At 69.3% G+C, this 56,555-nt stretch carries 51 protein-coding genes (1 of these 51 only partly in view); 15 read left to right on the forward strand and 36 right to left on the reverse strand.

Features of this window, described 5'->3' with window-relative positions:
* Together AZE13_RS01875 and AZE13_RS01880 are read left to right on the forward strand one after the other, a co-directional pair.
* On the forward strand, window positions 1–470 hold the 3' portion of the coding sequence (locus AZE13_RS01875) for a TetR/AcrR family transcriptional regulator (protein ID WP_066926005.1). 181 nt of this gene lie to the left of the window's left edge; 470 of the gene's 651 nt are visible here — the last part of the coding sequence; its start codon lies beyond the left edge, outside the window; its stop codon occupies window positions 468–470.
* Between the two features lie 116 nt (window positions 471–586).
* Entirely contained in the window at window positions 587–1,822 is a 1,236-nt protein-coding gene (locus AZE13_RS01880) for an acyltransferase family protein (RefSeq protein ID WP_258527531.1), read from the forward strand.
* Between the two features lie 266 nt (window positions 1,823–2,088).
* Here the strand turns inward: AZE13_RS01880 and AZE13_RS01885 are convergent, their stop codons facing one another.
* The 8 genes from AZE13_RS01885 to AZE13_RS01915 form a co-directional block, all read right to left on the reverse strand.
* Complete coding sequence (locus AZE13_RS01885) at window positions 2,089–4,176, reverse strand: PIG-L family deacetylase (protein ID WP_079123601.1); 2,088 nt, start codon at window positions 4,174–4,176, stop codon at window positions 2,089–2,091.
* Between the two features lie 86 nt (window positions 4,177–4,262).
* Entirely contained in the window at window positions 4,263–5,381 is a 1,119-nt protein-coding gene (locus tag AZE13_RS01890) for an acyltransferase family protein (RefSeq protein WP_079123602.1), read from the reverse strand.
* An 81-nt stretch (window positions 5,382–5,462) separates the two neighbouring features.
* Window positions 5,463–5,615, reverse strand: coding sequence for a hypothetical protein (locus tag AZE13_RS36670; RefSeq protein WP_181690222.1), 153 nt, complete (start codon window positions 5,613–5,615; stop codon window positions 5,463–5,465).
* Between the two features lie 417 nt (window positions 5,616–6,032).
* Complete coding sequence (locus tag AZE13_RS01895; protein WP_181690223.1) at window positions 6,033–6,923, reverse strand: FG-GAP repeat domain-containing protein; 891 nt, start codon at window positions 6,921–6,923, stop codon at window positions 6,033–6,035.
* A 485-nt stretch (window positions 6,924–7,408) separates the two neighbouring features.
* Window positions 7,409–8,305 (reverse strand): trypsin-like serine protease, encoded by an 897-nt coding sequence (locus AZE13_RS01900; RefSeq protein WP_066926018.1) that lies wholly within the window; start codon window positions 8,303–8,305, stop codon window positions 7,409–7,411.
* A gap of 206 nt (window positions 8,306–8,511) precedes the next feature.
* Entirely contained in the window at window positions 8,512–10,344 is a 1,833-nt protein-coding gene (locus AZE13_RS01905) for an FG-GAP-like repeat-containing protein (protein ID WP_181690224.1), read from the reverse strand.
* A 215-nt stretch (window positions 10,345–10,559) separates the two neighbouring features.
* Entirely contained in the window at window positions 10,560–12,131 is a 1,572-nt protein-coding gene (locus tag AZE13_RS01910) for a trypsin-like serine protease (RefSeq protein WP_066926024.1), read from the reverse strand.
* A gap of 188 nt (window positions 12,132–12,319) precedes the next feature.
* Window positions 12,320–12,847, reverse strand: coding sequence for a hypothetical protein (locus AZE13_RS01915; RefSeq protein ID WP_079123606.1), 528 nt, complete (start codon window positions 12,845–12,847; stop codon window positions 12,320–12,322).
* 363 nt (window positions 12,848–13,210) lie between these two features.
* Between AZE13_RS01915 and AZE13_RS01920 the strand changes: the two genes are divergently transcribed.
* Both AZE13_RS01920 and AZE13_RS01925 read left to right on the forward strand, forming a co-directional pair.
* Complete coding sequence (locus AZE13_RS01920; RefSeq protein ID WP_066926027.1) at window positions 13,211–16,750, forward strand: ALF repeat-containing protein; 3,540 nt, start codon at window positions 13,211–13,213, stop codon at window positions 16,748–16,750.
* Between the two features lie 16 nt (window positions 16,751–16,766).
* Window positions 16,767–17,093, forward strand: a complete 327-nt coding sequence (locus AZE13_RS01925) for a hypothetical protein (RefSeq protein WP_147264590.1) — start codon at window positions 16,767–16,769, stop codon at window positions 17,091–17,093.
* Between the two features lie 195 nt (window positions 17,094–17,288).
* Here the strand turns inward: AZE13_RS01925 and AZE13_RS01930 are convergent, their stop codons facing one another.
* Window positions 17,289–18,647 carry an MFS transporter gene (locus AZE13_RS01930; RefSeq protein ID WP_066926035.1) on the reverse strand — a complete coding sequence of 453 codons (1,359 nt, stop codon included), beginning with the start codon at window positions 18,645–18,647 and terminating at the stop codon, window positions 17,289–17,291.
* Between the two features lie 62 nt (window positions 18,648–18,709).
* On the opposite strand from AZE13_RS01930, the gene AZE13_RS01935 reads away from it, so the two are divergent.
* Window positions 18,710–19,765, forward strand: coding sequence for a LysR family transcriptional regulator (locus AZE13_RS01935; RefSeq protein WP_398780076.1), 1,056 nt, complete (start codon window positions 18,710–18,712; stop codon window positions 19,763–19,765).
* Window positions 19,766–19,806: 41 nt separating this feature from the next.
* Here AZE13_RS01935 and AZE13_RS01940 read toward each other — a convergent pair whose 3' ends face one another.
* On the reverse strand, window positions 19,807–20,586 hold the full coding sequence (locus AZE13_RS01940) for an alpha/beta hydrolase (RefSeq protein ID WP_079123609.1): 780 nt from the start codon (window positions 20,584–20,586) through the stop codon (window positions 19,807–19,809).
* A 103-nt stretch (window positions 20,587–20,689) separates the two neighbouring features.
* Here AZE13_RS01940 and AZE13_RS01945 point away from each other — a divergent pair, with 103 nt between their 5' ends.
* Window positions 20,690–21,829 (forward strand): adenosine deaminase, encoded by a 1,140-nt coding sequence (locus AZE13_RS01945; protein ID WP_066926041.1) that lies wholly within the window; start codon window positions 20,690–20,692, stop codon window positions 21,827–21,829.
* 166 nt (window positions 21,830–21,995) lie between these two features.
* Complete coding sequence (locus AZE13_RS01950) at window positions 21,996–22,328, forward strand: hypothetical protein (RefSeq protein WP_066926044.1); 333 nt, start codon at window positions 21,996–21,998, stop codon at window positions 22,326–22,328.
* A 79-nt stretch (window positions 22,329–22,407) separates the two neighbouring features.
* On the opposite strand, the gene AZE13_RS01955 is transcribed toward AZE13_RS01950, so the two are convergent.
* The 5 genes from AZE13_RS01955 to afsQ1 form a co-directional block, all read right to left on the reverse strand.
* Complete coding sequence (locus tag AZE13_RS01955) at window positions 22,408–22,623, reverse strand: PspC domain-containing protein (RefSeq protein ID WP_066926047.1); 216 nt, start codon at window positions 22,621–22,623, stop codon at window positions 22,408–22,410.
* A 46-nt stretch (window positions 22,624–22,669) separates the two neighbouring features.
* Complete coding sequence (locus AZE13_RS01960) at window positions 22,670–23,224, reverse strand: VanZ family protein (RefSeq protein ID WP_066927117.1); 555 nt, start codon at window positions 23,222–23,224, stop codon at window positions 22,670–22,672.
* Between the two features lie 158 nt (window positions 23,225–23,382).
* Window positions 23,383–24,102 carry a hypothetical protein gene (locus AZE13_RS37745; protein ID WP_258527533.1) on the reverse strand — a complete coding sequence of 240 codons (720 nt, stop codon included), beginning with the start codon at window positions 24,100–24,102 and terminating at the stop codon, window positions 23,383–23,385.
* Window positions 24,099–25,763 (reverse strand): sensor histidine kinase, encoded by a 1,665-nt coding sequence (locus AZE13_RS01970; RefSeq protein WP_079123680.1) that lies wholly within the window; start codon window positions 25,761–25,763, stop codon window positions 24,099–24,101. The genes AZE13_RS37745 and AZE13_RS01970 overlap by 4 nt, the downstream gene beginning before the upstream one ends.
* Before the next feature lie 176 nt (window positions 25,764–25,939).
* Window positions 25,940–26,617 (reverse strand): two-component system response regulator AfsQ1, encoded by a 678-nt coding sequence (afsQ1, locus tag AZE13_RS01975; RefSeq protein ID WP_066926050.1) that lies wholly within the window; start codon window positions 26,615–26,617, stop codon window positions 25,940–25,942.
* A gap of 252 nt (window positions 26,618–26,869) precedes the next feature.
* Here afsQ1 and AZE13_RS01980 point away from each other — a divergent pair, with 252 nt between their 5' ends.
* Window positions 26,870–27,676: a SigE family RNA polymerase sigma factor gene (locus AZE13_RS01980; protein WP_066926052.1), complete on the forward strand. Its 807-nt coding sequence runs from the start codon at window positions 26,870–26,872 to the stop codon at window positions 27,674–27,676.
* A gap of 218 nt (window positions 27,677–27,894) precedes the next feature.
* On the opposite strand, the gene AZE13_RS01985 is transcribed toward AZE13_RS01980, so the two are convergent.
* On the reverse strand, window positions 27,895–28,539 hold the full coding sequence (locus AZE13_RS01985) for an ATP-binding protein (RefSeq protein WP_066926055.1): 645 nt from the start codon (window positions 28,537–28,539) through the stop codon (window positions 27,895–27,897).
* 202 nt (window positions 28,540–28,741) lie between these two features.
* On the opposite strand from AZE13_RS01985, the gene AZE13_RS01990 reads away from it, so the two are divergent.
* The gene (locus AZE13_RS01990) at window positions 28,742–29,029 is read left to right on the forward strand and encodes a hypothetical protein (protein WP_066926058.1); all 288 of its coding nucleotides are present in this window, start codon (window positions 28,742–28,744) and stop codon (window positions 29,027–29,029) included.
* A gap of 146 nt (window positions 29,030–29,175) precedes the next feature.
* Here the strand turns inward: AZE13_RS01990 and AZE13_RS01995 are convergent, their stop codons facing one another.
* The 3 genes from AZE13_RS01995 to deoC are packed head-to-tail and all read right to left on the reverse strand — an operon-like array spanning window position 29,176 to window position 32,462.
* Complete coding sequence (locus tag AZE13_RS01995) at window positions 29,176–30,036, reverse strand: aldehyde dehydrogenase family protein (RefSeq protein ID WP_066926061.1); 861 nt, start codon at window positions 30,034–30,036, stop codon at window positions 29,176–29,178.
* Complete coding sequence (locus tag AZE13_RS02000; RefSeq protein WP_066926065.1) at window positions 30,029–31,459, reverse strand: aldehyde dehydrogenase family protein; 1,431 nt, start codon at window positions 31,457–31,459, stop codon at window positions 30,029–30,031. Before AZE13_RS02000 ends, AZE13_RS01995 begins: the two co-directional genes overlap by 8 nt.
* Before the next feature lie 7 nt (window positions 31,460–31,466).
* Window positions 31,467–32,462, reverse strand: a complete 996-nt coding sequence (gene deoC, locus AZE13_RS02005) for a deoxyribose-phosphate aldolase (RefSeq protein WP_181690249.1) — start codon at window positions 32,460–32,462, stop codon at window positions 31,467–31,469.
* Between the two features lie 147 nt (window positions 32,463–32,609).
* Between deoC and AZE13_RS02010 the strand changes: the two genes are divergently transcribed.
* Complete coding sequence (locus AZE13_RS02010; protein WP_066926075.1) at window positions 32,610–33,272, forward strand: PH domain-containing protein; 663 nt, start codon at window positions 32,610–32,612, stop codon at window positions 33,270–33,272.
* Window positions 33,273–33,341: 69 nt separating this feature from the next.
* Here the strand turns inward: AZE13_RS02010 and AZE13_RS02015 are convergent, their stop codons facing one another.
* From AZE13_RS02015 to AZE13_RS02045, 6 genes are all read right to left on the reverse strand, one after another.
* On the reverse strand, window positions 33,342–34,634 hold the full coding sequence (locus AZE13_RS02015; protein WP_079123610.1) for a thioredoxin family protein: 1,293 nt from the start codon (window positions 34,632–34,634) through the stop codon (window positions 33,342–33,344).
* Window positions 34,635–34,806: 172 nt separating this feature from the next.
* Window positions 34,807–35,736 carry a DNA-binding protein gene (locus AZE13_RS02020; RefSeq protein ID WP_066926080.1) on the reverse strand — a complete coding sequence of 310 codons (930 nt, stop codon included), beginning with the start codon at window positions 35,734–35,736 and terminating at the stop codon, window positions 34,807–34,809.
* Between the two features lie 1,166 nt (window positions 35,737–36,902).
* The gene (locus tag AZE13_RS02030; protein ID WP_066926087.1) at window positions 36,903–37,751 is read right to left on the reverse strand and encodes a helix-turn-helix domain-containing protein; all 849 of its coding nucleotides are present in this window, start codon (window positions 37,749–37,751) and stop codon (window positions 36,903–36,905) included.
* A gap of 3 nt (window positions 37,752–37,754) precedes the next feature.
* Complete coding sequence (locus AZE13_RS02035) at window positions 37,755–38,186, reverse strand: DUF6879 family protein (RefSeq protein WP_147264591.1); 432 nt, start codon at window positions 38,184–38,186, stop codon at window positions 37,755–37,757.
* On the reverse strand, window positions 38,176–38,478 hold the full coding sequence (locus AZE13_RS02040) for a hypothetical protein (RefSeq protein ID WP_258527534.1): 303 nt from the start codon (window positions 38,476–38,478) through the stop codon (window positions 38,176–38,178). Before AZE13_RS02040 ends, AZE13_RS02035 begins: the two co-directional genes overlap by 11 nt.
* A 75-nt stretch (window positions 38,479–38,553) precedes the next feature.
* Window positions 38,554–38,784 (reverse strand): hypothetical protein, encoded by a 231-nt coding sequence (locus AZE13_RS02045; protein WP_066926092.1) that lies wholly within the window; start codon window positions 38,782–38,784, stop codon window positions 38,554–38,556.
* 485 nt (window positions 38,785–39,269) lie between these two features.
* On the opposite strand from AZE13_RS02045, the gene AZE13_RS33605 reads away from it, so the two are divergent.
* Both AZE13_RS33605 and AZE13_RS02055 read left to right on the forward strand, forming a co-directional pair.
* The gene (locus AZE13_RS33605) at window positions 39,270–39,974 is read left to right on the forward strand and encodes a DUF5753 domain-containing protein (RefSeq protein ID WP_258527535.1); all 705 of its coding nucleotides are present in this window, start codon (window positions 39,270–39,272) and stop codon (window positions 39,972–39,974) included.
* Window positions 39,971–40,180, forward strand: a complete 210-nt coding sequence (locus AZE13_RS02055; protein ID WP_066926098.1) for a DUF397 domain-containing protein — start codon at window positions 39,971–39,973, stop codon at window positions 40,178–40,180. The genes AZE13_RS33605 and AZE13_RS02055 overlap by 4 nt, the downstream gene beginning before the upstream one ends.
* A gap of 69 nt (window positions 40,181–40,249) precedes the next feature.
* Here AZE13_RS02055 and AZE13_RS02060 read toward each other — a convergent pair whose 3' ends face one another.
* From AZE13_RS02060 to AZE13_RS02075, 4 genes are all read right to left on the reverse strand, one after another.
* A complete protein-coding gene (locus tag AZE13_RS02060) occupies window positions 40,250–41,932 on the reverse strand; it encodes a phospho-sugar mutase (RefSeq protein WP_066926100.1) in 1,683 nt (560 codons plus the stop codon).
* A 219-nt stretch (window positions 41,933–42,151) separates the two neighbouring features.
* Window positions 42,152–42,973, reverse strand: coding sequence for a purine-nucleoside phosphorylase (locus AZE13_RS02065; RefSeq protein WP_066926103.1), 822 nt, complete (start codon window positions 42,971–42,973; stop codon window positions 42,152–42,154).
* A gap of 122 nt (window positions 42,974–43,095) precedes the next feature.
* Window positions 43,096–43,377 carry a type II toxin-antitoxin system RelE family toxin gene (locus tag AZE13_RS02070; protein ID WP_066926107.1) on the reverse strand — a complete coding sequence of 94 codons (282 nt, stop codon included), beginning with the start codon at window positions 43,375–43,377 and terminating at the stop codon, window positions 43,096–43,098.
* 52 nt (window positions 43,378–43,429) lie between these two features.
* Window positions 43,430–43,867: a gamma-glutamylcyclotransferase gene (locus AZE13_RS02075; RefSeq protein WP_066926110.1), complete on the reverse strand. Its 438-nt coding sequence runs from the start codon at window positions 43,865–43,867 to the stop codon at window positions 43,430–43,432.
* Window positions 43,868–44,112: 245 nt separating this feature from the next.
* Between AZE13_RS02075 and AZE13_RS02080 the strand changes: the two genes are divergently transcribed.
* A complete protein-coding gene (locus AZE13_RS02080; RefSeq protein WP_079123611.1) occupies window positions 44,113–45,558 on the forward strand; it encodes an NAD(P)H-quinone dehydrogenase in 1,446 nt (481 codons plus the stop codon).
* Between the two features lie 354 nt (window positions 45,559–45,912).
* Window positions 45,913–46,866, forward strand: a complete 954-nt coding sequence (locus tag AZE13_RS02085; RefSeq protein ID WP_066926116.1) for a DeoR/GlpR family DNA-binding transcription regulator — start codon at window positions 45,913–45,915, stop codon at window positions 46,864–46,866.
* 88 nt (window positions 46,867–46,954) lie between these two features.
* On the opposite strand, the gene AZE13_RS02090 is transcribed toward AZE13_RS02085, so the two are convergent.
* The 6 genes from AZE13_RS02090 to AZE13_RS02115 form a co-directional block, all read right to left on the reverse strand.
* Window positions 46,955–47,515, reverse strand: coding sequence for a TetR/AcrR family transcriptional regulator (locus AZE13_RS02090; RefSeq protein ID WP_066927120.1), 561 nt, complete (start codon window positions 47,513–47,515; stop codon window positions 46,955–46,957).
* Window positions 47,516–47,756: 241 nt separating this feature from the next.
* Window positions 47,757–48,584, reverse strand: coding sequence for an inositol monophosphatase family protein (locus tag AZE13_RS02095; protein WP_066926119.1), 828 nt, complete (start codon window positions 48,582–48,584; stop codon window positions 47,757–47,759).
* Window positions 48,581–49,207: a 2'-5' RNA ligase family protein gene (locus AZE13_RS02100; RefSeq protein WP_066926122.1), complete on the reverse strand. Its 627-nt coding sequence runs from the start codon at window positions 49,205–49,207 to the stop codon at window positions 48,581–48,583. The genes AZE13_RS02095 and AZE13_RS02100 overlap by 4 nt, the downstream gene beginning before the upstream one ends.
* Window positions 49,204–50,118, reverse strand: coding sequence for a carbohydrate kinase family protein (locus AZE13_RS02105; protein WP_079123614.1), 915 nt, complete (start codon window positions 50,116–50,118; stop codon window positions 49,204–49,206). Before AZE13_RS02105 ends, AZE13_RS02100 begins: the two co-directional genes overlap by 4 nt.
* A complete protein-coding gene (locus tag AZE13_RS02110) occupies window positions 50,112–51,413 on the reverse strand; it encodes a DUF4145 domain-containing protein (protein ID WP_079123615.1) in 1,302 nt (433 codons plus the stop codon). The genes AZE13_RS02105 and AZE13_RS02110 overlap by 7 nt, the downstream gene beginning before the upstream one ends.
* 67 nt (window positions 51,414–51,480) lie before the next feature.
* Window positions 51,481–52,749 carry a hypothetical protein gene (locus AZE13_RS02115; protein WP_066926128.1) on the reverse strand — a complete coding sequence of 423 codons (1,269 nt, stop codon included), beginning with the start codon at window positions 52,747–52,749 and terminating at the stop codon, window positions 51,481–51,483.
* 383 nt (window positions 52,750–53,132) lie between these two features.
* Here AZE13_RS02115 and AZE13_RS02120 point away from each other — a divergent pair, with 383 nt between their 5' ends.
* Entirely contained in the window at window positions 53,133–54,317 is a 1,185-nt protein-coding gene (locus AZE13_RS02120; RefSeq protein WP_066927122.1) for an alpha/beta hydrolase, read from the forward strand.
* 147 nt (window positions 54,318–54,464) lie between these two features.
* On the opposite strand, the gene AZE13_RS02125 is transcribed toward AZE13_RS02120, so the two are convergent.
* On the reverse strand, window positions 54,465–56,234 hold the full coding sequence (locus AZE13_RS02125) for an acetyl/propionyl/methylcrotonyl-CoA carboxylase subunit alpha (RefSeq protein WP_066926131.1): 1,770 nt from the start codon (window positions 56,232–56,234) through the stop codon (window positions 54,465–54,467).
* Between the last annotated feature and the right edge of the window lie 321 nt (window positions 56,235–56,555).

Here is a 56,555-nt window from a genome sequence, read left to right on the forward strand (position 1 = left end):
TGATCGAGGTGGTCGTCGAGCAGATCTACGAGCGCATCGGCGCTTTTGTGGGGCCCCGGATGGAGGAGGTCCAGCAGGTGGGCGGGGGCGGATGGCTGCGCGTCTACATCCAGTCCGTTGCCGCGTACATGGCGGATCACCGCACTCAGCTCGCTGCGCTCGGGGAGATCTTCAGCAACTTCCGGAAGGGGGACGGTGACCTGCGTTACGGCGTGGTCAGCAGCGAACCGATCTACGCCGCACTGGAGGAGAACTTCCGCAGGGGCCAGGAGTGCGGTGACTTCCGGCCGTTCGACGCCCGCGTGATGGCCGTCAGTCTCCAGTCCGGGATCGACGCGATGTTCGCGTACTGGAGCACCTATCCCGAGCATGACCTGGCCGCGCACGCCCGCGAACTCGCCGACCTCTTCGAGCGCGCCACCCGCGGCGAGGACCGGTCGGCCGAGGATCACCAGACAAGAGACAACTGATTGTTTCTTCGCGGCCGCTGTCGCATGTCACATGTCGACGCATGCCAAATGCCAAATGCCAAATGTCGCATGTTGCATGTCGCATACGGCCGCCCAGATGAACGGGGGAACTGACCATGACGGCAGACGACTTGAGGCGCATGGCCCCGGGGGGCGAGACGGCGCCGCCCGACGGTCTGCCCGACACCGGCCCGCAGCGCCCGCGGTTGCAGTACGTGGACAACCTGCGCATCGCGTTGACGGCACTCGTGGTGCTGCATCACGTCGGCGTCACCTACGGCAACATACCGGCCTGGTACTACACCGAACCGGCCAAGGACGGCTCCGGTGCAGCCCTGGACCTCTTCGTGATGTTCAACCAGGCGTTCTTCATGGGGTTCTTCTTCATGATTGCGGGGTACTTCACTCCACCCTCCTACGCCCGCAAGGGCGCGCGCTTCTACTACCGCGACCGGCTCAAGCGCCTCGGTATTCCGCTGCTCGTCTTCCTCCTGCTGATCCGCCCCCTGGTGACCTTGCATGTGTTCGAGGGGCTGCGGGATGAGGTGCCCTACTGGGCCTTCTACCTCCTGAGCTGGGACGCCGGGCCGATGTGGTTCGTCGAGGTGCTGCTGGTGTTCGCGGCGGCGTACGTCCTGGTCCGTCGCCGTGCGGAGCCCCGTACGGAACGTCGCGCGCACGCGGCGGAGGCCGGGCGCGTGGCCGGCCCTCAGGGCGGGCGTGGCCCGCGGTGGTCGTCGGACCCCAGGCCCCTGCGGCCGGGCGCCGTCATCATCTTCACCGCCGCTCTTGCCCTCGCCACGTACCTTTGGCGCTTCCTCGTGCCGACCGGCACATACGTCCCCTTCCTCGGTCTGCCGACTCCCAACTTCCTCCCGCAGTACGCGAGTTTCTTCGTCATCGGCGTGCTCGCCTTCCGCCGCGGCTGGCCGCAGACGCTGTCCCGCGCCGCCGGCCGGACCGGCTTCGCCGTCGCCGCTGGAGCGACCCTCGTCCACCTCGTGGCGACCGCGACCTCACCTGACGGCGCCTCCCTCGGACACGGCACCTGGCAGTCGCTGGCTGCGGCCGCCTGGGAGTCCACGTTCGCCGTCAGCATGGTCATCGGCCTGACCGTCTTCTTCCGCGAGCACCTCAACCGCCAGGGCCGCACTGCTGCGTTCCTTTCCCGGCACGCCTTCGCCGTCTACCTCATCCACCCTGCGGTCCTTGTCGGTGTCAGCTTCGCCTTCCGCCGGCTGGACGCCCCGGCCGCCGTCAAGTTCACCCTCGTCGCCGCCCTGGCTCTGCCGCTGTGCTGGGTGGTGGCGTACGCCGTCCGTTCCCTGCCCCGAGCCGATCGGGTGCTGTAGGGCCGGGTGCTGTAAGGCCTGTCCGTTGGGTCGCACGGACCTCGCGGTGCATCGGGTACGACGAAGGGGCCGCCCCGTCACGGCAGGTGACGGGGCGGCCCCTTCGGCCTAGGGGGGCCGGCCTTATGGGGGCCGGTCCATGGGAAGGAACCTACACGGCCTTCTCCAGATCCAGCAGGCGGCGCTCGGCGACCGCCTTGCGCGTCGCGTACAGGATGATCGACGCGGCGCAGGGCTTCCTCACCCCCTCATGGCACAACTACTGCTCAGTGCACGCGCCAGTCGTCCGGCTCCGGCGCCGTGATCTCCGCCGACACATCCAGCGTGAGCGTGTGCAGCCGCGCTCCCGCCCCAAGGGTGGCGATGACGAGCCGTCCCTCGGCGTCCACGGCCACGGACGGGGCATGGGCGAAGGGGCCACCACCCAGCGGAGTCCACTCGGAGCTCGTCGGGCGGCCGTCCAGGGGCTGGCGGCTGATCGCCAGATCGCCGTTGTCGGTGCGCTGCACCAGGGCCAGGTCGCCGCCGGGAAGCACCGCGTGGGCGAGCGGGCCGTAGCCGGGGTTGCTGTCGACGATCTCGGGCTGCGGGTTCCAGGTTCCGTCGGCCCCCCGCTGCCGGTTGGCCAGGATCCAGCCCGTGCCGGGCTGCCGCGAGAACATCAGCAGCCCGCCGTCCGCCTGCTCCACAAGCGTCACCGGCCCGGAAGGCCGGGCCAGCAGCGTCCCGTAATCACGCTCGAACGCGCCGTCCGGAGTGCTCTGGTACCAGCGCATCATCCCGTTGTTGTTGGTCGCGTACACCTCGACCGTGCCGCGCCGCAGTGTGACCGCCGCGGCGCCCTCCAGCAGCCCGCCGTGCAGGTCCTCCCACGGGCCCCAACCGCCGTCCGCATCGTCCGCAGTCGTCGTCCGGGCGCTCAGCCCGCCGCCGAAGTTGCGCAGCATGAACGTGATCCGGCCGGAACCCGTCACGGCCGCCACCGGCATGCCCAGCCCACGACGCTTGGCGGCCCCGCCCGGTGCGGTTCCGTACGGGTTGCCGACATCGGCCCACTGCCCGAACCCGTTCCTGTTCCCGTTCCCGCTGTCGCCGTCGCCGCCCTCCTGCGCCAGGTGCATGATGTCGCGCTGCTGTTCCTCGGGCCCGGATCCGACCCGGGAACGCATGGCCAGGACGTGAATCCGGCCCGCCTGATCGCGCACGGCGTCCAGGCGGGGAAGGCAGCGGCTGTCCTCGTCTCCCGACCACTGGCCCAGGGGCCGCGGCCCCGACCACGTCTCGGAGCCGGGCTGCTCCTGCGTCCAGGCCATGGGCCGTCCGCCGAGGACGGCGAAGGCGGTCAGCCGGCCGTCGGCGAGGGGCTGCAGCCAGCTCGTGCTCGGCTGCCAGCGGTAGGTGGTGCTCTGCCCGTAGTAGCGGTTGTAGGCGCGGTTGCCCAGCGGCCGGTCGCCGCACTCTCCGGGCGCCTTCTGGCACTCGTGGCCGTCCTCACCGCCGTAGACGGCGAGGTAGTGGAACTTCTCCGCGGCGGCCTGCGCGCTGAGATTGTCGGGGCGCAGCTTGTTGCAGTACCCCTGGTAGCTCTCCACGGCGGGCAGGCGGCGTGCCGGATCCGTCTGCTCGTACTGCTCGTGCGTCCGCTCGTACTCGCGCAGCGCGGCCAGGGCGAAGAACGCGGCCGCGGTGTGGTCGGTGTTGTCGCAGTAGGAGATGGAGCCGGACGCGGCGTCGTACCGCGTGCGCTCCGGGTCGGGGTTCATCACGCGCACGACAGCGGGCGCGTACTTCTCCAACAGGTCGATGAGCGTGCCGACCACTCCCTCACGTGTGAGGGCTTTGCCATCGCTCCTGGCGGGGATGGGGCTGCCCGTGGGACGCAGTGTTCCCAGTTCCTCGATCCGCCGGTTCCAGAGGTGAAGGATCTTGTCGTCGGGCATGGCCACGCAGGTGCGCAGGTTGAGGAAGATCAGGGTGACCCGGCCGTCGTCCAGGGTGTTGATCTCGGCGGTGACGCCTTCGCGGACCCGCAGGGTGCCACGCTTCCAGTCGGCCCGGCGGCTGCCGGTGCACATCGCCGCGTAGGCGGCGCGGATACCGTGCTGCCGGGCCGCGGTGTAGCCGGGGTAGTCCGGCTCCGCGGTCTCACGAGCCGGATCGCTGAACGAGAGATTGATGCCGTCGGCCTCTCCCGTGGTCAGGTACACACTCACCACCGGCACGCCTGCGCGTACGGCCTGCGCCAGATCCGGCGTCATGAAGTACAGGTCGTCATCCGTGTGCGCACAGATCTGCATATGCGGCGCTTGGTTTACGGTTCCGCCCTTTTGAACGAAGCGCTTGAGCAGACGCATCACGAGAACGATCCTTCCGGCTATTTTAAATCGATGTCGAGGGTTTGAATTATTCTTCGTCGACTGTGTCGACTGCGCGGGTTGGCTCAGTGGGCCTTCGAGAATGCCTTGCCGAGGCCATCCTTCAACAATTTCCCGACTGGCCGTTCCACGAGACGGTGCACCAACCACGACGCGAGAAGCATCACCCCGATCGTCAGGACCAGTAGTGCATGCGCGGGGACGTACCGACTCAGAGCGCTGAAGATCTCGCGGCCGATGTTCTCGTGCAGGAGGTAGAGCGGATAGGTCAGAGCGCCGGCGGTCGGCAGCCAGCGCCACGTGATCCAGGAGAGTTTCCCTGCCGCGAGGAGCGCCATGACGGCGAAACAAAGACCGATGATCAGTACGACCGGCCAGAACGGAACGATGTGGCCCATGTACTTCCGGGTGTTGTACCAGGTCACATGTGCGAAGGGCAGGCACGCGGCGAAACATGTCAGCACAATGCCGGTGAGCAGCAGGTTCGGGCCGAACCGGTACATGAGGTAGAAGGCAACGCCTGCGATGAAGTACCAGCTGTCGTGTGGCATGACGAGCAACCTGAGCGGCCCGTCCTCGTATCCGGCGAGCAGGGCGCTGGTGGTGGCCCATACGCAGCAGAACACGATCAGGCGGCGGTAAGTGAGCCCCCACCATGCGACCAGGGCGAAGAGCAGGTAGAAGCGCAGCTCCGAGAACAGCGTCCAGTAAACTTCGTCGACATTCGGAACGCCCAGTGGTTCCTGGAGCATGGTGAGGTTGGTGAGCACATCGGCCCACGGGAGATGCTTCTCCCCTCCGGGCACCAGGAGGACGGTCACCGTGGTGGCGATCACCGCGAACCAATACGCGGGATAAAGTCGCACCACTCGTGAGATGAAGAAGGAGCGGAGTGGCTTGTCCCAGCAGCTCATGCAGATGACGAACCCGCTGATGAGGAAAAAGAGCTGCACCCCCAGCCAGCCGTACGCCGCGAACGGGAAGGCGCGGGGGAACATCGCTTTCCCATCTGCCGGCCAGCCACCGCCGAGCGCCATGTAGTGGTATACGACTACGAACAGTGCGGCCAGCAGCCGCAGTGCGTCGAGCGCGGCTATTCGTCCCGTTCTGCGGCCCTCATGCGCAGAGGGAATTACCCGCTGCTTTTCGTTCAGGGGCAGCGCCGCCCTCGTGTGCTCGAGCATTTATTCAAAACTCCTGGAGTCAGCGGAAGCCTGGCCTCCCCTGGTCGGACTGACGCGTCGTGCTGATCGTGCCGGCGGGCGTCAGGGCGACGGCGGCCAGCTGGCGTGCTCCGCGTGGCCGGGAACGGTCGGGGCGAGGTCGAGGTGTCGACGGCGGCCGGTGCCCGGGCCGGTGAGCGGGCGGCTGAGGCCTGCGCGGGCGGACGGACGGTCGCCGAGCACATGCGGACGCATGGGCCGGGGTGTGTTCACCTCCGGGGTGATGTCCTGCGGTCGCCGATTGCTCCCAGCGTTCGCCCGGGAGCGCGGGGGCCTGATCGTAAAGTGCACCTAAACAGGGTAAACGGAGCCGAGGGGCCTACTGGCGGGCATTGCCTGGAATGGCGGAAATTCGCATAAGGAGCCTTATGTCGAGAATGCTCTCATTGTGGCAATCTCTCAGCGGCCTGACCCGCAGCTGATGGCTCGCGGGCGTGGCGCAGCGCATACCGGCGCCTCGCGCCGCCCTGGCCAGGGTCAAAGTGGACACCGGCGAAAATTGGGCAGCGGGCAGCGGGCAGCGGGCAGCGGGCAGCGGGCAGCGGGCAGCGGGCAGCGGGCAGCGGGCAGCGGGCAACGGTGCGTCGTGCCGATGCCCGCTGTAACAGTGCGTTACGAGCTGAAGCTCACTCCGGTGGGCTCGTGGAACGTACCGTCCCCGTTGCCCTTCCACAGCAGCGCGGGGCCGGAGCGGAAGTACCGCTCGGCCAGGATGTCGGCCTTGCCGTCGCCGTCGAAGTCACCCGCGACGATTTCCTGGTGGACGAAGTCGTTCAGCACCTGCTTCGGAGCATCAAAGACGCCGCTCTTGGCGCCGGCCAGGAGGAAGAGCGTGTCGCCGCCGTGCAGGTCGTGCGCGACAAGGTCGGTGATGCCGTCGCCGTTGAAGTCGGCGGCTGCGATCTCGGTGAAGCCTCCGCCCTCAGCCGCCTTCTTGGACTGGTCGAAGGTGCCGTCTCCCCTGCCCGTCCAGAGGTATATGCCGTCCTTCGAGCTGTTCATGGCGACGAGATCGGCCTTGCCGTCGCCGTTGAAGTCACCGGTCACGACATCGGTATAGTCCCAGCCGCCGGCGACCAGACGCTTGGCGTCGAAGCCCCCGTCCTTGTTCCCGGCCAGAAGGTACAGGTCAGCGTTGCTGTCACGGGCGATGAGATCGGCCTTGCCGTCACCGTTGAAGTCGGCGCTGGCCGCCCAGTTGAAATCCCAGTTGCGGACAAGGAGAGCAGGGCTGCCGAACGAGCCGTCCTTGTGCCCCTTCCGCACTGACAGGTTCTTGGGGGAGACCATGGCGTTGGGGTCGGACATGCTCGTGGTGAACAGGTCCGCAATCCCGTCGCCGTCATAGTCGCTGACAGCCGCGACGCTTTCGTCACCCTGCAAGCCCGCGGCCTGTTCTGTCTCTGCGGCCTGTGCGGGGGCCGCGGTCGCCAGCGCGGCGACGGCAATACCCGTCGCTAGAAGTCTTGCCGTCCAAGCGGCGCGCGCATTCTTGCGAGACATGAAGTTCCCCATGAGTCATCGAAGTGATGGCCGGAGGAGGCCTGTGCGGTCTACACATCCTCAGCACCTCCGGCCGTCCATAAACAGTACATGTGGGATGACAGGCTGAAAATTGGGAGTGTTGCAGTGACTTGCAGGAGAACTCGGACAAGTCGCCTTGTGATTGAACAATCCCCTAGCCGTGGGCTTGACGAAGCACCGGAAACGGGCCGGAGAGCCGCTTGGCGAGGCGGCCCCCGTCAGCGCAGTCCCAGCGCTGCTACATCCCTTCCTGAACGGTCGGCAGCGTCGCGTGAGGGGGCAGCGCCGAAGGCGCCGACCCCAGCCGAGTGTCCTACTGCCTTGAGTCCGACGATGACTCATAGCTGTCATCGCTACAGGTTGTTGCCCCAGGCCGGGCGCGGGGCGCGGAAGCCGGTGCCGTTGCCGGCGAACGTCCACAGACCGGTGTGGACGTGACCGTCTGCGCCCTGCCCGTAGTCGTGTTAGATGCGGATCTTTTCGCGGGGTGCGGCGCCGGTGGCGATTTGGCCGTAGTTGGTCCAGCCGCCGTGGTTGTCGCCGCCGTTGTTGAGGAAGGCGTGTACGGCGCCGTTGTCGTCGACGATGAGGTAGTCGGCTTTGCCGTCCCCATTGATATCAACGCGATAGTCACCGAGGTGCGTCGCGGGCTTGTCGGATTTGGTGTCCACGCACCCGCGGATCCAGCCGGCTATGTCGTCCACCCGGGTGTCGACCGCGCCCTTACGGGTCTCCGAGGGGTCGGTGCCCAGGCATCCGCCTTGCCAGGAGGTGCTGTTGATGCCGATCAGTTCCACGCGTCCGCCGGTCTCTCGCAGGGCGGGGCCGCCGGTGTCGCCCTTGCAGACAGCGCCGTCGGCTGGGTTTTTGGGGCTGATGGAGATCGAGCCGTCCTGCACGGAGTCCACGGTGAACGAGGCGGTGCCCAGGTGGTCGGGAACCCACTCGGTCTTGGTACGGCCGAAGCCCGCGACCTTCAGTTCCTGGCTCGGAGCGGGCACTGCGGTCCCGATGGCCACGGGGGTGACGCCGGTGACCGGCTTGGCAAGTTTCGCCATCACCAGATCGCGCCCCTTGTACGGGACCAGCTCGACGACGTCGGTGACGGCGCCGGTCGTCTTCGTGAGGTCGGTACGACCGACGGTGGCGGTCGTCTTCCACTTCGGCGCGCCTTCGGAGACCTGGAAGCCCTTGTTGGGGTCTTCCGCGAAGCAACTGGCAGCAGTGAGTACCCACTGCTTGCCCACCAGGGCACCTGAGCAACTCCGCTTGCCGGCACCGATATCGAGCTTCGCTGCGAACGCGTACGTATCGTTCTCGACGGTTTCACCGGCCACGGCGTTCGCCGGTGCTGCGGTCACCAGGCCGGCAGCAATCGCAGTGCTGAGAAGTCCTGTCACCCACGCTGTGCGCGGACTCCTGTTGAGCATGTTTCTCTCCCTGATTCATAGAAGGTGTCGCCACTGGAAAGGAGCGCGAGCAGCTTCGAGTGAGGGGTCGGCGCCCGAAGGCGCCGACCCCAACTGAGTGCTCTACTGCCTTGAGTCCGGATGACGGCTCATGGCTGTCACCGCTGCAGGTTGTTGTCCCAGACCCGGCGCGGGGCGTTGAAGCCGGTGCCGTTGCCGGTGAAGGTCCACAGACCGGCCTGGACGCGGCCGTCCGTGCCCTGCCCGTAGTTGTAGGTGATGCTGATGTCGGCCTTGCCGTCACCGTTGAAGTCACCGGCGGCCAGTTCGCTGGCGTCCCAGTTCCAGCTGTCCTTGCCGCTGTCCCACACCTGGTGCGGAGCGTCGAAGCCGTTCTTGCTGCCGTCGAAGACCCAGAGGCCGGTTTGGTTACGGCCGTCGGAGGTCAGGCCGTAGCGGTAGAGGACGGCGAGGTCGGTCTTGCCGTCGCCGTTGAAGTCGCCGGCGACGATCTTGCTGGCTTCCCAGTTCCAGCTGTCCTTGCCGCTGTCCCAGACCTTGCGCGGCTCGTTGAAGCCGTTGGAGTTGTTGGCGGTGAACCACAGGGCGCTCTCGTTGCGGCCGTCGGCGGTCTTGCCGTAGCCGTAGAGGACGGCGAGGTCGGTCTTGCCGTCGCCGTTGAAGTCGCCGGCGGCGAGTTTGCTGGTGTTCCAGTTCCAGCTGCCCTTGCCGCTCTCCCAGACCCTGCGGGGGTCGTTGAAGCCGTTGGAGTCGTTGGCGGTGAAAGTGATGAGGCCGGTCTCGTTGCGGCCGTCGGACGTCTGGCCGTAGTTGTAGAGGACGGCGAGGTCGGTCTTGCCGTCGCCGTTGAAGTCGCCGGCGACGATCTTGCTGGCGTCCCAGTTCCAGCTGCCGGAACCGCTCTGCCACACCCTGCGGGGAGCTTCGAAGCCGGCGCTGCCCTTGCTGGTGAAGGTCCAGAGGCCGGTCTCGTTGCGGCCGTCGGACGTCTGGCCGTAGTTGTAGAGGACGGCGAGGTCGGTCTTGCCGTCGCCGTTGAAGTCGCCGGCGGTGAGCTTGCTGGCTTCCCAGTTCCAGCTGTCCTGGGCGCGGGTCTCCCACACGGTGCGCGGCTCGTTGAAGCCGCCCTTGCCGTCGGCGGTGTAGACCCACAGGGCGGCCTGGTTGTGCCCGGCCTGGTTGCGCCCGTAGTCGACGAGCATGGCGAGGTCGGTCTTGCCGTCGCCGTTGAAGTCGCCGGAGGCCGTCACGTACCGCTTGGGCAGGGAGCGGACCTGCTGGACCCAGGGGCCGATGTCGTCCACCCGGGTGTCGACTGCCCCCCTACGGGTCTCCGAGGGATCGGTGCCCAGGCATCCGCCCTGCCAGGAGGTGCTGTTGACGGCGACCAGCTCCACGCGTCCGCCGGTCTCCCGTACGGCGGGGCCGCCGGTGTCGCCCTTGCAGACAGCGCCGTCGGCCGGGTTCTTGGGGCTGATGGCGACCGAGCCGTCCCGCACGGAGTCCACGGTGAACGACGCGGAGCCCAGGCGGTCGGGAACCCATTCGGACTTGGTACGGCCGAAGCCCGCGACCTTCAGTTCCTCGCCCTGCCGCAGTGCGCCGGTTCCGACGGCCACGGGGGTGACGCCGGTGACCGGCTTGGCGAGCTTCGCCATCACCAGGTCACGTTGCCACCCTTCCTTGTAGGGGACCAGCTCGACGACGTCGGTGACGGCGCCGGTCGGCTTCGTGAGGTCGGTGCGGCCGACGGTGGCTGTGGTCTTCCACTTCGGCGCACCGGCGGTGATCTTGAAGCCCTTGGCGGGGTTCTCGGCGAAGCAACTGGAGGCGGTGAGAACCCACTGCTGGTCGACCAGCGCGCCTGAGCAACTGCGCGCGCCCTCCCCGATGTCGAGCTTCGCGGCAAACGCGTACGTGCCGTTCTCGACGGTTTCACCGGCCACGGCGTTCGCTGGTACTGCGGTCACCGCGCCGGCGGCAATCGCAGTGGTGAGGAGTCCTGTCACCCACGCTACGCGTGGACGTCTGCTGAGCACGTTTCTTGCCTGAATTCTCATGGAATGGAAGGTTTTCGCCGTCGGAAAGGGGCGTGAGGTGTGATGCGGGGAAGCGGTGGCGGCTAGGCGCGCCTGGTGGCGTGCGGAGGGTGAGCCGCACGCCACCAGGGCTCAGTCGTCAGGACTCAGGAGATGCGGGGCCAGGCGTGCTTGCCTTCGGCGAGTTTCCCCTTGCCGTCGCTCTTGTAGAAGTTGAAGCGCTGCTGGTTGCTCCACAGCGATCCGACATCGGTCTTGCCGTCGCCGTCGAAATCGCCGGCCAGCAGAATCTGGGTGCCGCCCCAGCCGTTGTCGTGCCACATGGGGACACCGTCGCTGAGGCCGCCACCTGCGGTGCTGTCGTAGCGGGTGTAGCGGGACAGGCCGCCGACGTTGGTGATGGCGACGATGTCGTCACGGCCGTCGCCGTTGAAGTCGCCGGTGGCGATCTTCTTCATGTGCTGCCAGGTGGCATCCCGCCACATGTTGCGCTTCTTGCCGTTCAGGGCGCCGCTGGGGCCGGTTTCGTAGGCGTAGAGGGCGCCCCTGGGACCGCCTCCCCATACGGCGAGCAGGCCGTCGCGGCCGGAATCGTCCGTCTTGAAGCGGGCCAGGTGGAGCATCTCCTTCCAGTTGAACTTCTCGTCCACCCACATCCGCTTGTTCTGTGCCAGCGTGCCCTTGGAATCGCCGGTGTAGAGGCGCAGGGAGCCGGTACTCCATACGGCGGCGATGTCGGCGTGGCCGTCGCCGTTGAAGTCACCACCGATGATCTTGGCCATGCCCTTCCAGGCATGGTCCAGCGTCCACAGCGGGCGCCCGTACTCGAAGGTGCCGTCGGTCCTTCCGTAGAAGGCGTGGAGGTTGCCGTCCTTGGTGACGGCCGCGATGTCGGACCGGCCGTCGCCGTTGAAGTCGCCCGTCGTCATGACCGGGGTGACGTCCGGGACCAGGGCCGACAGGCGGACCTGCTGGATCCAGTCCGCGACATCGTCCACTCGCGTGCTGACGGCGTCGGTGCGGGTTTCTTCCTCGCCCAGGCAGCCGCCCTGCCAGGAGCGGACATTGATGGCAACCAGCTCGGCCTCGCCATCTGTTTCACGGAAGGCGGGGCCGCCGGCGTCACCCTTGCAGATGGCGGCGCCGGTCTTGGCGTTACCGCTGATCCCCAGGGTCGTGGCAGCCACCGAGTCAACGGTGAAGGCACCGACGTGCAGGCGATCGGGAATCCAGTTCGTCTTCGTACGGCCGTACCCGGTGGCGAGCAGCACATCGCCCTTGGCCGGGGCGCTGCTGGCAAGATTGATCGGCTTGATTCCGGCCACCGGCTTGGCGAGACGGGCCATCACCAGGTCCCGATCGGCGTGCGGAATGAGTGCGACAACCTCCGCTACGGCACCCTTCGCCGAGCCTAGGTCGGTACGGCCGATGGTGGCCGTGGTCTTCAGCTTGGGCTTCCCCGCGGAGATCTTGTGTCCCTGGCCGGGCTTGTCGGCGAAGCAGCTGGCCGCGCTGACCACCCACTGCGGATCGACCAGTGCACCGGTACAACTGCGCGTGGCAGTACCGACATCGAGCTTCGCCGTGAACGCGTGAGCCCCGTCCTTGGCCGCTTCACCCACAGCGGCCTGCGCCGGGGTTCCGGTCAGCATGGCGGCCGCGAGTCCGCCCGCGAGCACCGCTGTCACCCACGCCGTGCGCGGACGTACGTCTGACATTTCTGTTCTTTCCTTCAGTGTTTCTGGTGTCACGCGAACCCGCGTAGGCGGCAGAGTCCTGACCCTTGCCGGAGAAGGTTCACGGCCCTGTGTGGTGGCGTCCGCCCGCACCACGGCGGTATCCGCCTCCTGGCGGATACCGCCGTCGTCCGCTAAACATCAATCGCCTCTGAAGCAGAGGTGCTACGTCACCCTGTGACGCGAAGTTCGAGGAGGGTGGCCTCCTTGCCTCCGCTGGCCATATCACCCTGACCAAGTGGAGTGAGGTCATTCTTCTTCAGGTCGACGGTCTTGGTCTTGCCCTGGGTGCTGATGGTGGCACGGGCGGTGCGGCCGGCGTTCTCCCAGATGCTGTTGATCTTGGGGATCTCCAGCTTCAGGTAGCCGGTTTTTCCGATGACCTTGAAGCAGTAATTGACCGGCTGCTGGTTCTTGCCTTCCGACATGACGTCGAAGTCGGGGTTGGCGCCACAGTCGGCCAGAATGATGTGGCCATCACCCTTGATGAGCTTGAGGCCCTTCTCCTTGAAGATCTTTTCTGCGCCCGGGTACTCGAAGTCTTCGACCGCAGGCGGCGGAAGTTCATCGCCGGCCGTGCGGACAGCGTCGCTTGGCTGCGGCGCGGCCTGGGCGACGGCGAGGGTGGAGACCCCCGCGACGACGGCGATGGCACCAATAACGCCGGCGATCAGCGTATTGCGCGCACGAAGTATCACCAGAGGTTCCTTCCAAATGTGATGCGGCGTCAAAAGTGGCCGCCGAGAGAACTGCCCGATGGGCGGCGACGAACGTATCACTCACGTAAGTCATCGAGCTAACAAGGATCGGTGAATAACGAATCGGATACGACCTTCGAGGGTCGTACAACCCTTTGCGATCTGGCCTGTCTGCCGACGCAGAGGCGCCATGCAGGGCAAGCGGACAATGATTGTTGGACGCTCATAGGTCGCGCTATACCTTCACTTGGTCCTGCCGACCGGGCAGTTATGCTCGCAATGCCGAATATCGGCAGCACGTAACTAGCCAGAAGGGTTTGCTTCGTGAGACGAAGCTTCCATGTGAAGGAAGCGAGAGGGAGATTGTCGCGCGGCATACGCACCGCCGCGCTGAGCCTGCTCCCGCTCGCCGTTGTAATCAGCACCCCGGGAGTGAATCCGGCCTTCGCTGCCACACAATGGGCCGATGATGAAGGTGTATTCGGGGGGCCGCAGACTGATCGTGGCCGGATCGTCGAGCTGTGGAAGCACGGGGGCCCGGCGGTCAAGGGCGCGGCGGAGGCAGCCCTGCTGGGGAGCGATGAGGATGTGCGTCGCTTCCTGGACACGGAGAAGGACCTCGTCCAGCTCCAGGATGACCGGCTCACCGCTGTGCGGATGGTTTCCATCGGTGGCGACGCGGTGCGCCAGGCGGCTACGGAAGCGCTGAGGGAGAAGAAAAACCCTGAGGTCCTGCGGAACTTCCTCAAGGACGGCTGGCAGGGGCCGCTGCAGCAGGATGAGCGGGTCCAAACAGTCCAGGCGGTCAGCGTCGGCGGTCCCGCCGTCCAAGAGGCGGGCAAGGCGGCGCTGAAGGAGGGCCCTGAAGCCGTCCGCAAGTTCCTCGAAGAGGGCCAGTACGGGGCCCAGATGCAGGACGAGCGCGTACAGGTCGTCCAGATCCTGAGTGTCGGTGGGCCCGCGGTCAAGGAGGCTGCGAAGATCGCTCTGAAGGGCACTCCGGGTGACGTCCGGGAGTTCTTGGATGTGGGCCAGGAGGTAGCCCGAGCCAAGGACCAGGAGCGGGCCAGCATCACGCTGCTCGTCGGGCAGGCCAAGCGGGCCGGAGCCCAGGCCAAGGAGGCCACCGATGCTGCGAACGCCGCGTCCAAGCGTGCGGTGGAAGCCTCGAACCTGGCCAAGGACGCCGCGAAGAACGCGGCCGACCAGGCGGAGTTGACCCGTAAGGACTCACTGAAGGCCGCTGGCTTCGCCGCCTCGGCGGCGGATGCGGCCCGCGGTGCCGCGGCTGCGGCCCGGCAGGCGATCGGTGCCGCGAACGCTGCCAATCACGCCGCTCGGGTCGCGGCCAGCGCCGCAGCGCGCGCCGCCAGTGCCGCGGCGAACGCCGCCGATGCCGCCGCCCGGGCCCGGAGCGCCGCTGGTGCGGCCGCCAAGGACGCGAGCAAGGCCAAGGAAGCCAAGGAAGCTGCGAAGGTAGCGCGGGAAGCCGTCAAGACCGCCAACGGCGCGGCCGAGGCCGCAGGCTATGCGGGCAATGCCTCCAAGGAGGCCATCAAGGCCTCGAACGCGGCACTGAGCGCCGCTGGAAATGCGGATGCGGCCGCCGCACAGGCCGAGCGAGCGGACGGATTCGCGGCCGAGGCCGGGGCGGCCTCGCAGGAGGCGCGTGACGCGGCTGCCGAGGCCCGCCGTCACGCCAACGAGGCCCGGCGCGCGGCCAACCGCTCGCAGGCGTTGGCCAACAAGTCCGCCAACGCCGCCTTCGCGGCGCGTGATGCCGCTCGGTCGGCGGCCCGTCATGCGGCCAACGCGGCGGATGAGGCGGAGAAGGCCGCTGAGCACGCCGGAAAGTCAGCCGACGCCGCCAACGAGGCCAAGAGGCAGTCGGACGCGGCCAAGGAGGCCGCCGACGCGGCCGACAACGCGGCCAAGGCAGCCAAGGCGGTCTTCGACATCGCGCGCGATACCGAGACGGAAGACCTCGCCGGCCGCACCTCCGCCGCGATCGAGCGGGCCAAAGAGCTCAAGAAGGCCGATGACTCGCTGGCTGTCGGTCTGGGCAAGGTCCTGCAGGACGACCGCAAGCTCGACCAGGAAGCCGAGCAGCTGGCCGCCGAGGCCAACAAGCCCAACGTCGACGTCAAGACGGTGGCCCTGAAGGGCCGCAAGCTGGCGATCGAGGTCATGAAGAACCGCGGCCCCTGGAGCCGGGAAGCCGCCGCCCGGGCGCTGGGCGGCTCCGACGACGCGGTGCTCGAGTATCTGCGTACCGGGCAGCAGAAGGGCGTCCGGGACGACGTGCGTCAGCGCGTCGAGCAGCTTGTCGACGACAGCCCCGTCGCCACCGTGCGCACGGCGGCCAAGGAGGCCCTGAAGGGCGGTCCGGAGCAGCTCGGCGACTTCCTGGCCAACGGCCAGTACGACGCCGGGCTGGGTGAGTACCGCTTGCGGACCGTCCAGGCGAACAGCGTCGGGGGACCGGCGGTGAAGGAAGCTTCCAAGGCAGCCCTCAGGGAGGGCTCGGCCAAGAAGCTCCTCGCTTTCCTCAACAGCGGTCAGTACTCGGCCCGGACCTCCGATGAGCGGGTCCGCGCGGTGCAGTTGGTCAGCGTCGGTGGCCCGGAGGTCCAGGCCGCCGCGAAGATCGCCCTGTCCGGTTCGCCGGAGCAACTGCACGACTTCATCCAGGTCGGCCAGTACATGGCGGTCCGCAAGGACCAGCTTGCCCAGACCCACATCACCCAGATGCGGGGGCTGCTCGCCGAAGCATCCAAGATCGCGGCAAAGGCCCGGGAGAATGCTTGGGACGCAGCCAAGGCGGCGGCCGTAGCCAACAACGCCAAGACCGAAGCAGACAAAGCGGCGGCTGAGGCAAAGAAGTCCGCCCAGCGGGCCGCCGGTTTCGCCCAGGACGCCAACGAGTCGGCCACCGCCGCTGAGCAGTCTGCCGCCGAGGCGAGGAAGTCGGCAGCCACTGCCCGCAACGCCGCGGAGTCCGCCGAACGCGATGCCCGGGCCGCCGAAGCCTCCGCCGCCCGCGCCGAATTCTCCGCGAACTACGCGCGCCACTCTGCTGAGATTGCACACGACGCGGCAGACGCCGCTCGTAATTCCGCCGAGCAGGCCGGCAAGGACGCCAAGGAAGCCAAGCAGGCCGCCTCGGACGCCTGGGACGATGTCGAAAAAATGCGGCGCAAGGAAGTCGCCGAAGCCAAGCGACGCGCCGAAGAGGCCAGAAAGAAGGCAGAAGAGGAAAGAGAAGAGCAGGACAAGAAAAAGGGCACTCCCTGCGTTGCCCCGGCCAATCCCTATGGCAAGGGTGGCTTGATGGGCTGCCTCCTCACTCAGGAGGACGCCTATGTGGACACCGACGCCATCGAGGACGTCGGCAGGAAGCACCTTGAAGTTCTGAAAGAGCTGAGCGGGCTCACTGACCTCGAAGAGTGCATCAAGGACCCCACCGCCGCACGGTGCGCCGCCTTCGCCATGGCCCTCACGCCTGGTCTTGGCCAGGTCAAGAAGCTTGAGAAGGGCGCCAAGGGCCTAAAGGGCGTCAAGGACCTGGGGGAAGGCTCACGCCTCGGCAAGATCGCCAAGGTTCGCGATGCTGTCACCAAGGACGGGAAGCCCCATGGCTGGGAGGACAGCCCAAGGATTTATATCGTCACTTCTGACGAACTGACGAAGATAGCTAACGACATCCGTAAGAAGCTGGGCGAGCCGGACATATTTACGAAGGTAGAGGGTAAGGGAACAGTCGAGACCTGGTCGCTCGAAGGCGGAAAGATCAACTACCGCAACTTCAGTCAATCCCAGGGGAAAGCGGACTGGACTATCGACTTCAGTCGCGACCTGCAAGAAGAATTTGGCTTGAAGCGTTACCATGTCAAGAGGGGCTGAGGGGATCGGAGTGTCGATGGAGAATCTTTACGAAGAGGAGCTCGACTACCTCGTCGAGTACGCAGAAATGTCCCCCGTATACTTCAATCCGGTTCGAGACGCGGCCGAGGGGATAGTCGGGAAAGGCGGTACCGAAGATCAGGTGCAGGCCGTCACCCTGAAGCTGATCGGCGATATGCTCGACCGCGGAGTGAAGATCGGTTATATCAGTCCCCGCGAGGGCGAGTATTTCGTGCCCTGGGGAATTTCCCGGGACGAGGCTCTGCAAAGAGTAGCCACGGAAATGAAGCAATACGAGAACCCGCTGGAGTTTGTGAAGATCTGCTGGTTCAGCGCCACCTGAGCCGCCATCACACAGTGCCCCCTCCCGAACCTCTCGGGAGGGGGCACTGTTTTTCGGCTCGCCTGGAGTGGTGACCGGGTGAAGCTGTGGGGCAGCGCGGGGTATCACCGGCGAGGCGGATGGCGGCGAAGGGCCCGTCCCCGCCAGGACAGGTGGCGGGGGCGGGCCCTTCGGTCCGGGGGCTGGCGGTGTCGGTTAGGCGGCCTTTTCCAGGTGCTGGATGTGGAGGAGGCGGCGTTCGGCGACTGCCTTGCGGGTGGCGTAGAGGGTGATGGAGGCGGCGCCGGCCATGGCCACCAGGGCGAGGGTGACGGTGCCGTTCCAGCCGACCGCGTGGAAGGCGGTGGCGCCGAGGGCGCCGCCCAGGCTGCTGCCTATGTAATAGGCGCACTGGTAGAGGGCCGAGGCCTGGGCGCGGGCCGTTTTGGCGGTGCGGCTGACGGAGGACGAGGCGACAGCGTGGCCTGCGAAGAAGCCGGCGGTGATGAGGATCAGACCGGTCAGGACCGAGGCCACCGAGTCGGCGAGGGTCAGGAGGAGGCCCGTCGAGGTGGTGGCGACGGCCAGGTAGAGGGCGCCGCGGCGGCCCAGGCGGGCGACCAGCTTGCCGGCCGCGGCCGAGGAGGCCGTGCCGACCAGGTAGACGATGAAGATCGAACCGACGATGCCCTGGGGGAGGTTGAAGGGTGCGGAGGTCAGGCGGTAGCCGATGACGGTGTAGACCGCGCCGAAGACCGTCATGAAGAGCGCGCCGATGGCGTAGAGGCGGCGGAGGAGGGGGTCGGCGAGGTGGCCGGCGAGGGTGCGGGTGAGCGCACGCGGGCCTACCGAACGGGGTGTGAAATGGCGGGCCTTGGGGACGAGGAGGCGGAACGTCACGGCGCACAGCACGGCCAGTACGCCTACCGCGGCGAGGGCGGCTCGCCAGCCCCAGGCCTGGGACACCCAGCCGGTCACGATGCGGCCGGACATTCCGCCGATACTGTTGCCCGCCACGAACAGGCCGATGGCCGCCACCAGCGCCTTGGCGTGTACCTCCTCGGCCAGGAACGCCATCGCCGAGGCCGGTAGACCGGCCAGTGCGATGCCCTGGACGGCGCGCAGGGCGATCAGGGCGTCGATCGAGGGGGCGAAGGGGACGAGCAGGGCGATGACGGCGGCGATGGAGAGGGACACCGTCATCAGGGTGCGGCGGCCGAAGCGTTCGGAGAACGCGCTGAGCGGGATCACGCCGAGTGCCAGGCCGAAGGTGGCCGCGGACACCGTCCAGCTCGCCCGGTCCGGACTCACCCCGAGGTCGCTGGAGATCGCGGGGAGCAGTGCCTGCGTGGAGTAGAGGAGGGCGAAGGTGGCCACTCCGGCGGCGAAGAGGGCGAAGCTCATCCGGCGGTAGCCGGGGCCGCCCGGCCGCAGCTTGTCCGCCTCGGAAGAGCCGGAAGGGTCGGAAGAGCCGGGAGAGCCGGAAGAGGGAGCCTCGGGAGAGGGAGGAGTGGGTGACTGGGGTGAGGCGGCCGCACGGTTGGTTACGGACGCCCCGGTATCGGCGGGAGGCATATTTCGAAGGTAGGACGGTTCGTTTTATGCGTCCAATGCATAGAAACTGCATAATCGATTCTGTGATGCATGAGCGCAGGTCGCAGGGGTCTCTGTTGCACGCTCGCAACAGAAAAGACAGAGCGGTGACGACGGGGCGCGGCGGGCCGGAGGTCGGGCCGGACGTCGGGACGGACGGGGGGACGGGCGTCGGTGAGGCGGCTGAGCTCGGGGTCGGCTCGTGGGCGGTGGTGCTTGCGCCGCGGTTGGCTCAGTTCGCTGCTGTCGCCCGGCACGAGCACGTCACTCGTGCCGCCCAGGAGCTCGGGATGCCGCAGCCGACGCTGAGTCGTGCCATCGTCCGTCTGGAGGACGACCTCGGTGTCACGCTTTTTGCTCGGCACGGGCGTAATCTCTCCCTTACCCCGGCCGGGCGCTCCTTTCTCGCCTCCGCTGAGCGGACGTTGGCGGATCTGGAGCGGGCGACCGAGTCCGTACGGGCCGATGTCGACCCGGCGGCAGGGAAGGTCGCGTTCGGTTTTCTGCACACGCTCGGCCCGGAGACCGTGCCCGGCCTGATCCGCAGCTTCCGTGTGGACCACCCGCGCGTCCGCTTTCAACTGGTCCAGAATTACGGCGAGGCCATGATCGAGCGGATGCGCGCCGGGGATCTTGATCTGTGCCTGACCTCGCCGGTTCCGGACTACCCCGATCTGGTCGCGCGCCGGCTCGACGAGCAGAAGCTGCGTCTGGTCGTACCGGAGGACCACGCACTGGCCTCCCGTAAGCGGATCCGGCTCGCCGAGGCCGCCGGTGAACTGTTCGTCACCCTTGAACCGGGGTACGGGCTGCGGCGGATCACGGATGCGCTGTGCGCCGAGGCCGGTTTCACGCCACGGGTGGCGTTCGAGGGGGAGGAGGCCGAGACGCTGCGCGGGCTGGTGGCCGCCGGGCTCGGTGTGGCGCTGCTGCCGCCGCCCGCTGTGCCGCGACCGGGAGTGGTGGAGCTGACGGTGACCGCCCCGCGCGCGGTCCGGGAGATCGGGGTCGCCTGGCCGGCCGGACATCCGGACACCCCGCCGGTGGCAGCGTTCAAGAAGTTTTTGTTGAGCCGGCGGGGGGTGTTGCTGCCTCGGTGAGGAGGGGCAGGGCGGGTGTGGGGGGAGTGGCCGGTGTGTGGTCAGGGCCTGAGTGAGGCGCCGAAGCCGGAGGCCAGGGGCATGCGGAGGCCCAGGGGCGGCGGGGCGGCCAGGGCGTCCCGTACGGGGCGGGAGTAGGTGCAGGCGAAGAGGGAGCCGAGGAGGAAGTCGGCGGCCAGGGCGTGAACTTCGGTGCGGTGCTGGTGCAGGGAGTGGCCGTCGGAGTGCACCTCGAAGCGGCAGATGTCGCGGTTGACCTTCTTGGCGCGCTGGGCGTAGCGGTAGGAGAGGTCGGGGTCGTGGCGCTCGTCGTTGGTGCCGTGGACGAGGAGGACCTGGCGGCCGATGAGCTGCTTGACCGGGTCGGGCTGCTCGTCGGGGCGGCGGGAATCGGGCAGCCACGGGGCGATCGCCAGGACGGAGCTGACGGCGGGGTGCCCCGCGGCGTGCAGGGCGGCGCGGGCGCCCATGCCCTTGCCGACCAGGCAGACGGGGACATCGCCGTAGCGGCGGACCACCTCGTCGAGGGCCCAGGTGGCATCGCGCGCGGGGTGGGCCGCGGCGCCGTTCCAACCGCGGCAGCGGTAGCGCACGACATGCGTCGTCAGCCCTTCGGGGCGCCCGGCCCGTGCCAGGCGGACCGCGAGCGGCCGCAGGGTCAGCGCGGGTACCGGTGACGGGCGCCGTACCCCGGTCGCACCGCCCCCGGGCAGTACGAGAGCGACCCCGCTCACCGCCCGTCGCGCGCCGTTCCTTCCCAGCGGATATCCCAGCGGATTTCCCAGCCGGGCCTCACGCACCGGCAGTGCTTGCTGAGCCATGACCAGAACGATGGCAGAAGGAGAGGAGTCCGCCACCCTGTGTACTGGTCACTGTTACGTATCGTTCGGTGATATCTACGCGCGTAGGGGCTAGAGTGCGCAGATGACGAGCGACGCCACCACCACTCTTCCCACCAGTGAACAGATCCGTCGTGCACCGAAGGTGCTGCTCCATGACCACCTCGACGGTGGTCTGCGCCCGGCCACGGTCGTCGAACTGGCCCGCGAGATCGGCTACGAGGGACTGCCCGAGACCGACCCGGAGAAGTTCGGGGTCTGGGTCCGCGAGGCCGCCGACTCCGGTTCTCTGGAGCGCTACCTGGAGACCTTCGCGCACACCTGCGCCGTCATGCAGACCAAGGAAAACCTCAAGCGCGTCGCCGCCGAATGCGCCGAGGACCTGGCCGCGGACGGCGTCGTCTACGCCGAGGTCCGCTACGCCCCCGAGCAGCACCTGGAGCAGGGGCTGACCCTCGAAGAGGTCGTCGAAGCGGTCAACGAGGGCTTCCGGGAAGGTGAGCGACGGGCCCGGGAGAGCGGTCACCGGATCCGGGTCGGTGCGCTGCTCACCGCCATGCGGCACGCCGCGCGCGCCCTGGAGATCGCCGAACTCGCCAACCGCTACCGCGACTCCGGCGTCGTCGGCTTCGACATCGCCGGCGCCGAGGCGGGCTACCCCCCCACCCGCCACCTCGACGCGTTCGAGTACCTCAAGCGGGAGAACAACCACTTCACCATCCACGCCGGTGAGGCCTTCGGCCTGCCGTCCATCTGGCAGGCGCTCCAGTGGTGCGGCGCCGACCGCCTCGGCCACGGCGTCCGGATCATCGACGACATCGAGGTCGCCGACGACGGCTCCGTCAAGCTCGGCCGGCTCGCCTCGTACGTACGGGACAAGCGCATCCCGCTGGAGATGTGCCCGACCTCCAACCTCCAGACCGGCGCCGCCCCGTCCTACGCCGAGCACCCCATCGGCCTGCTGCGCCGGCTGCAGTTCCGGCTCACGGTCAACACCGACAATCGGCTGATGAGCGACACGAACATGTCCCGGGAATTCGAGCACCTGGTCAAGACGTTCCGTTACACGCTCGACGACATGCAGTGGTTTACAGTCAATGCGATGAAATCAGCTTTCATTCCTTTCGATGAACGTCTGGCCATGATCAACGATGTGATCAAGCCCGGTTACGCGAAATTGCGAGCTGAATGGCTCTTCCGCGCTGCGGCCACAACCACCTCTTGATCAGGGGTTTCACCCTCCGGGGAGGGAGTGGCGCGAGCATATAGCGCAACGGCCGGTGGAATGTCCACCGGCCGTTTTTTCTTCGACCTGTGGCTGATTGCGACTCCGGTTGCCGCATCACTAAGTTGATTTGCCGGTCAAGCCCCCATCATGAGGACGTAATTCGATGAAGCAGGGAACGAAGCAGGGCACCATCAAGGCCATCGGTACCGCCGCGCTCGGTGCCGCCTTCGCCGTCACCGCCGCGGGCGCCGCCAGCGCCGCGACTCCGGTGACCGCCTCCACCGACGCCACCGGCGCGCTGTCGAACCTGTCGGTGACCGACGCCACCCAGACCCTCTCGGGAGCCACCAAGGACGTCTCCGTGACCAAGCCGGCCGGCAATGACGTCGAGACCCAGCTGAACTCCAAGGGCAAGAAGCCGCTGATCGGCGGTCTGCCGGCGACCGGCACCAGCACCAGCACCGTGGCCAAGACCCTCCCCGGGCTGACTCACTGACAGCCGGTCGGTGCCGTGCCCCGGCCGCAGCCCTCGCGCTGTCGGCCGGGGCGCCGTCATGTCGTGGCGGCGCCGGGCATCACCAGCCGGCGGCTCCGGTGCCGGCGGTCTTGTCCTCGGAGGGCAGGAGTATCCACAGCACCAGGTAGACCAGGAACTGCGGGCCGGGGAGCAGGCACGACAGGACGAAGATCACGCGCATCGTCGCGGGCGTCGTACCGAAGCGACGGGCCAGACCCGCGCACACTCCGGCGATCATTCGGTTGTTGCGGGGGCGGACCAGTGCGGCGGCCATGACGGACAACTCCTTTTCGGCTTCGTGGGGCGTCTGCCCCGATGCCTCAAAGGTAGGACCGGCCGCCCGAGAGCACGTCCGCCTGCGGGGCGAGGCCAACCCTGGAGATTCTCGGGGTCGCACCCCTGAGATGCTCGTACCGTCGGCGGAGCACGCACCGGGCCCTGGGGACGACCGCCAGGTGCGTCACCGCCACGCCCAGCGTGTTCAGCAGCACCGAGTCGATATCAGGGACCCGTCCGGGTACCCCTGACTGCAGCAGCTCGATCGCCAGCGCGATCATCGCGCCGGCGAAGACGGTACGGGTCAGCGACACCAGAGGGGAAACGTTCAGACGCCCGGCCGAGAGCGGCAGCAGCACCCCCAGCGGCGCCAGCAGCAGCACCGGTCCGCCGAGGTGCAGCACGGCCTCCCACGACAGCCCCTGCGCCAGCTCGGCCCGGATCGTCGCCAGCGGCCGGAGATTCATGGCCGGCACCCACGACACCGTACGAGGACGCAGCGTGAGCCAGCCGACGATCAGCAGATGCGCCACAAGGAGCAGAAGTCCTGTGACGCGTGTACGAGGGGCGGCGGAGGTGCCGGGGCCATGTCGCTGCACGAAGGCGATGACGCCGAGGCCCGCTGCGCGGTTCCCGCACGCCGGGACAGCCGGAGCGGCGCCGTCCGCCGGCCGAGCGCAGCGGATCAAGCGGACCCAGCGGACCAGGCGGATCAAGCGGATCACCTGTCTTCCAGCGGGCCGCCGGGCGGGATGGATCAGTCGAGCGCCGAGGAAGGGCCGCCGCACTTGTAGCGCTGCGGCGCCTCGGGCCCCGGTCCGCCCAGCAGCGCCCCGTGCGTCCGCCCCAGGCCCGGGTGCGCGCCATAGGTGCAGACCAGCTGGGACAGGGCGAAGGTCGGGAGGTCGTCGGGCCGGGTGCTCAGCCGGAGGGCGTCCGCCGGGTCGCCGGGCCGGGGGCCGGTGACCTTCAGGTCCGTGGGCAGAGCGCTGTTGAAGCCGGCCTTCGCCTCGGCCGGGGACGGTGTCCGCTGGAGCTCCTCCAGCAGGGCGCGGGCGGTGCGCAGCCGCGGGTCGGCGGCGGGCGTGCCGGCGTCCGGGGCGAGGGTCCGTTCGACCTGCGCCAGCGCCGAGCCACACACCAGATAGACGGTGACCTGTGCGCCACCGGGCGCGCCGGATGCGCCGAATGTGCCGGATGCACCGGGCGCGCCGGATGCGCCGGGTGCCGCAGCCGTGTCGTTCGCCGAGGGGGTCTCGTCCGTCGAGCGGGTCTCGTCCGCCGATGCCGTGGTGTCCGCCGATGCCGTGGCGTCCGCCGATCCCGTCCCGTCCGCCGGCGCCTCGCAGCTCACCCGCGAGGGCGCGCCGCCCGCGTCGACCGGTACGGACGTGGCGGGGATCCCGCAGCCCGCGACGGCGAGCAGCAGGAGCGCCACTCCGGCCGCCGGCCGCCGGATCCGTCCGGTCGGCTTCATCGCTTGCCCTCCGTGCGCTCGCCGGCCGGACCGGCCGTATCGCCGTCCGTGTGACCGTCCCGGTCGCCGTCCGCCACCGGAGAGGCGTCCATCGGCAGCCGCAGGGTGAAGACCGCGCCGCCCTCGGGGAGGTTGGCCGCGGTGATCTCGCCGCCGTGGATATGGGCGTTCTCCAGGGCGATGGACAGGCCGAGGCCGCTGCCCTCCGAGCGTGGCCGGGAGGCGCTGGCCTTGTAGAAGCGGTCGAAGACGTGTGGCAGCACCTCTTCGGGGATGCCGGGGCCGTGGTCGCGTACGCGGATGACCAGCTGCCCGCCGGCCTTCCTGGCCGTCCCCGCGGCCGTCGCCGAGGCCTCCGCGCCGTCGGCTCCCGGCTCGCGCTCCGCGCCGGACCCGGGTGCGGCGGGGGCCAGGGCGCCGCCCGCGGCCTCGTCCGCCGCATCGCCGCCGCCCCGGTGGGCCTCCTCCGTGTGCACGGACACCCGGACCGGCGAGCCGCCGTGCTTCAGGGCGTTGCCGATCAGGTTGGCCAGTATGACGTCGAGGCGCCGCGGGTCCAGCCGGGCCACGATGCCGCGGTCGGCGTCCAGTTCCACCGCGTCCAGCCAGGCCCGCGCGTCGATACAGGCGGTCACCTGGTCCGCGACGTCGACATCGTCCAGCACCAGCCGGGCCGTCCCCGCGTCGAAGCGGGTGACCTCCATCAGGTTCTCCACCAGGTCGTTCAGCCGCCGGGTCTCGCTGACGACCAGCTGGACGGCGGGCGCGATCATCGGGTCCAGGGAGTCGGCCTCCTCCTCCAGGACCTCGGTGACCGCGGTGATAGCCGTCAGGGGCGTACGGAGTTCGTGTGACATGTCGGCGACGAACCGGCGGGAGGCGGCCTCCCGGGCGCTCAGCTCGTCCACCCGGTGCTCCAGCCGCTCCGCCGTGCGGTTGAACGTACGGGAGAGGTCGGCGAGTTCGTCGGTGCCGGACACCCGCAGCCGGGTGTCCAGCCGCCCCTCGCCCAGCTGCCGCGCCGCGTGCCCCAGCCGCTGTACGGGCCGCAGCACCGTCGTCGCGGCGGCCTGCGCCAGCAGCGCCGAGCCGACCAGCGCGAGCGCCGTGGCGATCCCCAGCGACCAGGCGAGCGAGTTCAGGTCCTGCCGCTCGGCGGCCAGCGACTTCATGATGTAGCCGGTCGGCCCGCCGCCGATCACCTTGGCGCCGGCCACGAGGTAGGGCACGCCTCCGACCTCCCGGCGCTGCCAGTACAGATGGTGCGGGTAGCGGTTGGACTCACTCACCGGACGGACCTCGTTGACCGCACGGCGCAGCGACTCGGGCACCCGCTGGGGCGTCAGCAGATCCTTGTTGGTGGTGGCCACGCAGTCCTTGCCCGCGCGGTCCACCCCGGTCAGCAGCACCGCGTAGTTCTGCGGCCCGCTCGCTATCTGCCGCGCCGCGTCCTGCAGTTCGTTGCACCGCGGGCGCACCGGCAGCGACCGCGTACTGTCCTCCAGCGACTTGCGGAAGTCGTTGAGGACGGCGTTCTGGGTGCGGTCCAGCACGGTGTTGCGGTTCAGCCAGTACGCGATGCCGGACGCGGAGACCGCCGCGGTCAGCGCCACCAGCGCGAACACCACGACCAGCCGCAGCCGCAGACTGGTCCAGCGCAGCAGCCCCGAGGGGCGGCGGAGCAGTCGCAGCAGCCGCCGCGTCGCGGTCTCGGCGTCGGAGCCGGAGGAGCCGGAGGAACCGGAGGAGCCGGTGCCGGAGGAGCCGGCACCGGCACCGGCACTGGTACCGGAGACGTCCGCCGGCCCGCCGCGCCCGGCCGTGTGGGAACGTTCCGTCACTGCGGGGAATCCAGCCGGTAGCCGACACCACGGACCGTGCGGATCAGCGTCGGCGCGGACGGTACGTCCTCCACCTTCGCGCGCAGCCGCTGCACACAGGCGTCCACAAGGCGTGAGTCGCCCAGATAGTCGTGCTCCCACACCAGCCGCAGCAGCTGCTGCCGGGACAGCGCCTGGCCGGGCCGGCGGCTGAGCTCCAGCAGCAACCGCAGCTCGGTCGGTGTCAGTTGCAGGTCCTCGCCGTTCTTGGTGACCGTCATCGCCGACCGGTCGATCACCAGGGAGCCGAACGTCGCCGAGTCACTGGCCTCGCGTTCGCCGCGGCGCAGCACCGCCCGGATACGGGCGTCCAGCACCCGCCCCTGCACCGGTTTGACGACATAGTCGTCGGCGCCGGACTCCAGCCCCACCACGACGTCGATGTCGTCGTTGCGGGCGGTGAGCAGGATGATCGGCAGCTGGTCGGTACGCCGGATCCGGCGGCACACCTCGAAACCGTCGATGCCCGGCAGCATCACATCCAGCACGATCAGGTCCGGGCGCTGCTCACGCAGCAGCTTCAGGCCGTCCTCGCCGGACGCCGCGGTCACCACACGGTGACCCTGGCGGGACAGCGAGAGTTCGAGGGCCGTGCGGATGGCGTCGTCGTCCTCGATCAGCAACAGGAAAGGCACGGCAGCCATTCTGTCCCATGGACGCCGGGACATCGACCGACGGCGCCCACGGACACCAGGTCCACCCGGGCGGGAACCGTATGGCGGCGCCCGCTCGTCCCTGTGACAGGCCTGTGACAGTCGGCGGACAACGCGATGAAACTGGGTTGGCAGTCTTTTGGGCACAGGGAGAGATCAACACCCAGAGATCCACATCCAGGGATCCTCACCCGGGAGATACCGAACGAGCTGGCTCTACGACGGGGGCGCGAGATGACCACACTGCACGGCAGCAATTCCAGCGCAGTTATCACGCGGCTTCATGACGTCGTGCGGGCCACGGAGAAGTCCGGTGCCAAGTCTGCGAGCGGGCGGGGGTGCGCTCGCGGCACCGGGCGTCAACGGCTGCCGTTCATGGTGGCCATCGACGCGACCACGGTGGAGGTCAACGGGGGAAACGGGCGGCGGGAGAGTGACGCCGCCCACGGGGGAACCACCGTGGGAGCGGAGTACGGGGAGGGCACGGGGGACCGGCGCTCCGCGTCGGAGGCGGCCGGGGCCGAAGCGGCCTTCACCGCCTACGTCCAGGAGCGCCGTGCCTCCCTGTACGCCACCGCCTACCACCTGACCGGCGACCGCTACGAGGCCGAGGACCTGCTGCAGAGCGCGCTGTTCTCGACCTACCGGGCCTGGGACCGGATCAGCGACAAGGCGGCGCTCGGCGGCTATCTGCGGCGCACCATGACCAACCTGCACATCAGCGCCTGGCGCCGCCGCAAGCTCAACGAGTACCCGACCGAGGAGCTGCCGGAGACGGCCGGTGACGTGGACGCGATGCGCGGCACCGAACTGCGCGCCGTGCTGTGGCAGGCGCTGGCCCGGCTGCCCGAGAACCAGCGCACCATGCTCGTCCTGCGCTACTACGAGGGCCGCACGGACCCGGAGATCGCGGACATTCTCGGCATCAGTGTCGGCACGGTGAAGTCGAGCATCTGGCGCGCCCTGCGCCGGCTGCGCGACGACGAGGTCCTCAGCTTCGGCCGTGACCAGGAGGAGTCCTTCGGCGAACTGGTCGCCTGAGAGATCGGGGGATCGGGGGAACGGCGACCGGGCGAGCCCGAGGGATACGGGGGCACGGGGGAACGAACGGGGGATACGGGGAACACGGGGGATACGGGGAAGGGAAGCGGGTTCGGCCGGCCGGGGGTCTGTCCGAGCCCGCTTCTTCGTGCGCTCTCCGAATTCGTGCGCTTTCCGGTCAGGAGCGGACGACGCCGGTCGGGAGCGCAGGACGCCGGTCAGGAGCGGACGCCCGCGCCCACTGCTTCCGGCGCGCCCGCGGCCGATATCCGGGCCAGGGCCTCGGGCTTGGCGCACGGGTGGGCGCCCAGCGCCGTCTGGCGGGCGACGACCGACCGCTCGTCGCGGAGCAGCCGCAGGCCGCGGCGGACGAGGTACGGGGCGGACTTGCGGCCCTCGCGCAGATCGCGCACCAGCCGTCGGCGGAAGGTCGTGGTGGGACGGCCGCACAGACACAGCGCATCGGCCAGCAGGCCCGCCGCCCGGCACGGCGCGATGACATCGGCGGCGAAGATCCCCTCCGCGATGAACAGGGACGCGCCACCGAGGTCGAGCCCCGATGCGCCGATCCGGGCGCTGACGGAGATGTCGTACACCGGCACATCGGCCCGCCCCGTACGGCACAGCGCGTCGATCGCGGCGACCGCGGCGTCGGCGTCCCAGGAGAGCGGTGAGTCCCAGTCGGTGCCGCCGCCTCCCAGCTGCGGAAGCGTCGGGTCCGTCCGCTCCTTGTAGAAGTCGTCGAGGTTGAGGACGGGCAGACCGGTGCGGGCGGCGAGGGAGGACTTGCCGGAACCGGACGGGCCGGTCAGCAGGACGACGCGGGCCGTGGCAGGCGGCAGGGCGGAGGAGAGGGGGCTCACGGGCACTCATTGTCCCGCATTGGGCCGAGTGGGGTACCCCTGGCGCGCGAGCTGGATCGGGCGCCCCACCGCAACTACGCTACGAAGCCGACCGATTACCCAGCCGGTGGCCGGTGCCCGTTCGGGCATGCGGCCGGTTGTGCCCGGTCGTTCCCGTCCTCCGCTCGTGCGGCGTTTCGATCCTCAGGCAGGCAGGTGGCACATGCCCTCCCCCTCACGTCCCCAGACCGGTCGCGTTCCGCGCACCCTGCTCCGCGTCGGGCTGGTGATCTCCGCGGCCGGCGCCGTGGCCGCGGCGGGCAGTGCGGCGACGGCCGGCGCACTGCCCGCCGACAAGGCGCGCGCCCTGGCCCATGGCAACCCCACCGCCACCACCATCGCGGGGCTGACCGAAGCGCTGGTGTTCACCAACCCGCTCAGCAACACCGTCGAGACCCAGGTCGGCGACTTCCAGCCGATCAGCACCAAGAGCCTGACCGGCGGCCTCTGAGCAGGGACCGCCCAAGGAGCCGAACAGCGGTGCGGGGCCCCACCCTTCGAGGATGGGGCCCCGCACCGCTGTGCCGGAAGGACGTGGTCCCGGAAAGACGTGGTCCCGGAAGGACATTCGTCCCGGAAGGGCGTCGAGATCAGGCGTCAGACGCCCATCGGGTGCCACACCGTCTTCGTCTCCAGGAAGGAGAGCAGCCGGTCCGTGCCGGGCGCGGCGGTCCAGTCCGTCGTCCGCGGGCGCAGCACCCGCTTGAGGTTCTCGGCCGCCGCCGTCTCCAGTTCCGTCGCCAGCTCGGCGTCGGCGCCCGCGAGATCGAGCGCGTTGACGTCCTGGTGGGCGGCGAGCGGGGCGCCGATCTCCGCCGTACGGCCGGAGAGGATGTTGACGACACCGCCCGGCAGGTCGGAGGTGGCCAGCACCTCGGCCAGCGACAGCGCGGGCAGCGGCGCGTCCTGCGCGGCCGCCACGACCACCGTGTTGCCGGAGACGATCGCCGCGGCGATCACCGAGACCAGACCGAGGAAGGACGAGTCCTGGGGGGCCAGGACGGCGACCACACCGGTCGGCTCGGGGGAGGAGAGGTTGAAGTACGGGCCCGCCACCGGGTTGGCGCCACCGGCGATCTGGGCGATCTTGTCGGACCAGCCCGCGTACCAGACCCAGCGGTCGATGGCCGCGTCCACCTGCGCGGCGGCCTTCGCCTTCGACAGCCCCTCGGCGTCCGCCACCTCCGCGACGAACTGGTCGCGCCGGCCCTCCAGCATCTCCGCGACGCGGTAGAGGATCTGGCCGCGGTTGTAGGCCGTGGCCCCCGACCAGCCGCCGAACGCCTTGCGGGCCGCGACCACCGCGTCCCGGGCGTCCTTGCGGGAGGCCAGCGGGGCGTTGGCCAGCCGCGTCCCCTTCGAGTCCGTCACCTCGTACACCCGCCCGCTCTCGGACCGGGGGAACTTTCCCCCGACGTACAGCTTGTAGGTCTTGAGAACACTCAGCCGCTCAGACATTGAGGTACGCCTCCAGGCCGTGGCGACCGCCCTCGCGGCCGTAGCCCGACTCCTTGTAGCCGCCGAACGGCGAGGTGGGGTCGAACTTGTTGAACGTGTTGGACCAGATGACGCCCGCGCGGAGCTGGTTCGCCATCCACAGGATCCGCGAGCCCTTCTCCGTCCAGATGCCCGCCGACAGACCGTAGGGCGTGTTGTTGGCCTTCGCGACGGCCTCTTCCGGCGTACGGAAGGTCAGCACGGACAGCACCGGGCCGAAGATCTCCTCCCGGGCGATCCGGTGCGCCTGGGTGACGCCCGTGAAGAGGGTCGGCGCGAACCAGTAGCCGGAGGAGGGGAGTTCGCAGGCCGGGGCCCAGCGCTCGGCGCCCTCCGCCTCGCCGGCGTCGGCCAGTGCGGTGATCCGGGCCAGCTGCTCGGCGGAGTTGATGGCTCCGATGTCGGTGTTCTTGTCGAGCGGGTCGCCCACCCGCAGGGTCCGCATCCGGCGCTTGAGGGCGTCCAGCAGCTCGTCCTGGACCGACTCCTGGACGAGCAGGCGCGAACCCGCGCAGCAGACATGCCCCTGGTTGAAGAAGATCCCGTTGACGATGCCCTCGACGGCCTGGTCGATCGGCGCGTCGTCGAAGACGATGTTCGCCGCCTTGCCGCCCAGCTCCAGCGTCACCTTCTTGTCCGTGCCGGCGACCGTACGGGCGATGGCCTTGCCGACGTCGGTCGAGCCGGTGAAGGCGACCTTGTTGACGTCCGGGTGGGCCACCAGCGCGGCGCCGGTCGAGCCGTCGCCGGTGAGGATGTTGACGACGCCCTTGGGGAGCCCGGCCTGGCGGCAGATGTCCGCGAAGAAGAGCGCGGACAGCGGGGTGGTCTCGGCCGGCTTCAGGACGACCGTGTTGCCGGTCGCCAGCGCCGGGGCGATCTTCCACGCCAGCATGAGGAGGGGGAAGTTCCAGGGGATGACCTGCCCGGCCACGCCCAGCGGCCGGGGGTTCGGCCCGTAGCCGGCGTGGTCGAGCTTGTCCGCCCAGCCCGCGTAGTAGAAGAAGTGCGCGGCGACCTGCGGCAGATCGGCGTCCCGGGACTCCCGGATCGGCTTGCCGTTGTCCAGCGACTCCAGCACCGCCAGCTCACGCGAGCGCTCCTGGATGATCCGGGCGATCCGGAAGAGGTACTTGGCGCGCTCGGCACCGGGCAGCGCGGACCACTTCTCGAACGCCTTACGGGCCGCCTTGACGGCACGGTCGACGTCGTCGGCGTTGGCCTGGGCGACCTCGGAGAGCGTCTCCTCGCTCGACGGGGACACGGTCTTGAAGACCTTGCCGTCGGCGGCCGGGGCGAACTCGCCGTCGATGAACAGCCCGTAGGACGGCGCGATGTCGACGACCGAGCGGGACTCGGGTGCGGGTGCGTAATCGAAGGTCATGGGTGCCTCAGTCCACCGTGACGTAGTCGGGGCCGGAGTAGCGGCCGGTGCTGAGCTTCTGGCGCTGCATCAGCAGGTCGTTCAGGAGGCTGGAGGCGCCGAAGCGGAACCAGTCGGGCGTCAGCCAGGGCTCGCCGAGGGTCTCGTTGACCATCACCAGGTACTTGATGGCGTCCTTGGTGGTACGGATGCCGCCGGCCGGCTTCACACCGACCTGGACGCCGGTGGCGGCGTGGAAGTCCCGTACGGCTTCGAGCATGAGCAGGGTGACCGGCGGGGTCGCGTTCACGCTCACCTTGCCGGTCGAGGTCTTGATGAAGTCGGCGCCGGCCAGCATCGCCAGCCAGGAGACCCGGCGGACGTTGTCGTACGTCTGGAGCTCACCGGTCTCGAAGATCACCTTGAGGTGCGCGGCGCTGCCGTCCGGGCGCGCACACGCCTCCTTGACGGCCTTGATCTCCTCGAAGACCTCCAGGTAGCGGCCGGTGAGGAAGGCGCCCCGGTCGATCACCATGTCGATCTCGTCCGCGCCGGCCGCGACCGCGTCCCGGGTGTCGGCGAGCTTCACCGGCAGCGCGGCGCGGCCGGCCGGGAAGGCCGTGGCGACGGACGCGACGTGGATGCCGGAGCCGCCGAGCGCCTCCTTGGCCGTCGCGACCATGTCGGGGTAGACACAGATCGCCGCGACCTTGGGGGCGGTGCGGTCCGTGGGGTCGGGGTGGACACCCTTGGCGCACAGCGCCCGGACCTTGCCCGGGGTGTCCGCGCCTTCGAGGGTCGTCAGGTCGATCATCGAGATGGCGAGGTCGATGGCGTACGCCTTCGCCGTGGTCTTGATCGAGCGGGTGCCGAGGGTGGCGGCGCGGGCGTCCAGCCCGACCGCGTCGACCCCCGGGAGGCCGTGGAGGAAGCGGCGCAGCGCACCGTCATCGGCGGTCACGTCCGCCATTGACGCCAGACGCCCCGCGGCTTCCTTGCCGTATGCGGGAACAGTGATGGGCATGGTCACGAGGGGAGCATATCTACGCGCGTAGCGCAATGTCATCCCCCGGTCGTGAGTGAATCCGAATCCGAAGTGAATCCGACGCCGCGCCCGACTGATGCCGTAACGCAATGTCCGGCATCCGGACGGTCGGGCAGAATCGGCGGCATGACGCGCCAGGACCGGACCACCCCGCCTCAGCAGCAGTACGCCGAGCGCAGCTACCGCTCGCCCGCGGCCCTCGCCGGTGGTGTGCTCCTTCTTCTGCTCGCCCTCTGGCTCGGCGGTGACGCCCTCCTCCGGGGCACGGCGAACACCAGGCTCACGGCGGCGTTCGCCCTGCTGCTCCTCGTCCCGCTGGTCGTCGCCTACACCTTCCGCCCCGTCGTACGGGCGGGCGACGACCGCCTGACCATCCGCAACCCCTTCCGTACGATCACGCTCCCGTGGGGCGCGGTGGAGGACCTGCGGGCGTCGTTCTCCACCGAGGTGTTCACCACCGGCGGCGACAAGTACCAGATGTGGGCCCTCCCGGTCTCCCTCCGCCAGCGCAAGAAGGCCAACCGGCAGGCGTTGCGCGGCGCCACGGCCACGGCCACCGCGGCCCGGCCCCGCTTCGGCTCGAACGCCGGCGCCGGCGCCGACTCCGGCCCCGTACCCCGCGCCATGGCCGACCAGGCCCTGGACGAACTCCGCGAGATCAAGGGACGGGCGGGGGAGGGTGAGCGGCAGAGCGCCCAGGGGAATCCGGTCGTCGTCCGGTGGGCGTACGAGATCATCGCGCCGAGCGTGGCGGGCGCGGTCGGACTCGCGGTGATGATCGCCCTCTGACAGAGGCCCCTGGCCCCTGGCCCCCCGGCCCCCCGGCCCCCCGGCCCCCTGGCCCCCTGGAACGGACGGTCAGCCGGTCGGGACGCAGCCGAGGCGGAGGGTGACGGGCGGGTGGCAGCTCCCGTCCGCGCAGGTCTGCACACGCGCCTCAAGGTCCAAGTCAAGTTCCGAACGGTCGGCGGGACCGGCGAGTTCGAGGACGATCAGAGCCGTGCCGGACAGCTTGGCATCGGCGGTGTGAGGGAAGACCGGCTCGCCGACCAGCCGCCATGGTGAGCTCTCGGGCAGGCTCACGGAGACGGGCAGGCCCTCCGGGCTGCCGGGCGCGAAGGCGTGCGCCCCTTCGGGGACGCGCACGGTCACATACGCGGTCACGGCCTCACCACCGCGGCGCCTGGCGGCGAGGGCACCTTCGACAGTCTGCCCCGCCTCTTGATCACCCTGACCATCTTGATCACCGGAGGCGTCGTCGGCCAGCAGGTGACGGAGGGCGGGCAGGGCCCACTGCCCGTTGATCTCGGTGTGCGGCAGAGCGGCCCGCAGTTCCCGCAGCACCTCCGGGGAGATTTCGCCCTCTCCGTCTCCGTCCGGGTTCGTCAGCGTCAGACTGCGCAGATTGCGCAGGGTGGCCAGCTGCCCGGCCTCGGCGGTGCCGATGCCCGGTGCGTCGAGGGAGAGGTCGGACAGGCCGGTCAAGCGGAGCACCGGGGCCAGGTCGAGAGGGGTTTCGGAGTGGACGACGAGGCTGTCCAGGGCGTCGGGGTCGAGCCCGGTCAGGGAGCCCAGCTCGTCCGCGTCCGAGACCATCCCGAACGTGGTGTGACCTGCGGGGACGTCGATGACGGTGTCGACCTGGCCCCCCTGCCCGGCGCTCTGCCCGGCGCTCTGCTCAGGCGTGATGATCACTCCTGGCCCGCGGCCCTTGAAGCGGAGGAGGCGGGCAGCGCGCGGCCCACGGCCGAGCCGCCCCGGCGCGGAGAGCGACGATTCCTCCTCCAGGGCGCCCAGGGCATCCATGGCATCCAAGGCATCCAGACCGGCCGCGACGGTCGCCAGGTCCTCGGGACCGGACAGACGCAGCACCGGGACCCCGCCGGCGAAGAGGATCAAGGTGGGCATGGCCACGACGTCATACCGGGCGGACAGCTCCGGGGAGGCGTCGACGTCAACCGCCACCACCCGCACCCGCCCGCCCTCAGCGGCGGCGAACTGCTCAAGCCTGGGGGCCAGTTCGGCGCACGGCCCGCACCAACTGGCCGTGAAGTCCGCCAGCACAGGCCGGGCCTCACTGGCCAGAACCGCGTCGAACTCGTCCTGATCCACAGTGGGAATCGTCTCCGCAGCGGGAACCGTCGCGCTCATGTGTGCTTCTCTCCGATGCATGTCGATGGTCGGCGAGGAAGAAGCCAGGGCACCCCACCGGCCTCGCCATGCGCCAACGTTCAGTAAAGGAGATGCAAAAACATCCGCCGGGGTTCATCGCCGGCAACGAGAGCCGACCCGCACTGGGCGTCGTGTCCATCCAGCACCTGTCTCAGGCGGCGTCTCTCTGGTCGGGTCGGCAGTCGCGGCAGCGCCCGGGCCTGGGCGCGCGGAAGGCACGGTCGCACCCTTCGCAGTTCTGGAGCGGGGCAGGCGGTGCCACGGCCGGTGTGACGGGGAGGGGCGGCGGCAGCAGCGCGGTGAGCCGGTGCGCGATCAGCGCGGCCGGGTGCTTCAGCTCGCCGGGGAGACGTCCGGTGAGGGCATGACGTACGGAATCAGGAGCGGCGCCGCGCTCCAGCCAGGCCGCTACGGCCGGGGTGAGGCGGCGGACGTCCCGCTCGGCCAGCAGCAGCCGGGGTTCGTGGCGGCGCAGCTCCACGAGGAGGGCGGCGGCGGTGCGATGACGCTCCAGGTCCGGCGTGCACGGCTCGGGGAGCGGTTCCCGGGGCGCGGGTGCGGGTGCGGGCGCGGCGTCGGGGGCCGGGGCCGGGGGCTCTGCGGGTTGCGGCAAGGGAGCCGGGGGCGGAGGCGGCACGGAGGTCTGCGGTCGTTCGGGCCTGCGGGGCGACTCGGATACCGGACTGACGGCCGCGCCCGGCTGGTTGTACGACACGGTATGGGTGACGATGCGGCCGCTCGGGAGGCGCTTCCGGATGCGCGCCAGATAGCCGTGCGTCTCCAGTTCCCGCAGTGCGGCGGCGATCCGCGTCTCGCCCTCCGGGAAGCGGGCGGCGAGGGCCTTGATGGTGACCTTGGCCCCGGCGGGCAGCGACTGGATGTGCAGCGCGAGCCCGATCGCGGTGAGCGTGAGCCCCCGGTGCTGCGCGAGGTGATTGCCGACGACCGTGAAGCGGCTGGTGTGGCGGGTGTTGGCGTGGACGACACCGGGGCGGGTCGTGTCCTCGTCCACGGACGGGTCAACATTCACGGGAACGGGAGACGCGGCGCACGAAGGCGCGCTAGGGTTCTGCCTATCCATCAGGAAGTTGATGCCTTCCTCGGTGGTCAGGCCCTCGACCGGGATTGCTACTCCCGCCGGGGGCCGACGTCTGTGTGCGGTTGTTGCGGCGAGCATATGCCCGTCAACCCGCCCGAAATCCAGCCCAGTTGGCGAAACCCACCCTTGTGGGTGACGGGGAGGCTGGAGGGGCGGGGAAGGGTTCTTTCTTCCCCCTGGTTCTTGGGTAGTTGACGTCGGGCCGCACCGGCAACTGGCCCACCGGGACGTGCCGCACCGCGTTGCGGCGATCGTCGTCCAGGGCGGGTGGACGGTATTCCTCCAAGTCTTGATGATGCCCACCCAGCAGATGTTCCACAGGAGCGCCATCACGCCAGCCCATAGGCCGATCAAGGCTAAACCGATGTCAGCCATGGCTAGGACCAAGCTGGCCGACATGGCGCGCTCTTCGCGCTGCTGGTTCTTGCGTTCCTGAACGCCCTGGACTCTGGCCGGCGTCCGGACCTTTGAGCCCGGACGCCGGTGGTCAGATGCGCCTATGGCGTGCGTGACCTGCTTCTTATCGCCGTCTCCGCCGCTGGGGGCCGGGTCGCGGGGCGCTTCCGGAGGCATGGGCCCGCCGTCGTGCTTCCCGCCGTCGGCCTCGACGACGGCCTCCAGGTCCCGGGGGTGCCGGAACGGAACGCCGCGCCAGCCTTCGGCGTCAGCCGTGCGTGTCTCGTTCGTCTCCACTACTACAGCGCTCATCTATCAGCCTCCTCTTTCGCGAGGGGGCCATGCCGCCGTACCGTCGAAGGCATGGCCCGTAGGTCCGCAGGGTTTTCCCTGCGGTGGTCACCCGCCCCGGCTGCTCGACTGTCCAGGTTTCCGCCGCCGGGGCGGGAGTCTTTGTGTTCAGTGGCTTTCGTTGTGGCTGCGGATATCGCGGGCAGCAGCGCAGGCGGCTCGCCAGTCCTTCCGGCTGACCGCTTCGCTACGCCTCTCGTCCGAGACAGCGCACTTCTTACAGCCGGGCACCGGGTGGCCTTCGACGAGCCACTGGTCCAGCGGCAGTTGCACGGGGTCTTGGCTGTACCGAATCGGGCTGGTCATGCCCATCCGCCCTTCATCGCGCGTCGTCCCGATGACGACACGCTAGGCAATGACTGGCTCCAGGTCCCAGCCGATTGCACGCGATTGCACGGCAATTACGCGACAGCGTCCATGACCGCTGTGATCATCCTCTTAGCCTTCGCGCCGTAGACAGCCATATCGGCCATGGTCGCGAACGCGTCGGCGTACGCCTTGACTTCGCTGGGCTGTGTGAGCGTGAGGTATCCGGACACCAGCTCAACATTGGCTTGAGCGTTGTCGAAGATGTAGAAGCCTTCGACCGGCATGCGGGTTCGGCCGATCCTGGCCGGCACTACCCCGACGCTTACGTTGGGCATCGCTCCGACCGTCAACAGGTGCTCAAGTTGCTCAATCTGCGTGGCAGCCGTGCCCTGCGAGTTGGTCAACGCCGACTCCTCCATCAGGAACGCGAAACGCTTCTGGCCCTCGTACAACACCCGCTGACGCTCCATACGGACAGCGACCGCGTCCGCTACGTCATCGACCGCAACGCGCCTTTGCTGGACGGCGCGGAGGACGTCTTCTGTGTATGCGGAGGTCTGAAGAAGTCCAGGGATGAAGTCCGGCGAGTAGTCCCGGTACCAACGGGTGCGTTCGAATAGTGGGAGGATTGCTTCTTGGGCACGTCGCAGGCCGCTGCGTTCCATGCGGTGCCACTGAAGCCACATGCCCTCGACGTCTCGTAGAGAGGCTAAGAGGTCCTGCGCCTGGCCTTCCACGCCGCATGCCCGACACCACGCCAGGATGTCGTCAGCGGAGGGTGAGGTCTTGGCATTGGCGATACGGGACACCTTCGACGGGTGCCAACCGCACTCCAGTGCCAGCTGTTTGCCTTCCAGGCCGGCATCCCGGCAGATCTCGCTGAGGCGGTCTGCAAGTACCTGCCGGGCTGCCTGGGCGCTGGACGATGACGAGACTGCCATGGGTCAGACGGGCTTGTACTCCTCGTGCGGGGTAGCCCGCTCCCATACGGCTTCGAAGGCGTCGGCGCACAGCTTCACTACTCGCGGGTCGCTGATGGGTTCCGGGCCGGCCGAGGACCCGTCGCCTGCGAAGTGGTTGAAGTTGCCGCGTGTGCCGTCGAAGATCCAGAAATCGTTGCCGTGCAGGGCGATGTCTGACGCGCGCCGACGGGGCAGCCAGCGGACAAGTTCACCGCCTGCGATATTCACCGGGCCTGTCAGGTCGTACTCGAACCGGCAATAGTCTGAGATGGGTTCGCTGATGATGCGGGCGCGACGCACGACCACTCCGCGGGCCGTTGCTTCCTTCGCCAGCTCTGTCCACGCCTGGTAGGCGGCGGATGCTTCGTGAGCTCGGCCCCTTGTGGCGCGGGCCCACTCTTCTTCAAACGTCATTGCCACCGTTCGACTCACCCTCGCTTACTTGCTGGGGGACGTACTGAAGCATCACCTTAGGCAGCCGGATGATCGTCTCGTGATCCGGAACGTCCGTCGAGTGTCCGGGGATTGAGCCGATCTTCTGGCACTCCTTAACCTCGGACTCTGTGGCCTTGTACGACTGGATCAGCAGGTCTCCGCTGTCCTCGTCCAGCCAGATGGTCGGTGACTCTTTGCCCGGGGTGTTCGGGATGATCCCGAGGAAACGCAGTTTCCTACGTGAACTCTCCCTCAGCCGATCTGATTGCACCCGATTGCACGACCATCACCCTGCCGGGTAAGTCCGTCAAGGGCGCGTAGGCGCGAACGGGCCACGCGCCCGGTCTCATGGCTGACCGGGGGTCTCGAGGGTGTCGTTGTGCGAGCCGAACTTCCGGTGTTCGGCGATCTTCATGCCGGCGATGACGGCCAGCCCGAACTCCGCCTGATCGCGATGCTTGGAGCACTCCGTAGCCAGCGCTGCACACCGCTCACAGTCCTTTACGGGCTCCGGGTCGAGGTCTCGCGGACTGTACGGCCAGGGAAGCTCTACGGCCTTCTCCTGGAAGCCACTCATCGGCGGGTCACCGCTTCCGGCATCGACTCCAACAACACCGCCAGGCGCTCAGCGTCCGCCACGGGCAGGTTCGGCGGGGCGATTCGATCCGGACCGTTTCGGGTAACCGATACGAGTGATGGCTCCGCGTTGAACCCCACCCGGCGAAGCGCGTTGTCCAGTCGCTTACGCACATCGCTTGCTGTCTGCCACGCCGCCTGAACTGCCATGGTCACGCTCTCTTGTTGGCCTGTTGGGTGGTTCCACCGTGCCCGGCCGGGCGTACGCTGAACAGGGGCGGAGTCTTAACTCCGCAGAAGTTAAGGATCAAGATCATCAGTGGGGGGTCGCCTGTGGCAATGGAAGATGACAACGGCCAACCATCCCCACCGATAAGCCTGTTGGGATTCTTCGGATCGCGAGTACTCAAGCTCCGCGCCGAACGAGGTTGGTCGCAGGGCGAGTTGGCCCACGAGGCGCACGCAACTGGGGCCATGATCAGCTAAGTGGAGAACGCGAAGCGGGTGCCGTCGCTGGACCTTGCCCGTGACCTCGACACCGCGTTCGGGGTTGACTTCTTCGCCGAGTTCTACCCCCTTGTTGTGCGGTACGCCTACCCATCATGGTTCTTGCCCTACGTCGAACTTGAGCGCGAAGCCTCGGTGATTCGATCGTTTCAGAGTCAGGTCATTCCTGGTCTTTTGCAAACGGAGGCGTACGCACGGGCCATGCTCACCCCGGTACGGCCTGACAACTTGGATGATCTCGTTGCCGCCCGTATGACACGTCAAGCAATCTTTGAACGGGCAGCACCACCACGTACGTGGTTCATCGTGGATGAACAAGCGCTACGCCGGAAGATCGGCGGCCCTGACGTCATGGCAGAACAGCTTGAACGCCTCCTCGCGGCAGGCCAAGAACCCCGGATCGTCATTCAGGTGGTGCCGGACGCCATCGCTGCACACCCAGGGCTGGCCGGGCCCTTCACCCTGCTCACCTTTGACGAAGGAAAGGGCCCGAAGAGCGACGGCCGTAAGCCGCCGCATGACGTGCTGCACGTGGATGCCTTCTCCCAAGGACGGACAGCTCTGGACGCGACCGAAGTCACAGCAGCAACCCACGCCTATGATCTCCTCAGAAGTTACGCCCTGTCTCCCGAGGACTCGGCCGTCCTCATTGGTGATCACCTGGAAGGACTGAAAAAGGCATGACCAGCGCAAGCATGCTGCCCATCCGCTGGCGCAAGTCCAGCTACAGCAGCACTAACGGCGGTGAGTGCATCGAGATCGGGAAGGGAATCACTGGTGTTGTTCCCGTCCGTGACTCCAAGGACCCGCACGGCCCGGCGCTCGTCTTCGAACCGTCGGCGTGGTCGTCGTTCGTCGACACCGTCAAGGGTGGGAAGTTCGCTGTCTGAGCGACCAATGACGAAGGCGCCCCCACGACCGGCGTAGCCGGAGGTGGAGGCGCTGGCCTTCTGCGTACGTCAGATCCCGGCCGCCGTCGACAGGTCGTCCTTGAGGGCTGCGAGTGTGCCCGCTGCTCTGCCGCGGGCCTCGGGGAGTGCGTTTGCCGACTGCACCGGTACCACGACCTCCAGGTAGCACTTGAGCTTGGGCTCGGTGCCGGAGGGGCGGACCACGATGCGGGCGCTCTCGATGCCGGCCTCCGGGGAGCCGGAGAGGTAGTAGCGGAGTCCGTCGGTGGGCGGGAGCGTCTCGGTGCCCTGGCTCAGGTCGTCGGCCCGGGTCACGGACAGACCGGCCAGGGTGGTCGGCGGCTGCTCGCGGAGCCGGCGCATGGCGTTCGCGATGAGGGAGAGGTCCTCGACGCGGACGGAGAGCTGGTCGGTGGCGTGCAGGCCGTGCTCCACCGCGAGGTCGTCCAGGAGGTCGGCGAGGGTCCGGCCGTCCCGCTTGAGCTCGGCGGCCAGCTCGGTGATCAGCAGGGCGGCGGTGATGCCGTCCTTGTCGCGGACGCCCTCGGGGTCGACGCAGTAGCCGAGCGCCTCCTCGTAGGCGTACCGCAGGCCGTCCACCCGGGCCAGCCACTTGAAGCCGGTCAGGGTCTCCTCGTAGGGGAGCGAGGCGGAGCCCGCGATACGGGACATCAGCTGGGAGGAGACGATCGTGGTGGTGAACGTGCCGGTCGCGCCCTTGCGGACGAGGTGGGCGGCGAGCAGCGCGCCGACCTCGTCGCCGCGCAGCATCCGCCAGCCGTCCGGCGTACCGGGCGCCGGGACGGCGACGGCACAGCGGTCCGCGTCGGGGTCGTTGGCGATGACGATGTCGACCTCACCGTCGCCCTGGGCGCGGGCGGCGGCGAAGGAGAGGTCCATCGCGCCCGGCTCCTCCGGGTTGGGGAAGGCGACCGTGGGGAAGTCCGGGTCCGGCTCGGCCTGCTCCGCGACGACCGTGGGGGCCGGGAAACCGGCGCGGGCGAAGGCGGCGAGGAGGGTGTCCCGGCCGACGCCGTGCATCGGGGTGTAGACGACGTTCAGGTCGCGGGGGGAGCCGGGGGTCAGGACGGCGTCGGTGCGCGCCAGGTAGGCGGTGAGGACGTCGTCGTCGAGGGTCTCCCAGCCGGACTCGGGGCGCGGTACGTCCGTGAGGGAATGTACGGCGGCGATCTCGGCGGCGATCTCGCCGTCCGCGGGCGGCACGATCTGCGAGCCGTCGCCGAGGTAGACCTTGTAGCCGTTGTCGCGCGGCGGGTTGTGGCTGGCGGTCACCTCGACGCCGGCCACCGCGCCCAGGTGCCTGATCGCGAACGCCAGGACGGGGGTGGGCAGCGGGCGGGGCAGCAGCGCGGCGCGCAGGCCCGCGCCGACCATCACGGCCGCGGTGTCCCGTGCGAAGTCGGCGCTCTTGTAGCGCGCGTCGTAACCGATCACGACCAGGCCGGAGCCCTGGCCCTTCGCCTTGAGGTACGCGGCGAGGCCGGCCGCGGCCCGGATGACCACCGAGCGGTTCATCCGCATCGGGCCCGCGCCCAGCTCGCCGCGCAGGCCGGCGGTGCCGAACTGGAGAGTGCCGGCGAAACGGACGGCCAGTTCGTCGGTGTCCTGGGCCGCGATGAGGGCGGACAGCTCGTCCCGGGTCTCCGGGTCGGGGTCCTCGGCCAGCCACGACTGGGCCCGGTCGATGAGGCCCGAGGGATCCGTAGCCACGCGATTGCTCCTGCCTGTGAATGCTGCGAGTACTGCGAGTACTGGGATGAGCGAGTACTGGGATGAGTACGGGGAGTACGGCGAGTACTGCGATTGCAGCGGGTGTCGACTGCGGGGGTGGGGCGGGCGACGGGCCACCGCGCGCGCCGGTCCGGCGGACGGTGGCCCGGGCGCCGGTCCGGCGGACGGTGGCCCGTCCTCGGTGAGATCTTTCGGCTATTAGATCTTGTTGAGGACCTGGCCGAGCAGCTGCCCCATAGCGACCGCGGAGTCACGGCCGGCCTGCAGTACCTCTTCGTGGTTGAGCGGCTCGCCCGTCATACCGGCGGCGAGGTTCGTCACCAGCGACAGACCGAGCACCTCGGCACCGGCCTCGCGCGCCGCGATGGCCTCGAGGACGGTGGACATGCCGACCAGGTCGGCGCCCAGCGTGCGCAGCATCCGGATCTCGGCCGGGGTCTCGTAGTGCGGGCCGGGAAGCTGGGCGTAGACGCCCTCCTCCAGGCTCGCGTCGACCTCCTTGCACAGCGCGCGCAGCCGCGGCGAGTACAGGTCGGTGAGGTCGACGAAGTTCGCGCCGGCGATCGGGGAGGTGGCGGTCAGGTTCAGGTGGTCGCTGATCAGGACCGGCTGGCCGGGGCGCATGCCGTCGCGCAGGCCGCCGCACCCGTTGGTGAGCACGACGGTCTTGCAGCCCGCGGCGACGGCGGTACGGACGCCGTGCGCGACCGCGGCGACGCCACGGCCCTCGTAGTAGTGGGTGCGGCCCAGGAAGACCAGGGCGCGCTTCTCGCCCACGCGGTAGGAGCGGATCTTGCCGCCGTGGCCGGCGACGGCCGGCGGCGGGAAGCCGGGCAGCTCGGTGACGGGGAATTCGTGCTCGGGCGCGCCCAGGGCCTCGGCGGCCGGGGCCCAGCCGGAGCCCATCACCAGGGCGACGTCGTGGGTCTCGGCGCCGGTCAGCTCGCGCAGGCGGGCGGCGGCGTCGGCGGCGGCGCCCTGCGGGTCGCGCGCGATGTCCGGGGTAACAGATGCGTTCACGCGGACGAGGGTAGCCGTTGTTCGCCTACGCGCGTAGATGACAGACCTCACGGCGTGGGGATCGTTGCTTTGTCGTTTCCGACAAACGGCCTGGGCGGCTGCGGTCAGCCGCCCACGCCCCGTCATTCGCCTGTGACGTAGATGTCCCTGTCGTTGAAGACCTCGACAATGAAGATCAGCAGTCGGCCGACGCTGACCGTGTACTCGATCAGGATGTTCTGCGTCAGCCGGATCGTCCGGTCGTCTCCGGTGGAGCTTATGGGCCGGGACAGGTCGGGGAACGGGTCCTGGGCGAGCATCATGATGCCCTTGTCGAACGCGGCGCGCTGTGATTCATCGAGCCGGTCCCGCGACGTTGCCGCCTGTTCCGTGTAGTAGACCTGGTAGGCAGTCCTGCCGGTCATCGCGCTCTCCCCTTCGTACGTCAATCGTGTCCGAGTCTAGGGCGGGGCACCCTCAGCAGGGCCTCTTCCGCAGCTCCATCACGTAATCGTGTGGCGCTCCCGCGGACTCCGCCGCGTCGGCGATCTCGCCCAGATAGCGGGCGGAGGGCAGCCCGCCCTCGTAGCCGTTGAGGACGTAGATCCAGGCCGTTTCGTCGCCGTCGAGGGTGTCGACCCGTACCCGCATCCGCCGGTAGATGTCCAGGCCGACGCCCTCCCACCGGTCCATGGACTCCTCGTCCATCGGGGCGATGTCGTAGAGCGCGACGAAGAGCTGCGAGTCCGGGTCCTCGACGACCGTCACCAGGGCGCCTTCCCAGCCCATCTGCTCGCCGCCGAAGGTGAGCCGCCAGCCGTTGAGCCAGCCGGTGCCGCGCAGCGGCGAGTGCGGTGCGCGGCGGGACATCAGCCGCGCGTCGAGGTTGCCGGCGTAGGCGGCGTAGAGCGACATGGTTCCGAGGGTACGGGAGGAAGCCCGTCGGGCTCGTGGTACCGCAGGTCCGTGCAGGGGCAGGGCGGGTCGTACGGGGGGCGCGGCGGGGCGTAGACCCTCCGGGACCCATCCGGCCCGTACGAGGGACGTCGCCGGCCCTGGGGGCGAGAGCTGTCACCGCCCCCCCGGCCGCGAGCTGTCACCGCCCCCGTACGAGAGCCGTCACCGCCCCCGGGCGAGAGCTGTCACCGGCGTGCGGGACAATGGAGGACGTGACTCGGATCGTGATCATCGGTGGCGGACCCGGCGGATACGAAGCGGCCCTGGTGGCCGCCTCTCTCGGCGCGGAGGTGACCGTCGTCGACTGCGACGGTCTGGGCGGGGCGTCGGTGCTCACCGACTGTGTGCCGTCGAAGACTCTGATCGCCACGGCCGAGGTGATGACCACCTTCGATTCGTCGTACGAAGAACTCGGCATCATCGTCGAGGACGACACGCCCCACAAGGAGCGCCCCGCGCGCGTCGTGGGTGTCGACCTGGGCAAGGTCAACCGACGGGTCAAGCGCCTCGCGCTGGCCCAGTCGCATGACATCACCGCCTCCGTGACCCGCGCCGGCGGCCGGGTGATGCGCGGCCGCGGCCGGCTGGAGCCGGGCCAGGCGCCGGACGGTTCCCGGAAGGTCACGGTCACCGCCGCCGACGGTACGTCCCAGAGCCTGATCGCGGACGCAGTGCTGATCGCCACCGGCGCCCACCCCCGCGAGATCCCGGACGCCCTCCCGGACGGCGAGCGGATCCTGAACTGGACGCAGGTCTACGACCTCGACGAGCTGCCCGAGGAGCTCATCGTGGTCGGTTCCGGCGTCACGGGTGCCGAGTTCGCCGGTGCCTACCAGGCGCTCGGCTCCCGCGTCACCCTCGTCTCGTCCCGTGACCGGGTGCTGCCGGGCGAGGACCCGGACGCCGCCGCGGTCCTGGAGGACGTCTTCCGCCGCCGCGGCATGAACGTCATGGCACGGTCCCGGGCCCAGTCCGCCAAGCGCGTCGGCGACCGCGTCGAGGTGACCCTCGCCGACGGCCGGACGATCTCCGGTACGCACTGCCTGATGGCGGTCGGTTCGATCCCCAACACCGAGGGCATCGGCCTGGAGACGGCCGGGGTCAGGCTGACGGACTCCGGCCACATCTGGACGGACCGGGTCTCCCGCACCACCGCCCCGGGCGTGTACGCGGCCGGCGACTGCACCGGCGTCCTCGCGCTGGCGTCGGTCGCCGCGATGCAGGGCCGGATCGCGATGTACCACTTCCTCGGTCACGCGGTCACCCCGCTCAACCTCAAGACGGTCTCCGCGAACGTCTTCACCGACCCGGAGATCGCCACCGTCGGCTACTCCCAGGCCGATGTCGACTCCGGCAAGATCGACGCCCGCGTCGTCAAGCTCCCGCTGCTGCGCAACCCGCGCGCCAAGATGCAGGGCATCCGCGACGGCTTCGTGAAGCTGTTCTGCCGCCCCGGCACGGGCATCGTGGTCGGCGGCGTGGTCGTTTCCCCGCGCGCCAGCGAGCTGATCCACCCCATCTCGATCGCGGTCGACAACAACCTGACCGTCGAGCAGATCGCCAGCGCCTTCACGGTCTACCCATCCCTCTCCGGCTCGATCGCCGAGGTCGCCCGCCAACTCCACAGCCGCAAGACGGCCGGGGAGTAGGCGATAGCGGGACGATAACGGACGGTAATGGGCGGCGAGGGACGATTGAAAACTTTGTGCCCCCGGTGAGCACTTGGGATGAAACGGTCCTGCACGGAGTCTCTCCGGGGCTGTCGACTCGGGCACGGTGGTGCTGTACCACCTCCGGTTCTGCCAGGGTGGCTGACCAGGGCGCAAGCGGTCGGCGTCGGGCGGGAGTTCGACGGACGTGCGACATATGCGCGTCGCATACCACGTCGCGGTCCGCCGCGTGAACAGCTTCCGTTAATTGGTGCAACCTGCTGAAAACAGACGGTCGTTGGCGTTACTGTCAGTTTCGTGTTCGCTGCAGAACGTCGCCAATTGATCCTTGAAATGGTGCGCGCCAACGGGGCGGTATCGCTCCGGGAGCTCGCCCGCGTCGTCCAGACCTCCGAAGTTACCGTACGGCGCGACGTGCGGGCGCTGGAGGCAGAGGGACTGCTCGACCGCCGGCACGGCGGAGCGGTCCTGCCAGGAGGCTTCACCCGCGAATCCGGATTCCCGCAGAAATCCCATCTAGCGACCGCGGAGAAAACGGCCATCGCCGATCTCGCGGCCGGTTTTGTCAACGAGGGCGAGGCCATTGTCGTCGGCGCCGGAACGACCACCCAGGAGCTGGCCCGCCGGCTCGCCCGTGTCCCGGGACTCACCGTCGTCACCAACTCCCTGCTGGTCGCCCAGGCGTTGGCGCATGCCAACCGCGTCGAGGTGGTGATGACCGGCGGTACGCTGCGCGGCTCCAACTACGCACTGGTCGGCAGCGGTGCCGAACAGTCCCTCCAGGGGCTGCGGGTCTCCCGCGCCTTCCTGTCGGGCAGCGGACTGACCGCCGAACGCGGCCTGTCCACCTCCAACATGCTGTCCGCCAGCGTGGACCGGGCACTCGTCCAGGCGGCGGGGGAGGTGGTGGTGCTCGCCGACCACACCAAGCTCGGCTCCGACACGATGTTCCAGACCGTCCCCACGGATGTGATCACCCGTCTCGTCACGGACGAACCGCCGGGCCACGACGACCGGGCGGCCACGGAGCTCCAGGCGCTGGCCGACCAGGGCGTCCAGATCGCCGTCGCCGGCGGCTCGGGTGCCGGTCACGGGGCGGCGGGGCAGGCGGGTCCGGAGGGCGGTGCGAGCGACCGCCGGGGCCCACGACGGGACGTACCGCTCCCGGGCCAGCGGCGCAACCACGCACCGGGCGGCGGAGGTGGTGCAGCACCACAGCTCCGCTCGGCCGGCTCACTGTCCGACCCGGGCGGCCGGGTGGCCGACCTGGCCCCCCGGCGGCGCTGAGCGCCCGTCCGGGCCGGGCGACAGGCGGGCGTCCGCCGCCGGGGCAAGGCCAGGACCGGCGGATCCCTGTCAGTCTGGGGGATCCCCGTCAGCCCTGGCGGATCCCCGCCTTCAGTCCGCTCAGCGTGAGCGTCAGCAACCGGTCGGCGAGCCTCGGGTCGTCCGGGGACTCCTCGACGGCCAGCGCGATGCCGTTGGTCAGCTGCATCAGGTCGTTGATGTTCACGTCGGGGCGTACGGCGCCGGCTTGCTGGGCGCGGGCCAGCAGTGCGCCGCCGGCCTCCCGCATCGGCATACTGCACCGCGCCATCCCCGAACTCTCGTCCGTCGACGCGGACATCAGCGCGCGGGACAGCCCGCGGTAGGTGCTGGCGTGGGCGATGATCGCGCGCAGCCAGTCGACCAGGGCGGCGCACGGCTGCGGGGCGTCGGCCAGCTCCTTGGCGTAGGCGAGCAGGGCGTCCACCTCGCTCTGGAAGACCGCGCCCATGAGGGCGGTGCGGTTGGGAAAATGCCGGTACAGGGTGCCGATGCCGACGCCGGCGCGGCGCGCGATGTCCTCCAGCGAGGTGTCCGTGCCGTGCTCGGTGAAGGCGGTACGGGCCTCGGTCAGCAGCCGTTCGTAGTTGCGGCGCGCATCGGCCCGCATCGGGCGCGCGTCCCGCGTCCGCGCCGGTACGGTCGCCACCGGCTCCCGCGGCGTCCGCCGCTGCCCTGCCGTGTCGGTCGCCATCGCCGTCCTCCCTCGACCCGGCCGGTTGCGGCCGGTGGCTCCAGGATGCCATTGCCCGCTCCCGCGGCGTTTCGTGCGGTGCGCAACGATTACCGCAGCCGGACGACGAGGGTGGTGGAGGCACACTCCGTCTGCGTCAGCGGTCGTCCCGTCTGTGTCACCGGTCGTCGGCGTGCGGCAGCCACAGGGCGAGCAGGTCCCGCGTCACGGCCGGATCACCGGCCACGAGGACCGGGGAATCGAAGGCGAAGTCGCGGCCGCTCCCGCCCAGTACCTCCTTGCCCTGTTCCCGGACGAGAGCCACTCCGGCAGCCACGTCCCAGGGCTTGGGGCCGAGACAGACGCAGGCGTCCAGCCAGCCCTCCGCCACCCCCACCAGGTCCAGGCTCATGGCGCCCTGCATCCTGATCCGGTACGCGGTGCTGTGCAGCGCGGCGAGGCGTCGGCCGACCAGCCCCGGGTCACCGGAGCCGGTACCCGTGATGCCGATGACCGCTTCGCGCACTGCTCCGGCACGGGCTGTGGGGTGTGGTCCACCGCCCGGAGATCCCGTACGCCAGCGACGGCGGAGGGCCGGGGCATCGATGACTCCCAGCCGGGGGCGTCCGTCCTCCACGTATGCCAGCGAGACGGCGTAGAAGGGGGCGCCGCGGGTGAAGTTCATGGTGCCGTCGATGGGGTCCAGCAGCCAGCACCGGGGCGGCAGTGACGTTTTCTCCGCTGCTTCCCCGGCTCCTCGCATCGCCCCTCGCGCAGCGCCTTCGCCGGCGGACTCTTCGCCGATGACCGGAATGCCGGGAGAACGCCTCCGCAGTACCTCTGAGACCACCCGCTCGATTTCGACGTCCGCGGGGGTGACCTCCTCGCCCGACGGTTTGAACCGCCGCTGCCGCTGGGACCGTTCCCGTCCGGCACCGTCCAGCCACGCGGTCCCGGCACCGACGGCCTCCTCCGCCACCGACAAGAGCGTGCCAGCGTCGCTCATGGCAGGTCCAGGGCTCGCTCCGCCAGGATCTCGGCGTGGGCGCCGTGCTCGCCCATCACGTAGAAACTGAGCCTGTCGAACGTCCACTCCGGCTGCACGGAGGCGCGTTCGGGCGCTGTGCGTACCAGGTCCCGGGCGATGTGCTCCTCGGCGCGGCCCAGCGTGATGTGCGGGGCGAAGGCGTCGCCGGTGTAGCGGTAGCCGTACCGTGCGAAGCTGGCGCGCTCGCTGTCCGAGAACCGCGAGGTGTCCTTGGCCGTGTCGAATGCCTCACGGGCGAGGTAGGCGTCCAGGATGTTCAGGGCGGCCTGCTGCAGACCTTCCAGCAGGGGCGGCCGCTCCAGGGAGAGGAAGACCCAGCCGGTGGGCTGGTAGACGATGCCCGTGGCGGCCAGCTGGATCTCGCCCGGCAGCGCCAGGGAGCCGGCGACCTTCGACAGCTCCGCTTCCGGGTCGAGTGCGTCGGTGAACGGCCCCTGGAACACGGTCACATGGGGAAGGTTTCCGTCCTTCGTCAGGGTGGGGCGCAGCTGCTGCCCGCCGCCGACCTTCTCCTGCAACCGGATCGCGGCCCGCTGGTGGTCCGCACTGGGCAGCAGTGCGATGCCAAGCCATCTGGTCACGGGTGAGCTCCTATCTTCGTGATCACATGCAACGCCGATTCGAGGCCCCGGCGCAGGCACTCCTCCGTCGGGGCACCACTCAACCACCCCGCGAGGACACCGGCGTTGAAGGCGTCGCCGCCACCGGTACGGTCCACGGGCTCGACCGGCCGGACGGGTACGTGCACCGGCCGGCGGCCGGGTGACGCCCACAGGGCCCCGTCGGGCCCCAGCGTCACGATGACCTCGCCCGCGAGCGACTCGGCGTACCGCTGGGCGGTGGCCGCCGTGTCGTGCGGCGACGCCTCGGGCAGCCGTCGGGCCTCGTCCGCGTTCATCAGGTTCAGCGCGGCCGACCCCCTGGCCAGCGCGCTCATGTCCCGGCCGTTCCACTCCACCGACACCGAACGGTCGTGTTGCCGGGCGAGGGCCACCACCCGTGTGAGCGGAGGCGTGGGCTCGCCGACGACGTGCACATGGTCCACGTCGCACACCGCCTCCGCTGTGACCGCCGCGACGGCGGCGTCCCGGTCCGCGCCCGCGAACGTCATCATCCGCTTACCGGTGGCCGAGGAGAAGACGATCGCCATGCCGGTCCGGGCGGTGGTGTCCGTGCGGACCAGCGAGGTGTCCACCCCGCCCGCCCGGAGGTCGTCCAGGCACACCCGCCCCAGGGTGTCGTCGCCCACCGCGGACACCAGCCGGACCGCGCAGCCCTGCCGCGCCAGGCCCAGCGCGGTGTTGGCCGCGGAGCCGCCGGGCAGCGCGGAGCAGGCACCGCCCCGGAGCTTCTCGTGCTCCTCCGGCAGCCGTTCCGTCCGGACGATGATGTCGAAATTGGTGCCGCCGACGACGAGTACCCGCTTGGCCCGGACGGCGCTGCGGGGAGCGGCCGGCCGGTCGTGCCCCGGGGCCTGTGCCGGCTCTAGCACGGTTCCCCCAGCCGGTAGCTCTCGAACAGCACATGGCGCACCAGGCGTTCTCGGCCCGCGAGGTCGGTTTCGTGTGGGAAGGAAGCGTGGGTGACCAGGTCTCTTACGAGCTCCTCGAAGCGGGAACGCTCCGACCCCAGGTCATGGAAGGTGCGCATCAGCTCGCGGTGCAGCTCGGTGGGATCGGCCCCGGTCTCGGTGAGCCAGGAGCGGTTGGCCACCAGGATGTTGGCGGCCGCCGACCGCAGCTTTTCCTGAGCCCGGGCCGGCAGCATGTCGGAGTTGAGCAGCTCGAAATAGTCGTCGCTGTCGCGCGCGTGCATACGCAGGTTCTGGCCGCCGACGGCCAGCACGTCTCTGTTCAGGTGGAAGAGTTCCAGGCCGAGGTGGTGCGGTACGTCCAGAATGCTGACGCCCATTTCCCGCAGGCCGGCTTCGTCGGTCGAGAACGCCGCCAGGATGTTGTCGAACATATCGCTGAGTTTTGGTACGGCGATCTGTGCCCCGGACGGATTTGCCAGGAATTCCGCGGCGGTGACGTCTCCCCAGCGTCCGCCGCGCGCGGCGAGCAGATAGAAGTTGCGCCCGCCCATCGAGTAGCCCACCCGCCCGAGGGGGACCACCTGCGCCCGGATGTCGTCCTCCGCGAGCAGGCGCCGCACCCGCTGCTCGTTGTAGATCGCCAGGTCGAGCAGCCGTCGCGACACATCCCTGACCAGGTGGTCCGACCAGGGGAGCTGGACCTGTACCAGCCGATGCTTGTGCTGCGTCAGCAGCTGATCGAAGCCGCAGCCCAGCAGCAGGGCCTTGACCACGATCAGCGAGGAATCGGCGAGGCGTGTGGTGCTCGTGGTGTGCTGAGCGGCCGTCAGTCCTTGTCGCGCCGCGTCCTCGGCCAGGGCCTTGCTGGTGCGCCCGTACCAGACCGCCAATTGTGTGAGGGCGTTGAGGCAGGGACGTACGTCCTCGCTGGAGATCTCCTCGTCCGAGATCTTCTGGGCGTGACTGCCGTAGTTCCCATAGTTCTGGATGGTCCGGACCGCCAGGACGACCTTGGGCGGAACCAGCCCCTTGGCGGCCAGAACGGTCAACAGGGACTCAAGCGTCGGCTTGGAGCCGACGGCTTCCTGCATAGCGATATCCAAGAGGATCGACTCCGCCGCTCTCCTCGCTGTGCTGAGAAAGACCTCCGGGTCCGACTCGGCATACCGTAAAGCCTTCTTGTAAAGCCGGAGTGACTCGCCCTCGTTGACCGTCACGCTCGTCCGTGTCCTCTTCGGCAATTTTTCGCTCATCGTACCAAGCTTTGTAGTTGCCAACTACCCATCAGAGGACGTGGGTTGGTGCGAGAGAGGCGACGGTTCAGCAGTCCGAGCCGTTGCGGACCCGGTCGCGCAGGGAGTCCAGGACCAGCCGGCCGTAGCGGGTGGTGAAGGCCACGCCAGTGGAGAGGGCGGCCGCTCCGAGAGCCAGGAAGAGGTGGCCGGGGTCGTGGTCGTCGAGCACCTGGAGGATACTCAGGGCGGTGCCCAGGGGGAGGCCGAGGATGGTCAGGACGCCGAGGGCGCCGGCGATCTGCTGACTGTCCTGGGTCTGGACGAGGCGGGCGTAGTCGGCCGCCTCGGCGAGGATCTCCGCGAAACGGTCCGCGAGCCGATACTGCCCTTGGTAGGCGAGGAGGAGTTCGTTGGCCGGGCCGTGGGCGGTCAGGTGCTGCCGCCAGTAGGTGCTCCGGAAGGCTGCGATCCGCTGTTCCAGTGCGGCGACCCGCGGGCCGATGTTCGGCTTGTCGAAGACATCGGAGAGCGCGTCGGTGAGTTCGTCGATGTGGTCGCGCTGGATGGTTCCGAGCAAGAGGGCGTCGAGGTAGATGGTGCGGTGGTGCACGGCGGCGAAGGTGAAGAAGTCGCCGTCGCCCTGGTCCGGCCGGTGCCCGAGGAAGGCAGCCCCGTGGCGGAGCACGAGGGCGCTCCAGTCGGCGGATATCCGGACGGTGTGCTCCCGCTGGGACGTCAGGTGCTCGGGCGCCGCGGGAAAGTCGGCTTCCGTCGAGCGGGAGGCCAGCTGCCACAGCCAGCGATCGGCTGCCTCGGAGAGCCGGCCGTCCTGGCGCAGGGCAGCCGTGTGGCCGGCCGCGGGGGTGAGGAAGGCGACGGTATACGGGCGGGCGATCGCGAACGGGGCTTCGGCCGTCCTGAGTTCCGCGATCCCGCCGAGAAGGGCGTTCGGAGCCAGCGGGCCGCTCAGCGGGTCTGCGGCCGCCTGGGGCCGGTGGCCGATGGCCCGGAGGGTCTCCAGCAGCGTCGGGCCTTCGGCTGTGAGGTGCAGAACCGCCAGCGCGTGTTCCCGGGAGCGGTCGGTCGCGGTGCGCAGCAGCTCCAGGCCGTGCAGGTGCAGCGGGCCGTGCGTCACGTCCACGAAGCGGTGCCAGCGGCAGGGACGTTCCGCCGTTCCGTACAGGGCGCGGGCCGCCGCCGGGGTGAAGTACGTCTGCCGGGTGGACGTATCGGCGCGACGGCTTCCGAGTTCGAGCGGCAAGGGCCCCGCGTCCCATGGAGGCAGGGCCGGGAGCCGCACGGGGAGGATGACGGTGACGGCCTGGCGAACGCCCGTCAACGAGCTGAGTTCCATGGGTCACTACCTCGATGCCTGTTGTGTGCACGCCACTCGGTGCCGGTGTGAGGTGCGCCCGGACGGGGCGCCGCGCGGGGGGCCGCACAGGTGATCACACCTCACTGTTCACCAGGCGGGACGCGCCCCGCCGCCCGGCCGTTCCCGCCGGATCCGGATCGGGAGGGGAACGGGAGCGGAAGTTGCGGCGTACCGCGGACGGCGCGCGGGCGAACACCTGTTGTGTGTCGCAACGCGGGGGCGGGCTGGGGCATCAAACCTGGCGCAATGAGGTCTTCCGGGGGCTTCCGGAGGGTCTGGGAAACGGATGCGTCGTGTGGTTCAGCCGGACCGTGATCCTGCCGGGGGAGCGGAGCGCGACGCGGAGTACCGAGGGATACGTCATGGGACTGACCAGCCGGTCGCTGTTGCTCGTCATGGCCGCGGTCGCCGTGGTCTGCGTAGGACTCACGCTCTGGCTGTGGCCGCGGTTCGCCGGCCGGGGGCCGCGGGCGATGCTGGGACGGCTCGGGGCGGTCGTCGTGACCCAGCTGGCCCTCGTGGCGGCGCTCGGGCTGGCCGTGAACGCCAACTTCCAGTTCTACGGCTCCTGGCACGAGCTGCTCGGCCTCTACGACGACGCGCCCGGCGCGGTCGACAAGTGGGGCGACGGCGGAGCGGCCGGGCCCGCCGGGGACCCGTCGAAGGGCCTGGTCCAGGCCTCGACCCCGGACGGCCTGGACAAGGTGCACGGCCTGCCGAAGGGCCCGCCGGAGCGGGCCGGCAAGGTCGAGTCGGTGCGGATCGTCGGCAAGCGGACCCGGGCCGTGGACCCGGCGTACGTCTATCTGCCGCCGCAGTACTTCCAGCCGCAGTACGCCCGGCAGCGCTTTCCCGTGATCGTCGCGCTCAGCGGCTATCCGGGCGGCAGCTTCCTGCTGGGCCAGCACCTGCGGCTGCCGCAGACCGCGGGCGGGCTGATCCGGTCCGGCCGGATGCAGCCGACCGTCATCGTGATGCTCCGGCCCACCATCGCGCCGCCCCGCGACACCCAGTGCGTCGATGTGCCCGGCGGCCCGCAGGCCGAGACCTTCTTCGCCCGCGACCTGCCCGACGCCCTCAGGTCGCACTACCGCGTCGGCCACGACCCCGGTGGCTGGGGCGTGCTGGGCTACTCGTCGGGCGGCAGCTGCGCCCTCCAGCTGGCCATGCGGCACGACCGTACGTACCCCACGGCGGCCGCGCTCTCCCCCGACTACAAGGTCAGCAACGACCCGACGACCGGCGACCTCTTCGGTGACGGCCGGGACCGGGCCCGCCGCCGCCAGGAGCACGACCTGATGTGGCGGCTGCGGAACCTGCCCGCCCCCCGGGTGAACGTCCTGGTGGGCACCAGCCGTACCGGAGAGAAGAACTACCCCGCCGCCAAGGCCTTCCTCGCCGCGGTCGGACCGCCGATGAAGGCGGACGCGATCGTCCTCGACCACGGCAGCCACAACTTCGCCACCTGGCGGCGTGAACTGCCCGCCGCGCTCCAGTGGATGGACAAGCGGCTGACGTTCCCGGAGGACGTGGTGGGGAGTTCCTGACCGCTGCCACGGAAGCGCCTGGAGCGGAATGGCCTGAGCGAAACCGCCTGGACGGGAAACGCCGGTGCGGAAACGCCGGCGCGGAACGCCTGAGGGGCTCGCGGCGGTGGGATGCCGGGAGCCCCTCAGGCGTATCGCGTCGGTGCGTCAGTCCTTGATCTCGCAGATGGCCGCGCCGGAGGTGAGGGCCGCGCCGACCTCGGCGGCCAGGCCCTTGATGGTGCCGGAGCGGTGGGCGTTGATGGGCTGTTCCATCTTCATGGCCTCCAGGACGACCACCAGCTCGCCCTCGGTGACCTGCTGGCCTTCCTCGACGGCGACCTTGACGACGGTGCCCTGCATCGGGGACGCGAGGGTGTCGCCGGAGGCCGCGCTGGAGCTCTTCTTGGCCGCCTTGCGCTTGGGCTTGGCGCCACCGGCGACCGCGGCCCGGGCCAGCGGCATACCGAGCGACGAGGGGAGGGAGACCTCCAGGCGCTTGCCGCCGACCTCGACGACGACCGTCTCGCGGACGTCCGCCTCGGCCTCCTGCTCGCCGGTCGCGGCGAACGCCGGGATCTCGTTGACGAACTCGGTCTCGATCCAGCGGGTGTGGACCGTGAACGGCTCGTCGGACCCCGTGAGTTCGGGGGCGAACGCCGGATCCTTGACGACCACACGGTGGAACGTGAGGGCGGTGGCCATGCCCTCGACGGTGAACTCGGCCAGGGCGCGGGAGGCACGCTGCAGGGCCTGCTCGCGGGTGGCGCCGGTGACGATCAGCTTGGCCAGGAGGGAGTCCCAGGCGGGGCCGATGACCGAGCCGGACTCCACGCCCGCGTCGAGGCGGACACCGGGGCCGGCGGGCGGGGTGAACGTGGTGACCGTGCCGGGGGCCGGGAGGAAGTTGCGGCCCGGGTCCTCGCCGTTGATACGGAACTCGAAGGAGTGGCCGCGGACGGCCGGGTCGTCGTAGCCCAGCTCCTCGCCGTCGGCGATCCGGAACATCTCGCGGACCAGGTCGATGCCGGTGACCTCTTCGGTGACCGGGTGCTCGACCTGGAGACGGGTGTTGACCTCCAGGAAGGAGATGGTGCCGTCCTGGCCGACGAGGAATTCGCAGGTGCCGGCGCCCTCGTAGCCGGCCTCCTTGAGGATGGCCTTGGAGGCGCGGTACAGCTCGGCGTTCTGCTCGTCCGTCAGGAACGGGGCCGGGGCCTCCTCCACCAGCTTCTGGTGACGGCGCTGCAGGGAGCAGTCCCGGGTGGAGACGACGACGACGTTGCCGTGCTTGTCGGCCAGGCACTGGGTCTCGACGTGCCGGGGGCGGTCCAGGTAGCGCTCGACGAAGCACTCGCCGCGGCCGAAGGCGGCGACCGCCTCACGGACGGCCGAGTCGTACAGCTCGGGGACCTCGTCCAGGGTCCGGGCGACCTTCAGGCCGCGGCCGCCGCCGCCGAAGGCGGCCTTGATCGCGATGGGCAGGCCGTGCTCCTTGGCGAAGGCGACGACCTCCTCCGCACCGGAGACCGGGTCGGGGGTGCCGGCGACCAGCGGTGCACCGGCCCGCTGGGCGATGTGCCGGGCGGCGACCTTGTCACCCAGGTCGCGGATGGCCTGCGGGGGCGGGCCGATCCAGGTCAGCCCGGCGTCGAGGACGGCCTGGGCGAACTCGGCGTTCTCGGAGAGGAAGCCGTAGCCGGGGTGGATGGCGTCCGCGCCCGAATCGGCGGCGGCGGCCAGGACCTTGGCGATGTCCAGGTAGCTGGTGGCAGGGGTGTCACCGCCCAACGCGTACGCCTCGTCCGCCGCGCGTACATGCAGCGCGTCCCGGTCGGGGTCGGCGTAGACGGCTACGCTGCCGATTCCCGCGTCCCGGCATGCACGGGCAACGCGAACAGCGATTTCGCCACGGTTGGCGATGAGCACCTTGCGCACGATGGGTCCTTCCTTGGCGCTTCGCCGCAACAATAGAGATGCGGCGATTTTAGGGACTGGCGACACCGCATGCCGACCCGTTCCCTGGGGTGACCTTTCCCACACGGAGCGTGGTGGGGGTGCCGGTGAGGGACCTCGGCCCCCTGGTATCCCAGGGTAGGCCCGGATTCCCGGGGTCCGGCGCGGGACCCGGTGTGGTCTAGGTCTCGGACATCGCGCGTCCAGCGGATCGTCAATTCTTTGTGGAATCCCTACGAATGGGCGAAGGAAACTTTGCGGGTCGTTCGGCCCATCGGCGCGCCGTGGCTCGTCCTCTCCGTA

This window comes from Streptomyces sp. NBRC 110611, assembly GCF_001590865.1.
GTDB lineage: Bacteria > Actinomycetota > Actinomycetes > Streptomycetales > Streptomycetaceae > Streptomyces.

Excerpts from the sequence above, each read along its gene's own strand:
- AZE13_RS02035 (WP_147264591.1), bottom strand. The coding sequence starts at position 38,186 with ATGACGTTTGAAGAAGAGTGGGCCCGCGCCACAAGGGGCCGAGCTCAC.
- AZE13_RS01885 (WP_079123601.1), bottom strand. The coding sequence starts at position 4,176 with ATGCGTCTGCTCAAGCGCTTCGTTCAAAAGGGCGGAACCGTAAACCAA.
- AZE13_RS02090 (WP_066927120.1), bottom strand. The coding sequence starts at position 47,515 with ATGCGGGCCGATGCGCGCCGCAACTACGAACGGCTGCTGACCGAGGCC.
- AZE13_RS01995 (WP_066926061.1), bottom strand. The coding sequence starts at position 30,036 with ATGTCTGAGCGGCTGAGTGTTCTCAAGACCTACAAGCTGTACGTCGGG.
- AZE13_RS01940 (WP_079123609.1), bottom strand. The coding sequence starts at position 20,586 with ATGGCTCAGCAAGCACTGCCGGTGCGTGAGGCCCGGCTGGGAAATCCG.
- AZE13_RS01930 (WP_066926035.1), bottom strand. The coding sequence starts at position 18,647 with ATGCCTCCCGCCGATACCGGGGCGTCCGTAACCAACCGTGCGGCCGCC.
- AZE13_RS01910 (WP_066926024.1), bottom strand. The coding sequence starts at position 12,131 with ATGTCAGACGTACGTCCGCGCACGGCGTGGGTGACAGCGGTGCTCGCG.
- AZE13_RS01980 (WP_066926052.1), top strand. The coding sequence starts at position 26,870 with ATGACCACACTGCACGGCAGCAATTCCAGCGCAGTTATCACGCGGCTT.
- AZE13_RS02085 (WP_066926116.1), top strand. The coding sequence starts at position 45,913 with ATGGTGCGCGCCAACGGGGCGGTATCGCTCCGGGAGCTCGCCCGCGTC.
- AZE13_RS02075 (WP_066926110.1), bottom strand. The coding sequence starts at position 43,867 with ATGTCGCTCTACGCCGCCTACGCCGGCAACCTCGACGCGCGGCTGATG.
- AZE13_RS01950 (WP_066926044.1), top strand. The coding sequence starts at position 21,996 with ATGAAGCAGGGAACGAAGCAGGGCACCATCAAGGCCATCGGTACCGCC.
- deoC (WP_181690249.1), bottom strand. The coding sequence starts at position 32,462 with ATGCCCATCACTGTTCCCGCATACGGCAAGGAAGCCGCGGGGCGTCTG.
- AZE13_RS01955 (WP_066926047.1), bottom strand. The coding sequence starts at position 22,623 with ATGGCCGCCGCACTGGTCCGCCCCCGCAACAACCGAATGATCGCCGGA.
- AZE13_RS02015 (WP_079123610.1), bottom strand. The coding sequence starts at position 34,634 with ATGAGCGCGACGGTTCCCGCTGCGGAGACGATTCCCACTGTGGATCAG.
- AZE13_RS02000 (WP_066926065.1), bottom strand. The coding sequence starts at position 31,459 with ATGACCTTCGATTACGCACCCGCACCCGAGTCCCGCTCGGTCGTCGAC.
- AZE13_RS02080 (WP_079123611.1), top strand. The coding sequence starts at position 44,113 with ATGGAGGACGTGACTCGGATCGTGATCATCGGTGGCGGACCCGGCGGA.
- AZE13_RS02070 (WP_066926107.1), bottom strand. The coding sequence starts at position 43,377 with ATGACCGGCAGGACTGCCTACCAGGTCTACTACACGGAACAGGCGGCA.
- AZE13_RS02030 (WP_066926087.1), bottom strand. The coding sequence starts at position 37,751 with ATGGCAGTCTCGTCATCGTCCAGCGCCCAGGCAGCCCGGCAGGTACTT.
- AZE13_RS37745 (WP_258527533.1), bottom strand. The coding sequence starts at position 24,102 with ATGAAGCCGACCGGACGGATCCGGCGGCCGGCGGCCGGAGTGGCGCTC.
- AZE13_RS36670 (WP_181690222.1), bottom strand. The coding sequence starts at position 5,615 with ATGCGTCCGCATGTGCTCGGCGACCGTCCGTCCGCCCGCGCAGGCCTC.
- AZE13_RS02010 (WP_066926075.1), top strand. The coding sequence starts at position 32,610 with ATGACGCGCCAGGACCGGACCACCCCGCCTCAGCAGCAGTACGCCGAG.
- AZE13_RS01925 (WP_147264590.1), top strand. The coding sequence starts at position 16,767 with ATGGAGAATCTTTACGAAGAGGAGCTCGACTACCTCGTCGAGTACGCA.
- AZE13_RS01990 (WP_066926058.1), top strand. The coding sequence starts at position 28,742 with ATGCCCTCCCCCTCACGTCCCCAGACCGGTCGCGTTCCGCGCACCCTG.
- AZE13_RS01880 (WP_258527531.1), top strand. The coding sequence starts at position 587 with ATGACGGCAGACGACTTGAGGCGCATGGCCCCGGGGGGCGAGACGGCG.
- AZE13_RS01945 (WP_066926041.1), top strand. The coding sequence starts at position 20,690 with ATGACGAGCGACGCCACCACCACTCTTCCCACCAGTGAACAGATCCGT.
- AZE13_RS01895 (WP_181690223.1), bottom strand. The coding sequence starts at position 6,923 with ATGTCTCGCAAGAATGCGCGCGCCGCTTGGACGGCAAGACTTCTAGCG.
- AZE13_RS02045 (WP_066926092.1), bottom strand. The coding sequence starts at position 38,784 with ATGAGTGGCTTCCAGGAGAAGGCCGTAGAGCTTCCCTGGCCGTACAGT.
- AZE13_RS02115 (WP_066926128.1), bottom strand. The coding sequence starts at position 52,749 with ATGGAACTCAGCTCGTTGACGGGCGTTCGCCAGGCCGTCACCGTCATC.
- AZE13_RS02055 (WP_066926098.1), top strand. The coding sequence starts at position 39,971 with ATGACCAGCGCAAGCATGCTGCCCATCCGCTGGCGCAAGTCCAGCTAC.
- AZE13_RS01890 (WP_079123602.1), bottom strand. The coding sequence starts at position 5,381 with ATGCTCGAGCACACGAGGGCGGCGCTGCCCCTGAACGAAAAGCAGCGG.
- AZE13_RS02020 (WP_066926080.1), bottom strand. The coding sequence starts at position 35,736 with ATGGATAGGCAGAACCCTAGCGCGCCTTCGTGCGCCGCGTCTCCCGTT.
- AZE13_RS02110 (WP_079123615.1), bottom strand. The coding sequence starts at position 51,413 with ATGAGCGAAAAATTGCCGAAGAGGACACGGACGAGCGTGACGGTCAAC.
- AZE13_RS02095 (WP_066926119.1), bottom strand. The coding sequence starts at position 48,584 with ATGAGCGACGCTGGCACGCTCTTGTCGGTGGCGGAGGAGGCCGTCGGT.
- AZE13_RS02120 (WP_066927122.1), top strand. The coding sequence starts at position 53,133 with ATGGGACTGACCAGCCGGTCGCTGTTGCTCGTCATGGCCGCGGTCGCC.